This is a genomic window from Vibrio crassostreae (assembly GCF_024347415.1).
Lineage (GTDB): Bacteria > Pseudomonadota > Gammaproteobacteria > Enterobacterales > Vibrionaceae > Vibrio > Vibrio crassostreae.
The window spans coordinates 634,386-692,056 of record NZ_AP025477.1; the positions used below are offsets into that span (position 1 = coordinate 634,386).

A 57,671-nucleotide genomic window follows, 5' to 3' on the forward strand; every position below is an offset into this window, starting at 1 on the left:
ACGGAATATTTAGAGTGTGATCGTTGGTATCGAACAAGAAAAACGAAGGAAGAGGAACATCCGCTTCATTACCTAGAAGAGTGAAGCTAATTTTTGAACTTCTAGCTAATGATTGGTTGATTGCATCTGAATAAGGTGCCGCTGTTGAATCACCAGAGCTTTCACTATTGTCCCCACAGCCCGCAACTAGTAATGCTGAGCATACGAGAGATAAAGAAAATTTGTTGTTCATGTAATTATTCCCGTACGGTTAGTTGAAGGTGTAGTTAAGTTGTATCGCTGAAAGGTAAGCAACGCCTTCAGCATCAAATGTAAGCTTTTGTCCCGCCGCATCAGTTTCGGTAAACGAACCGCTTTCACTTTGTACGAGTGCAAATGCAGCATCGACAGTCATATTCTCTGAAATAGAATAGGTGAGGCCTGCTGAATACCACATACGATCGCTGTCTGGAATGCTTAATGTCGCTTCACCAGCTTGCTCGTCATACGCTAGACCCGCTCGTACCGTCCAATTTTGATTAACCATGTAGGTTGCACCTACAGACCATCTTTGATTGTCTTCGTAATGTTCGGTTTTTAAGAAACATTCATTGTTTTTACAATCTGAACTAGTGGCTTTTAACTCTTTGAACTTACTCCACTTAGTTAACTGCCAACCATAGTGTATTGCCCAAGCATCGTTAAGTTGATGAAAAGCAGATAATTCGAAGATATCGGGCAGTTCAATTTCTAGGCGCCCTGTGGTTTTACCAGGAGCGCCGTTTTCCATTTTTAGACTTGTGTAATCAGTGAACTCACCGTCATCAAAGTCGAGTTCAACGGATGATCGGTAACCAAATCCAAAACGGTTGTACTCATTCAGTTCATATAACGCGCCCACATTCCAACCAAAAGCAAAAGTCTCACCAGTCATCGAGATTAGTTTGTCACTTGGTGAGCCACCAACAGGAAGGCTGCCTTTGTGTCTGTTGAGCTCGGCCTCTGCATAAACAAAGTTAACGCCAGCTCCTACACTAAAACTATCGTTAACTCTGTACGCGATATTTGGATTTAAGTTGACTGAAATTAGTGATGTGTCACCTGCCAAATCACCTGCATAAATATCATCTGGGTAATCAGTGGCTACTCCGTAAGTCGTGAACATGCCAATTCCCCAAGCCCATTTGTCGTTGATAGGACTAATGTAATAAGCAGCAGGGACAATTTGTAAAGGAGCGACATCTGATGATTTTTGGTTGAAGTCGCTGTCATTGATTTTGGTTTGAGTAACGTCTACCTCGGGATCAACGATAGAAACCGCGCCTGAAAATTGGGCTGTATCAAATAGGGTCATTGCGGCGGGGTTTCTCGCTAGTACACTCGCGTTATCGGCTACAGCGCCTTCACCTGAGAATGCGCGACCAAGACCTGAAGCAGAATGCTCAGCAACTTGGAAGCCAGCCGCAAGTGAATTGCACGCAAATAGCACAGAAAGTGAAACGAGAGAGCGTTGTATTGTTTTCATCCTTGACCCTCCTAGGGCATCGAATTTCATTATTATCGTTTGAAAACACACTGAGCATTGTTGGTGTTGAAGCTCTAATGTAAACAGCATGTTAAATTCATGTTTTATATAAAGTCAAAGAAATAGTTGCTATTTTGTGAGGTTATATTTTCGAGGGGCGGCACTTTAACACTAATAATATAATTACAATCAATAGTTTATTTGTGGTTGGAGGTGTGACCAGAATGTTTATGTTAGCTATTGGTACAAATAGTGTTCAATAGCTCAATATGTAACAACTTTGTTTATGTTTACCGCCGATCGCTAAATCGGCATAATATCGACACTCGTTAGAAGTCATTAAATTGGAATTTAAGTTTGGAATTACTCGCGATAGAGTTTCTTGGTAAACCACTTCGATTAGAAGGGGCAATGGCAGGGTGGCAACAGTTGTATTGGGACAACACTCTGGTATCTCAATTAGATGCGACCACAGACCAAGAAGACGAACGAACACACGAATTTGCACTACGTGCTGGAGAAGAAACGTTGCAGTGTCACGTTGAGTCGACCGTTCAGTGGCAACCGTTTGAGATGACGTATAAAGCATCGGTTAATGGCCAAACTATTACCGAAGGCAATCGAAATACCAAAGATATCGAGCAACAAACCCCTGTTGTTGCTCCTAAACCAGAGAAGCGTTTTAGCTTAATTGGGTTGGTGTCGCTTGGCATGAAAGCGCTGAAAAGCGCTAAGCTAATTAAGGTCGTTCTTGCTTCTGCGAGTTTAGCGGCTTACTCATGGTTGTTTTCAATTCAGTTCGCGCTTGCCTTGATCGCTTGTCTTATGTTCCATGAGTACGGTCATATCAGAGCGATGAAATACTTTGGCATGAAGACCAAAGGCATCTATTTGATACCATTTCTTGGTGGTTTGGCGTTATCCGATGAAAAGATTAATACGCGCTGGCAAGATGTGGTTATCTCAATCATGGGGCCATTGTTTGGCTTGATATTGTCGTTGATATTTATGGTGTTGTACTGGGCGACTGGCGAGATGTTTTTTGCTGGGCTTGCGGTATTTAATGCCTTGTTAAACCTGTTCAATCTACTGCCGATTTTGCCTCTTGATGGCGGTCATGTTCTTAAAAGTATCAGTTTCTCGATGAACAGTGTGCTTGGCATTGTATTGTGTGTCGCGGCAGCTGTTGCTGGCGTGGTATTGAGTTATCAATTGAATTTAACCCTGTTTGGTTTCTTATTGATCATGGGCAGTGTTGAAATACTGTTCGAATGGAAAGGGCGTCATCACAGTCATTTGTTGCCGTTAGACAAATACGGTCAAGTCGTGTCGTTCGTTTGGTATGTGGGTTTAGTGAGCAGTTTGATCGGTGTTATCTGGTATTTTGCATCGACAGGTGATCAGCTATTGAGCCTACCTTTACAAATTCTTGGTACTTGACCAGTGAGTTTCTGTTGTTGGATTCATTTAGCTGCATAGTGCACTTGAACTGTTAGTTAGCAAGAAACTAAAAATGCCCTAACCAATATGGATAGGGCATTTTTGTAGATACACCAACTAAGCGATTCTAACTTAGACTACGCTTTGCAATTTGGTCTTAGTGAACCCGATTGAGGAAGCGTCTTTATCGTTGCTTGAAGATCTTTAATACGCGTACTGTGGGAAGGGTGCGTAGAAAGCAATTCTGGCGGCTGATTTCCACCTGATGCTTTCGCCATGTTTTGCCACAAGTTGACACTTTGGTTTGGATCGAACCCAGCTTGAGCCATATACTCTAAGCCAACAACATCGGCTTCAGACTCTTGAGTTCGCCCATACGGCAGAATAACGCCATATTGAACGCCTAAACCTAACGCGGCCATCGTCATACCTTGATACTGCTTGTACTCTGATGCACCTAGCGCGACGTTAGTAATAGATAAGCCAGTATTAGCGATTTGAGACTGAGAAAGACGCTCATTACTGTGGTCCGCTAGAACGTGTGCCACTTCGTGACCGATAACCGTCGCGAGTTGGTCCTGATTAACTGCAACCTTAAGTAAGCCTGTGTATACACCGATTTTTCCGCCAGGTAGGGCGAATGCATTCACTTGGTCGCTATCAAAAACCACCACTTCCCATTCACTAAAACCTTGCTTAGGAATGTGTTGAGTAATACTGTTCGCTACGCACTGTACATAAGCGTTAGTGTTGGCATCTTTACTGATGGGTTGTTCTTTCTTCATTTGTTCAAAAGATTGTGCTCCGAGCTGAGACATGTCTTTATCTGAAAAAAGCAGCAATTGGTTTCTGCCTGTCGGAGAAGCGCTACATGCGGTTAGGCCTGCAAGTGTGAGAAGCGAGGCAAACTTCATCCATGACGTCATACAATATCCTCTGTGTATTCGGTTTTTATGCATGTTAACATCAACTTGTGTAATAGCTAAGGGCTGTAAGTTAACTAACAGCGGTAATATAGAAAAAAGCTATGCACGCGATAATAAGATCAATAATTAAGGAACCTATATGAGTATTTGGAAAAAGCCCGTTGACCTAGATACCTTCAACGCGACCTCAAAAAATACCTTAATTGAACACCTCAACATTGTTTACACCGAGGTTAACGACAATTCCTTGGTGGCAACCATGCCAGTTTGTCATTTCACGCACCAACCACTGGGCATGCTTCACGGCGGTGCATCCGTGGTTTTAGCAGAAACTCTTGGCTCACTCGCTGCAAATTTCTGCGTTCCAGAAGGCTACTATTGCGTTGGACTCGATATCAATGCTAACCACGTAAGATCAATGCGCGAAGGCAACGTCATCGGTACTGCTGAGCCCATTCACCTTGGTGTATCGACACAAGTATGGCAGATCAATATCACAGATGAACGTCAACGTTTAGTTTGCACCAGCCGCTTAACCATCGCTGTAAAGAAACACAAGCGATAATAGACTTAAAGTCATCAGTTTTTTGTATTTAAAGAAGTAGCCCGAGAATCCCATGGTCATAACGTTTAAAAGTGGAAAAGTCATCGCAACGGCACATGAGCTGGTTGTTCGTTTAGATGGTGAACATAGAGTCACGCTACAAGCTCAAGTTGATGCCATTCAACTGATCGGAAAAGGGGCAAATGTCATTTCAGCCAATGGCTCTGAGTGTAAATGGTCGATAAAATTGGACGACGAACAGCAGCTTCGTGAGATCGCTAATGAAATTGGCTGCGATGTGATGTAATCCTATGTTGTAAAAGCACTTAACCCTTCAGATTGAATAACGTCTTAGGATGTCATACTCAATAATCCATAATAAAATTGTGCCAGTAATATTGCTTTTAGGCCGTAAAATAGGGAAACTGAATTCAATGTCCTTTGAATAAGTTTTCCTCTTTATGAGCAGCCCAAGACTTCGCGTTCAATTTGAAACCCTGTTTGAATACTTCGATGGTAAAGATTCTGATGTTCAGTTAGACGACATCACGGATGTGCTCTGTTGTACCCGTCGTAATGCCCGAATGGTCCTCAACAAGCTTGAGGAAGAAGGATGGGTCGAATGGTTACCGGCGGCGGGTCGAGGGAAGTTATCTCAACTTATCTTTAAGCAAAATCGTTGTGATGTGAGCGAGAACTTAGCGAGACGCTACTTACAGGAAGGCAAAATTGGACAGGCGCTGTCAGTGCTTGATCACAATGCTGCGAAACTCACCCAAGTCATTCAGAACTACTTGGGTGTGCAATATCAAGAGGGCGAACAGGTCATTCGTTTGCCTTATTATCGTCCGCTATCCATGCTTAATCCGACAAAGTCTATGCGTCGTTCAGAACAACACATCGCCTGCCAAGTCTTCAGTGGTCTAACGCGTTTGGATGAAAACGATCAGCTCCAGCCTGATCTTGCGCACTCGTGGCAGCAGATTAGTGACTATCAATGGCGGTTCTTCTTGAGGCCAGGTGTTCGTTTTCATAACGGGGAACCTCTGTTAACCAATCATGTTGTGGATACACTTCTTGCCCTTGAACCTCTCAACATGTTTTCGCATATCAAAGATGTATCTTCACCTGCAAATTGTGTTGTAGATGTTTTCCTCACACGTCCAGACAAGTATTTTCCGCTCGCACTAACGGAATCGGTCGCTAAAGTCACTTTACCGGTCACTTTACGTGGTGAAGACTACGATATTCGACCGATTGGAACAGGGCCTTACCGCATCGAAAAGAACGACGAGAAACAACTCGTGTTAACGGCTTTCAACGGATATTTTGGTTTCAGACCGTTAATTGATCGCGTTGAAGTTTGGGTAGTGGATGAGGCTTATTCATCAATGGTTTATCCAAGTCTTTCTAAGCCTGTAATGGCCGACCGCGGCGATAGCGATGAAGTAGAGCTCGATCCGGGGTGTACGTATCTATTACTCAACAGAAAGAAAGGTATAGCGCAAGATCCCGCTTGGGCGGAGTTTTTGTCAAATGCGTTAAATGCTGCCGGTCTTTTTGTACATATACCAAAAGAAACCGTCATTGATTTGGGCGTTTTGCATGCTTATGGCATCAAGCCTGGTTGGTACGATATCAAGTTAAAGGTTCCGGAATGTCCACCAGCCGATAATAAGCCTGCAATAAAGTTAGCTTACCAATGCCAGCACCCAATGTTTCCTACGCTCGCGAAGGCCATTGTTACTGTGCTTAAACAATATAATGTTGATGTTGAGCTTTTGGGTTACGAAACCGATCCACCGCATGCTGATGATGTGGACATTTGGATTAACCCCATGGGAATTGCGAATAACAGAGACGACGCACTGGCATGTTGGCTTATGGATTATAGTTTCCTCGATGAATCCAGTCCCGCAGACGATTTTGATCAATGGTGCCATATGATTGATCGTTGGCGCTCTGGTGAATTTGAACAGTTTCCAGCAAGGCAACTCGGTAAGCAACTGGTACAAAGCAACCAATTGATTCCGATGTTCCATTGTTGGTTAGGCGTAAACAAAGACCAATGTGGTACCTTACAAAACGCTAAGTGCAATGCGCTTGGTTGGTTTGATTTTAGCCAAGTATGGGTTAAACCTGACGTTGATTAATACACGGCTAACCTCAGCAAGGACAAGGAAAGACCAATGCAAACCGTTTTAGTAACCCTGATTACATTGGTGGCATTTGCTGCTAACTCCGTGCTTTGTCGCTGGGCCTTAATGGATCAAACGATTGATCCCTTGAGCTTTTCGATTGTACGTATCTTGTCTGGAGCGCTAACACTTCTGATTTTATTAACGTTATCTTCGCAGTCTAAATCTAACTCCAAACCTAAACAGGATTCATATAACAGCGGTATATCGGGATACACAAAGCTCAAATCACAGTTCCAATTAACATCCATATTGTCACTGCTCGTGTATATGTTTGGCTTCTCGTTTGCTTATTTAGAGCTTGGCGCAGGTCTTGGTGCTCTGGTGTTGTTTGTCGCAGTGCAATTTACAATGATTGCCGCGCATTTGTTCTCTGGCAACAGAATGTCACTCATTGAGTGGGGCGGGTGTTTGTTATCTGTGGCAGGGCTTGCTTACTTGTTAATGCCAACGGAATCGACACAGGCACCCGACTTAGTTTCTATCCTCTTGATGTCTTTGGCTGGAGTTGGGTGGGGCATTTACACGTTGGCCGGAAAGAAATCGTCAAACGCACTGCAATCGACCACCGCTAACTTTGGATTCAGCTCGCTAGTTATCCTTTTGGCATTAAGCTTATTTTCTTTGATACCTAATGCGTTACCGCAAGTATCTATCACTGAGCAAGGTTTGATTTACGCGGTTATATCGGGCGCAGTGGCTTCTGGTATCGGTTATAGTTTGTGGTATTACGTGGTGAAAAAACTGAATACGGTGGTTGCGTCTATTGCACAGCTTTCTGTTCCAGTTATCGCGACACTTGGTGGCGTATTACTGTTATCTGAACCTGTCACCATGCAATTTATAGTCTCATCAACCGTTATACTTCTTGGGATAAGCTTGGTTCTTGTCGCTCCTAAACATAAGAAATAAAGAGTTCAATCATTAACTTCTATGGCTAAACCAAACAAGAAACAACCGACCAAGACGGTTCAGATTTTCTGCGCCAAATGTAAAACGCAACTTTTTAAATATCGGAAAGGTGGCAAAGGTGCACTCGTGAAATGTTTTAAGGAGCGTATCGTTGAAGATTTCACGACAGAGCCATGTGTGTGCCCTGAATGCGGGATTGAATTTGCGCGAGATACCTTGGTTCGAGGTACGCCAGCCTACAAGTTTGTTGGTGGCAAGGTAACAATGAAATAAAAATGCCACCGCACTCATTGTGTGGCATTTCAGAACTGTTATTGAAGTTCAGAATCAAAAGCTAGTATCAATGAACTTTGACACGCCCTTGGAGCTTAAGAAGTATTAGCGAGACAATTGCGCCAGTTGTATCACACAGCATGTCTTTCTGCGCATCCCAAATATCACCTTGTGAACCAAGGAATGCGATACCTTCATCACCACCTGCAATCTCCGCGTACCACCACTCGATAATTTCATAACCTGCAGCAACACCCATGATCGCAAATAGCGCAAAGAAACACGCCAGTACCGGTTGAGCCAGTTTTTTACGAATCAAGTACTCTGCGAGTGGGTAAGCATAAAGGCCAATAGAGAAATGGGCGACACGGTCAAAGTTATTGCGTTCAGAACCTATCATGTTATTAAACCAATCAAATGGCACTTCAGCGAAGGTATATTTCGCGCCTATCGTATGCAAAATCAGCCAGATAAACATTAAAACGTAGGCTGTCTTAGTGAAGGTGACCTTTGTTGATAACCACCAAATACCCACCAATATCGCGAGCGCTGGGACAATTTCGGCAATCCACACAGCTCTTGAAGAGGGAGCGAACGCTGAAAATAGAAACACAGTCAGATACAGCGTCGTCAATGACAGTAATGGCCGATTTTGAGCAAGTGGTGTGATTGTCATATCAAGATCTCTCGTCGAAGTTTTTAATAGTGTTACACAATAATGAACAGCGTTCAATTGAGGTTTAATCACCAGATTTGTTGAAAAGTGGCGTTATCGCCCAGTATCTAGACAAACGGTTGCTAGAGTTTCACAAAAGTTTGATTTACAACAAAGCGATCCTTAAAATCGCTCTATTACTACATAACAAGAAAGAAAGTCATGAAACTGGAAACTGTCGATTACCTTGCTGACGACGCAGCAGAACAATTTGTTCGCTCTCTACGTGAAACTGGTTTTGGTGTTCTTAAGAACCACCCAATCCCGAAAGAGCTTGTTGAGTCAATTTACGAAAACTGGTACCAATTCTTCATCTCTGAAGAGAAAGAGAACTTCCACTTTAATGTTGAAACACAAGATGGATATTTTCCACCTTCAGTCTCTGAAGTTGCTAAGGGCCACACTGTAAAAGACATCAAAGAGTACTTTCACGTATACCCTTGGGGCAAAATCCCTGAACAGCTCAAAGAACAGATTCTAGATTACTACCAACGTGCGAATGCTTTTGCTCAAGAGCTGCTAGGTTGGGTTGAAGCTCATGCTCCTCAAGAAGTACAAGAGAAATTCTCTATTGCGTTATCAGAAATGATTAACGGCAGTGAACAGACTTTGCTTCGTGTTCTTCACTACCCACCAATGCAAGGTGATGAAGAGCCAGGTGCAATCCGCGCTGCGGCACACGAAGACATCAACTTACTGACTGTTCTTCCTGCAGCAAACGAGCCGGGCCTTCAAGTTAAAGCACAAAATGACGAGTGGTTAGATGTTCCATGTGACTTCGGTAACATGATCATCAACATCGGTGACATGCTTCAAGAAGCATCAGGTGGTTACTTCCCATCGACAACTCACCGTGTAATCAACCCATCAGGTGAACGCCAAGAGAAGTCTCGTATCTCTTTGCCTCTATTCCTTCACCCGAAACCAGAAGTAGTGCTATCTGAAAAGTACACAGCAAACGAATACCTAATGGAACGTCTAAGAGAGCTTGGCGTTATCTAATGAGTTAAATGCTTAGTCCCTAATACTGGATAGATGTGAAAGGTCAGCTAAATTACTGACCTTTTTTGTATCCGTGCCAAAGAAGAGCGGCTTTATTACTAACGGTTGTATTCAACAAAATGGTACTCAGTTTTTGACGATGAAAGGTGTCTTTAAGCCAAGCGTTAGAAAGTTGTTTGTCCTTAAGCTCGACAAATCGTAGAAAATCGCTTTCAATTAAAGAAGATACGTAACGGATGCGAAACAGGTTACTTATAGTATCCACGGTTCTAGAAATCCATTAATTCAGAGAAGCTAACTGAGTCAACTATGTCGAATCATCAAGATGTGAGAGCAAACTTTCATTGTCATATGGAAAACCCATTGCTTTGGCCGATAATGGAAGTGCTTAAGCAAAAGCCAAGTGGATGGAAAGTTCACACATTGGCGGCTCATCTGAACGACCTTGGGTTTGTGCCAGAGTTAGATCCGGTGCCTGAGAAAGAGTTGTTTAAAAAGAACTTCCTGATCATGAATGCGCTTTATCAGCTTCAAGAAACTTTACATCCTGATGGTTGGCTACAAGTCCAAGCGATGGACATTGAATTGATGAACGGTCGTTATCACGGAAGCAACCACAACATCGAGCGTCAAGATCCACTTCGAGACTACTATATTAATTGGGTTAACTATGAAGCGGATGAAGGTGAAGTTAAAAGACTGTTGAACGAATTTTGGACTCGGTACCGGAAGTTTGTTGGTGGTGATGAGCTCGATATGGATCGAAGCCGAGCGTTGAACTTATTTGAGCTACCCATAGACGCCACTCACCATGAGATTAGAAAACGTTGGCGACAACTGGCGTTGAGATGGCATCCAGACCGAGACGAGGGTAACACCGCAAAATTTCAGACGCTCTGTGAAGCATGGCATGTATTACGAAGCTCATAATCGACAGTCACTTTTAACTGCCTAGCTGGGTGGAACCCTAAAATATAAAGCCCCATATTGTGAGTGACACAAGTGGGGCTTTGTCGTAATTACGTTATGTTTTGGGTAACTACGTTATGTGTTGTAGCGACTTAAGTTGTTGGTGCTAGGAGTGATCTTTACTCTCACCACTTTTATGCTCAAAGGCATAGTCGAGTACTTTACGGATATAAGGTGCGCCGACTTTCGAGCCGCCGTTACCGTGTTCAATGACCACAGTCGCGACATATTCAGGGTGTTCATAAGGTGCGAAAGCTGTGTAAAGCGCGTGGTCAAGTAGATGCCTAGCGAGTTTCTTCGAGTTGTAGACCTGATCTTTCGCAAGATCAAACACTTGTGCAGTTCCTGATTTACCGCCGCTCGTGTATTTAGTTCCCTTAAATGCACGCCTGCCGCTGCCTCGACTTCCGTGGTTCACGAGTCGCATCGCGTTGATGGGCACATCCCAAATTCTATCCGGTACTTCAGTGATTGAGGGCATTGGCTCCGGTTCGACAAGTTTTTGGGTACTGAAATCTTCACCGTGGTCTAAGGTAGCTCGTAAGATATGCGGTGGCATCACCTTACCATGATTAACCAATACTGAAGTTGCTTTAGCAAGTTGCATCGGTGTCGAAGTCCAATAACCTTGGCCAATACCAATCGGTACTGTGTCGCCCTGATACCAAGGGGTGCGATAACGCATCATTTTCCATTCTCGAGTCGGCATGTTGGCGGTACTTTCTTCATAGATGTCGATACCTGTCGGTTCACCAAATCCAAATCGGTTCATCCAACTTGAGATTCGGTCAATACCCAAATCAAAAGCGGTTTGATAAAAGAATGAATCCACAGACTCTTCAATCGCTTGGGTGACATCAACAGGCCCGTGCCCCCAACGTTTCCAGTCACGCCACGATTTGGAGTTTCGTTTTGAACCGGGAATTCTCCATACCCCATGGTCGTTACGAATTGTATCTTCAGAGATAACATGCTCTTGCAGTCCTGCCACAGCCATAAATGGTTTAACAGTTGATGCAGGAGGATAAACACCTAGAGTCGTACGGTTTACCAACGGGTGAGCAGGGTCATTCAATAAGCGTTGATAGTTCTTACTCGAAATGCCGTCGACAAAAAGGTTAGGGTCGTAACTCGGGCTTGATGCCATCGCTAACACGCTGTTGTCTTTTGGATCGAGAATAACTGCGCTGCCAGTTCTATGGTCAAGTTGCTCAAAAACGTATTTTTGCAGTTCAAGGTCGATATTTAGCACGATATCTTTGCCGGCTACTGGCGGCACGTATTCAATCGTTCGAACAACTCGTCCGCGGCTATTTACTTCTACTTCCTGATAGCCCTTGGTTCCATGTAGGATATCTTCGTAATAACGCTCAACGCCGAGTTTACCTATAATTGTTGTAGCTTGATAATTCGCATCTATCCCTTGTTCTTCGAGTTTTCTTAGATCGCTATCGTTGATATGCGCCACGTAACCAAGAACGTGGGTAAGAACCTCACCATTCGGGTAAAAACGCTTTAAGCTGGTATCGATAGATAACCCGGGGAACTGGTACTGATGAACAGAGAACTTCGCAATCTCTTCTTCCGTTAAGTTCTCTAGAATGGTCACTGATTTAAAACGGCGGGTGTTGTGATAACGTTTTTTGAAACGAGCGATCTGCTCGGCATCACGTGGGACGTATTTGTCTAGCTTGGCGAGCATTGCATCGACATCATCGGTTTGCTCTGGAATCATAGTCAGATCAAAGACAAGTTTGTTCTCTGCAAGCAATACGCCGTTGCGGTCGTAAATCAGCCCACGAGTAGGGGCGATAGGCAACACTTTGATCCTGTTACCATCGGCACGAGTTTGATAGCTTTTAAAATTTTCAACTTGAAGTCGGTATAGGTTGCCGACTAAGACAAGAGTGAACATCAAGATCCCACAAAATGCGACGATTACGCGGTTTTTGAATAGGTTCACTTCGATTTTATGGTCACGCATCTTAACGCGTTTATGATTCATTGAAGCCTCAAGGGTTTGTTACATTTGGTTACACTTGTCGAGTCGGGACTTTATCTGAATATCACTAGGGTTTTGTAAAAGCTGTGTCATGATTTTAGGGAACGACAGCATTAGATGGCGGTAAACAGCGCCTTTAATTTTCTTATTACAAAAGTTGATAAGTAATTGATGTAAAGATTAGTTTTGTGAATTTTTAGAGTTGAAGAGTTTTGATAACACTAGAAGTTGGGCAAATAGAGGTTAGAAAGATTTACGGCCCTCAGAATGAGAGCCGTAGACCGTTAATTTGCTGACTTAGTAGCTAGTGACTTAGAAGCTTAGTAAATTGGAAGCTTGGAACTTCAAAAGCTTAGAAGCACAATAAATCCTATAGTTAACGAAATCAGTTCGAAGGCTTGAACTGAGATTTACGCATACGGTTAAGAGCTGCCATCACATCTAATGTTCTTGGTTTCGCTAAATCACCGTAGTTAGGCATGTTAGCGTGCCATTCGTTTTCCAAAATAGCGTTGAACTCTTTCGCAGGGTTGTTTGACCAACCTGGAGTTTGTGCAAATTGGAACCAAGCCCAACCGATCGCGTTTACTTCAGACGGCGATTCTAATTGCTCAAGCGCAGAAAGGTCTGCGAACTCCTTACCAAAACGCAGTGACTCTTTGCCTTTCGCATTAACACGGAACTTACCGTCAGTAAGAATGTTCATGAGTGAAGCACGGTTCAATGAACGCGGCACAAACGTTTCTAAAGCCGTCTCGCATTCATTAGTACGCTGAGTAGGGTGCTGAGCAATAACGTCTTTTGCTTTTTCCGTCACATCTACCGCTTGGTAGTCGTGCATTTGAATCACAGTGTTCGCCACATCCAGGTAATCACCAGAGCCACCCATTACAACAATGGTAGAGATGTCCATCTCTTCACGAAGTTGGCCAATGCGGTCGACAAGTGGCGTGATTGGCTCATCGCCTTTTGACACTAGCGCTTGCATACGCTCATCACGAATCATGAAGTTAGTCGCTGACGTATCTTCATCGATAAGTAGAGTTTGAACACCGGCTTCAATTGATTCTTGTAACCAAGCCGCTTGAGACGTAGAGCCAGATGCATCTTGTGTACTGAAATCAGACGTGTCTTTCTGCATAGGTAAATGGTTGATATAGTTTGACAGGTTCAAGCTGTGCACACATCGACCATCTTCAGCACGGATCTTCATCGTATCAATCGCAGTTACGATGCCTTCACGACCGTCACCAGGAATGTGGTTGTAGATAGAACGTTCAACGGCGTTCAACAGAGTCGATTTACCATGAAAACCACCACCAACGATTAGCGTAATGCCTTTTGGAATACCTAGGCCAGTCACGTCACCTTGGTTTGGTGTGTTTAATGTAACGCTCAACGACTCTGGAGCTGCGAAAGGCACCGCGTCTTTCATCGGCAGGTCACAGTTACCCGCGATACGCGGTAGTACACTGCCGTTTGCAACGAACGCCGCTAGGTTATTTTCGTCCAATTGAGCACGCAGTGCTTCTTGGTCTTCAATCGTTTCACAGTGCTTAATCATTGCATCGATGTTCAACTCACGCTCAAGCGTTGCGCGACGAATAAACTTCGGTAAGTAGAAAGTGATGATGTTGTTCGCTTTCTTAGCAAGAATGCTACGGCCATCAGCAGGTAGGTTGATACGGAAACGAATTTCGATACCGTGTTCTGTGAAAACAACGGCCGTATTGTCTAATACTGTTTGGCCCGTCAGGGCGATAGACACGGTCGATTCTTGTTTCGCGAACTCAGAGAAGCTACGTGCGATAAAGTCACGAGCGGCTACTTGGTATTCATAAGATTTTTCTTTCAGCCAATCTAACCCGGTCAAAGACCACGCGCGCGTTGCACGAAAACGAGAAGCTGACGCGTATGGGTCACCTTGAATGTGGTCGATGTGTAATTCAAAATCAGCAAAGTCGTATTGACCTTTAATTTGTTGATATGCACGGTAGTTTTGTTTTTCGAGCTTTTTAAGCTTTGCAGTCAACTGATCCATAACGAGGAATGCCTATATAAGGGGAAAGATAAAAACAGAAAGGCGGCGATTATAAAAATCACCACCTTTAGAGTAAAGAGAAAGTAGGCCTAAATCCAAAACTAACTGCTCTTTTTCGCTTTAAGCGTAGCGAGTTGTCCCCAAATAGTTTTGATTGATTAAGCTGTGTTCGAATTCTTGGCTCGGCATTGGCCTTCCGTAAAGGTAGCCTTGGCCCACATCGCAGCCTTCATTAATAATAAATTGCTCCTGAACCTCAGATTCTATGCCTTCAATCGTGACTTTTAGGTCGAGCTTTTTCGCAATTTGAACAATAGAACGAACAATTTCCGAGTCTTCGTGTGAGTTGAGCATTTGGTCGACAAAGCTCTTATCAATCTTAATGGTATCAAATGGGAATTTCTTGAGGTAACTGAAAGAAGCGTAGCCCGTGCCAAAGTCATCCAGTGACAATGTAACGCCAATATCATGCAGAGATTCTAAGGTATTCTTGGCAACCACTTCATCTGCAATCAGGCCGCTCTCCGTGACTTCAAGTTCTAAGCAACGAGGTTCTAGATGGTAGGTTTCGAGTAGATGAACCACTTGTTCCGCAAAGTGCACGTTCTTAAGTTGAATCGCAGACACATTCACGGCCATTTTGAAATCGTCAACGTATTCAGACCACTCTTTGGCTTTTTCAATCGCATTGCGAAGAACAAAGCTACCCACTTCGAAAATCAAACCGTTTTGCTCAGCCATATGTATCAAGGTTTCGTTAGAAATGTCACCCAAAACAGGATGTCGCCAACGGAGCAAAGCTTCTGCACCAACCCAGCGATGCGTCAGCGGGCATACCTTGGGTTGAAAGTAGAGCATAAGGTCATCATTGCGAACGGCTTGAAGCAAATAGCCTTCGATCTTATTAATATGGGTTTGTTCTTCGGTATGAGATTGAGAGTAGTAAGCGAACTTTTGTCCTGAATCTTTACAGGCTAACATCGCTTCAGAAGATTTTTGCAGAATGCGTTCCGCATCATCTTCGTCGTTCGTAACTGCAATCCCAATAAAGGCGTGCAAATGCACTTTGTCACTTTCGATATCAAATTCTGAATGGCCAACTTTAACTAGCGTCTGGCAAAGTTCTTCTAGGCGATGGTCTAAATCTTTAACGCTAAACGCCAACACGAGGTCAACTGAAGTAGGGCGTGCTGTTAACACTTCTATATCAGAGATACTGTCGATGCGTTGTCGGTATTCAACAAGTACTTGGTCTAACGCACTATAGCCGTATCGAGCTTGTATGCGTCTGCCGTTGGTAAAACCAATATGAACGACTGCAAATGAGCTGTCTGTTAGCCTTCTTTGTGACAGTAGCTTGTGGTTCAAGCGAGATTCAAATGCGGTTCGGTTTAAAAAGCCTGTACCGAGATCGTGATTCTTTTGGAAATTGATCTTTTGCTCTGCTGCTTTTCGCTTATCAATCTCTTGATTTAATGAATAATTAAGACTCGCAAGGTCTTTAGTCCGAGTGTAAACACGGTTTTTCAAGTCTCTATTCATTTGAGTGAGCTTAGCATGCTGAAACAGGGTTTTAAGCTGGGACTCTATCGAGGTGCGAAAGCTCTGTAAAAGCTTGATATAGGTGGGAGTGTAGTGGTTTTCTTTTGAATCTAAAATGCAGATGGTGCCAAATAATTCGCCATTCGGCCAAAGCAGCGGAATACCACAGTAAGAGACTAAGCCGAGCTTGATATCTGGATTGTTTTCCCAGTCAGGATCGGCGAGGGCATTGGGTACAACAAGTTGTTGTTGAGACTCCATCACCGTTTCACAGTAAAGCCCATTACCTAAGGTTTCAGAGTCACCTTTGTTGTAAGGGTTATTTTCACTACGGCTGGTTGAGAAAACTTCAATATAGTTGGCGTGAACACGCATGATAAGTGCGGCGGGCACTTGAGTGATTTGAGCCAAGAGGTCAACAATGTTCTGCCAACCTGACTCCATATCGTCTGGAATATCTAAGTCTATCGTTTTTATTTTCTTCATATGACTCCGAGTCAATTATGCTAAATGCATCAACACATCCTGTGTTAATTATGATGAACCAAATAAACTATGAACCTTACGTTAATTAAGTATAAGAAATGTTGCACGAAAAAACCTCCGCAATTTTGCAGAGGTTTTCAAATGTGAATCTGGGTCTCAGTAATGAGATAAGTTTCGATTAAGGCTTTAATTCTATAAAATCTTCAGTATTAAGTTTCTGATTATAGTCTACCGAAGGTTGAGCAAACCCATTTAACTGCAGAAACTCCTCTTTAAACCCTTGGTAATCGCCTAACATTTTGAAGTTGTTCTCATCCATCTTTTCTAACAGCTCTGTGACGTGTGCTTGGGTTTCAGGGTCTAATTCCCAGTCATCCATACGAATCAGACGTTCACCATCAAGTGGCACTTTGGTTTGTCCATACAGTTTGCAGCTAAACAAGCGCTGCATCTGTTCAATACAACCTTCGTGGGTCTCTTTCTCTTTCATAACTTTGTACAAAGCAAGTAGATAAGGGCTGAGTCCCGGGATGAAAACGCTCGCTTTAGTGACTAGGGCTTTACAGACAGTCGCGTAAGCGTTGCCATCAAAGTTAGCTAACTCTAAGTTAAGTGCGTGGCTGGTTTGGTGAAGGTCGATCTTAGCTCGCCCCAATGTCCCGTCTAAATAGATAGGGTGTGTGACTTCTGGACCAACATAAGAAAACGCGATTGTCTTACAACCCGGGGCGATAGATTCAGCGTTGATAAGCTCATCTATCCATTGTTCCCAATCTTCGCCGCCCATCACTTTGAGTGTGCTTTCGGCTTCTTCTTCCGTTGCAGCATCAAGTGTGTTGGTCACCCAATTGTCGTGCTCCAGAGAAATCGTCGCGCCAGTTACGCTTTCACCAATAGGCTTGATGGCAGAGCGCCAAAACTCATCGGAATCTGGTTTAGGACGAACGCCCGCAGCCAAGCTATAGATAATCAGGTCCACTTCACCTTCAAAGTAGGTTTCAATGGCTTCAACAACTTGTGAACGTGTTTCTTGCGAAAATGCATCGCCAACGATATTGATAGCAGTGCATTGCTCTCGTTCTGCTTCTTTTTTGAAGTAGATGTTGTTGTACCAACCAGCACTACCTAGGGATTTTTCGTTTGGACCGCGCTCGAATGAGACGCCGATAGTGTCAGCTTTTGCGCCGCCAAAGGTAAGGGCAATACGAGCGGCAAGGCCAAAGCCTGAGGAAGCGCCGATAATCAGTACGCGTTTAGGGCCATCTTTGATTTGCGGCGCACTCTTAACAAACTTGATTTGTTGCTTTACGGCTTCTTGACAGCCAATAGGGTGAGCGCTTTTGGCTACCACACCCTTGATAACAGGTTCGATCAGCATAAATAACCTTACAGTTAACGGTGATATGCACTCAGGCTAACGTAAAGCTGTGTAAAATTTATTGAGCTAGACCATTAAAACTTAAAGATACTGATATAATTCTTCGGCGACGAATTCAGCAATCCAAGGTTGAGCTTCTGGTTTTGGATGCAGTCCATCGTTCATCATCCACTCAGGTTTAAGGATGATGTGCTCAAGGAAAAATGGCAAAAGTGGCACGTTTTGTTGATCAGCAAGCGCTGCAAAAACGTATTCAAACTGCTGGTTGTAACGCTTTCCGTAATTCGGTGGGATTCTAATCTGCATCATTATAGGTTTCGCGCCCGCAGCTTTTATCTGCTCAATGATTTGATCTAGATTTGCAGACATCAGCTTCGGTGGGAATCCACGAAGTCCATCATTCGCACCAAGTTCAATAAGAACAGTGTCTGGAGCGTGTTCTTCAAGCAATTGTGGTAGGCGAGCCAAACCATTGCCAGTTGTGTCACCCGAAATACTTCCGTTAACCACGGTGACTGTTTTGTGATGCTTTGCTAATGCGTCTGGTAACAGGCTTGGCCAACTCTGTTTGATGTCCATGTTGTAACCAGCACTCAAGCTATCACCAAGGACCAGTAGCTTAGAATCTAACTCGGTATCTTGAGCCAAAGAAGCGGTTGAAAATAAAATAAAGAATAAAAAGGAAATTAGTCGAGTCATGCATACATCCATCATTAAAGCAGAAGCTGTTTCGAAGACAGTGTCTACTAATCAAGAACATTTAACAATCCTAGAGCACGTCGATATCGATATTCGTGAAGGCGAAACCGTCGCGATTGTCGGCACGTCTGGTGCAGGTAAGTCGACCCTAATGACGCTGCTAGCTGGTCTTGACGTACCAACGAAAGGTGAAATCAGTTTATTAGGGCAGCCACTTTCACAGCTTGATGATGAGGCAAGGGCTAAGATCCGCAGTGAATCGGTTGGGTTTGTATTTCAAAGCTTCTTATTAATCCCAAGCCTTTCTGCACTACAAAATGTCACGCTGCCTTGTTTGTTGAAAGGAGAAAACGAAGACATCGAACGCGCGACTGCTTTGCTTGAATCCGTAGGCTTGAAAGACAGGCTTGATCACTTGCCGTCCCAATTATCTGGTGGTGAGCAACAAAGGGTCGCGTTGGCGCGCGCATTTATGATCAAGCCAAGAATCCTTTTTGCTGATGAACCCACAGGTAACCTAGACCAGCAAACGGCTGCCAAGATTGTTGAGTTGTTGTTTGAATTGAACTCATCTCACGGCACCACGTTGGTTTTGGTGACACACGATCCTAAGCTTGCACAACGTTGCCAAAGAACACTTAAGATGCATGTCGGTCAGATAGAGGAAGTCTAAATTGAATTCATCAAACGGACTGAATAAACGCCTTTTTTCATGGAGTATTGAAGAGATTCGACACGGTCAGTTGTGGCCAGTTTCAATCGCTTTAACGCTTATTATTGCTTGTGTGTTTGCATTGTCGGCGTTGGCAGAACGTATGGAGCAGGTAATTGTTAAGCAGGGCAAAGATGCACTTACTGCCGATAGCGTGTTCATATCAGCAAACCCAATTCCGCAACCCTTGTTAGACCTCACTCAAGTTGAGCAACTAGAAAGCTCCCAACTAACCCGTTTTTCAACCATGGCATTCAGTGACAACTCGATGCAGTTAGTGACGGTGAAAGCGGTTGAAAGTAATTACCCATTACGTGGCGAAATGATCTTAGAGGGCGTTGATAAAGCATTAAGTAACCATGTTGAGCCGGGTGAACTTTGGCTAGACGAGCGTATATTTGCGCAGTTAGAAGTAGACATTGGTGACAATGTCACTATTGGCGATGCCGATTTAACGATAACAGGGCGTATCACTCAAGAACCGGGCTTGAGCTTTAACCCATTCCAGCAAATGCCAGCTGTATTGATACACAAAAGCGATATCGATGCGACTGGTGCCATTCAACCGGGAAGCCGTGTGAGTTTCAGGCTGTTCTTGAACGGTGATGATTCAAAACTGAAAGCCGCGCAAGACAGCGTAGAATTAACCCCGAGTGACCGCTGGCGTACTCAAGATTCTGCGAGCCGTACTAACGACATGTTCGAAAGCACGACTCAATATCTTTCGCTAACCGTTGCTATCGTTGTGATCATGGCTGCGACCACTTTGGTACTCACGTGCCAACATTATGTGGCGAGTCGTCGTAAAACCATCGCGATGCTTAAGAGTTTAGGTGCAAGCAAGCAGTGGATCGTTAAATGGTTGTCTGTACAGGTCTCTCTGTTAGTGGTTATCGGTGCAGTACTGGGAATTACCATAGGTATCGGCTTAGAGTTTTTGCTTCGTATACCTCTGGGTGACTTATTACCAACGCCGCTTCCTAGCTATGGTATTGAACCTGCTATCTTGGCGATTTTATCAAGTATCTTAATTGGTGTTCCTGCTCTTGGTATCCCGTTAATTGGCTTGGTCAACACCTCAGCAATCAGTGTTATTCAATCAAGTCACCAGTCAAATGAAAGCTATAAGAAATACTTGTTGTTACTGGTACCGATTATTCCAATGATGCTGATGTATGGCGACAATCTATTGGTATGGATAGTTCTAGCTGGTATCGCTTGCCTGTTCTTAGTACTCGCAATTGTGAGTACGCTTGTTTTGCGCTTAGTTGGTAAGCTGCCGACGTCGACATCTATGCGTTTGGCACTAAGCCGAATTAATCGCACACCATTAGCAACTGGAATTCAATTTGGCTCTTTGGCACTGTCACTGATGTTGTTGTCTATCATCTGGTTGGTCAGAAGTGATTTACTGTCAGATTGGCAACAAACCTTGCCCGAGAACGCGCCCAATGCGTTTGCACTTAACATTGCAAGCTATGAAAAAGACAGTTATCTCGAGACGATTGATGCAAACCAAGTAGAGCGTACTCAGGCGTTTCCAATTATCCGAGGAAGATTGACGACTATCAACGGTGTTGAAGCGTCGGAATACAGCGATACCTCAGGAGAAACAGACGCACTAAGTCGCGAGATCAACTTCACTTGGGGAGATAGCTTACCTGAGTACAATGAAGTGTTAGAAGGCAGTTGGACCCAGGAGCATGGCGTATCGGTGGAATCGGATGTCGCGGAGCAGTTGGGTCTAAAGATTGGCGATGAGCTTTCGTTCACAATCAACAGCCAGAATGTCTCTGCCCAGGTGAATAGCATCCGTAAAGTCGAGTGGCGTGAAATGAAGCCGAACTTCTATTTCATCTTTACTCCAGATGTCTTGAGTTCAATTCCTTCTACTTGGCTAGTGAGCTTCAGATTAGAAGAACAACATAATCAAATGCTCAACGAACTCTCTCGCAATCACCCAACCGTGAGTTTGATGGATATTCGTAAGATGGGTAGCAAGATACAAGAACTGCTCAAACAGATTGTTTGGTCGATTACTGTACTTGCGGCGTTAGGTGTGGTGGCGGGGCTGTTGCTTATCTTCACTCTATTACGATTAAGCTTATCTCAAAGACAACAAGAGATACGCTTGTATCGAACATTAGGCGCGAGTAAGAAGCGAATTCTCAATACTATTTGGTGTGAGTACGGGTTAATGGCGTTAGTCGCAGGCTCAATTGCAGCACTCGGTTCTGAGCTCAGCGTAGCAGGCGTTATGAACTTTGGCTTTGAGTTACAACCTTCACTTCACCCGATGCTGTGGATAGCGCTACCTGTGCTAACGTTCATCACATTGGCCGCGGTAGTGAATAGCTTAATCAAACGCTTGTTGGCACCAGTAAACAAGGATTTTGGTTAGTCGTTAGCGTGATCTAACCAAATGCTTTAAAACGGTCTAAAAGTGAAATTATTTATATTTAGTCATGCACTATTTATAAGACGTCGCTTTAGACCGTTTTTTATTTGAGCAATACATAGCACAACTGGCAAATATCTCACCTTAATTTCCCAACTTTTTAGTATTTTTTAAAACTAATTGCACAATAATGCCGATTTAATGAACAGCGGTTAGTCCCTGTAAACAAAGGGTTTGCGCAACTTAGCAAGAACGTTATCAACAGTTATCCACAAAAACGGTGGATAACTTTAGGGATAAGTTAACATCTATGTTTTAAGAGTACTGAGGCAGCCTTTATGTGGCGTCACTTAGGACAAATTTGACTGTTAGAATAACCTTTAAAACTCTATCTGGAGTTATTGAGTCAAGAGATTATTTATGTTTTTTACATAGATATTAAATCCCGCCTATCTAAGACCTTGATAAAAATGTGTTTTAATTCATCGCAGAACAAAAGTAGAATAGCGGCAGTTAATCTTATTCTACAGAACACGATGAACCACAACAAAACGGATACAAATCAACCTTCTATTGCCATTGTTGGTGGTGGTATTGCCGGAACAACAAGCGCGATTCACTTTAGTGAGTTGGGTTTTAAGGTCACTATCTTGGAAAAAGGGCCGAGTTTGGTTAATGGTCCACCAATTTGCCACCTACACGCTGGCGGCAATTTGTATCGAGATATTTCTGTAGAGCAGTGTCTCCAGTTGCTCACGCAGTCAATTGATACTGTCCGCTTATTTCCTCATACGATCAATATCCGCCCGACAATCATAGCCGTTCCGCACAGTGATGGTGGAGAGCCGTTGGATCTGCTTCCTCGCCTTAAGATAATCAAGAGCGCTTATGCCGAACTTGTTAAACAAGATAAGAGCAACCAAGTGCTTGGTGATCCGGAAGAGTATTACAAGCTGTACAGCAAAGAAGACTTACTAGCACTTTCTACAAAAACTCAGCCTCTGAAACCAACATCGCTTGATGATTGGTGTATTCCTTTTGCCAAACATACGGATTTAGAGACCCTTAAGTATCCTGTTGCTATGGTTCAAGAGTATGGTTGGAGCGTATTCCGCTTATCTGCGACCGCTCAACTGTCTTTAGGGCAACAAGCTAACTGTACCGTGTTAACCAATAGCCGATTACAATCTGTTGAGTCGACAGGTCAAGGTTGGTCTTTGACTTATACCGATGCCGAAAACCAAAGCTGCCAACTAACGACCGATTACTTGATCAATGCCAGTGGATTTGAAACAGGTATTGTGGACGACTTTGTTGGCTCTAAGCAGCAAAGACTGGTTGAGTTTAAAGCCGCATACGTTACAGAGTGGCCGTATTCACAAGAATGCAAGGAAGAGTGGCCAGAGGTTATCTTCCATGGTCCGAGAGGCACTCCGCAAGGTATGGCCCAATTAACGCCGTATGCTGATGGTGTATTCCAACTTCATGGTATGACAGAAGGGATTACTTTGTTTGAGGGAGGGCTTGTTTCATCATCAACAGACTCGTCACAGCCACAGTTGCCTTCGAAGTTGCTTAAGAAAATTGTATCGGGTTGGAGTGAAGAGCAGCTTGAATTAAGAACTCGCGCGGCAATAACGCATATGTCTCAGTTCATCCCAAGTTTCAGCTCTGCACAGGTAGGTGGCAAGCCTTTGTTTGGAGCGCAGCAAATACCAGGAACGGATCCTAGCTTAAGAGCTTCAGACGTCTCATTCTGTGGTGAACGCTATGCTCGACTTGAAGTAGTGAAAGCTTCTTCAACATTAGAAGCGGCACAAAAGGTTGCTGAGCAATGGTTTGATGTATCAGAGGCGGTATCTATTGAAGATATGCACTCAGTGACAATGTCACTTAATCTAAATGATATTGAGAACCGAGCAATAGATTTGACCAAAGAACGCGGATACCCAGAAGCGCTTGCAAAAGTGTCAGGCCAAGATCACGCTTAATAGCCAATCATCATCGACTGCGCTTAACTTCTCCAATTCGGCTTACCGTAATAGATAAGCCGATTCTTCATTCAAACGCCAGCTTAGATACCGAGACTCATCTAAACTACATCTTCCTAGCTAATTATTCTTAGCTACATAACAATTAGCATATAACACATAGCAAAAACTAATAGCCGAAAAACTGAGCCCATTGGCACCAAACATCTTGCAAGCCTAAGCGATCGCCTTTGCTGAACGATATCTCATGTCCCGGTTTGGCTTGTGCCAAGCGCGGTAAATCGATTCTGGCGATACATCCAATCTTCGGGTAACCACCTATGGTCTGTCTGTCATTAAGCAACACGATAGGTTGTCCATCTTGAGGGATTTGAATTGCACCTAAGGCAATGCCTTCTGACAACAGCGAAATGTCAGGCGATTCGACGGGGTCGCCACTGAGTCGATAACCCATCCGATTAGAATTTTGATCAACATGATACTGCGCGTTATACAAAGTCTCTCTTGCTGAATCGGAGAATAGCTCGCTTTGATAGCCTTCAATAACTCGTAGGTTCACGGGCAGGTTGTAATTAGGCGTGTATCTGAAGGTAACACTCAACGCTTTGAATGGACGAGAAAGTGGGTGTTGGGTAAATGCTATTTGTTGACCTTGCTGGCATGACTCTCCATCTTGCATTAATCCACCAATCTTTTCACGAGTCACCGTAGAGCAGCTATGAAGAGTTGATGGAACATCAAAGCCGCCTTTAATGGCTAAATACGCCCTTAAACCATTTTTAGGTAAACCAAATGAGAGGACTTGCCCCTTAAAAGCTTGAAAAGTGCGCCAGTTAGCCTGTGGTTTACCATCAAGTTTCGCTTGTAAATCTCCCCCGCATAAAGCCATCTCGCAATCAAAATCAATTCGTAACGAGCATTGCCCAAGCGTGATTTCCAACGCCGCTTGGTTTACTGGGTTGCCCAATAGGTGATTGGCCCAGCTATAAGAGTAATCATCAACCGGTCCACCTTGCGTTAATCCTAGATGAGCAACACCAAATCGCCCGAAGTCTTGTATCAAACTCAACGGACCGGGCTTAATCACGGTCAGTGTTGGTCTAGCGTTTGTCTTAGCCATTTACGATGCCTCCACCCAAATCTGCAAATTCTTGTTTTGAAATCGCGATGAAACGAACGGTGTCACCAACATTAAGCAGAGACAATGGTCTTTGAGTAATATCGGCGTTCTTCAATTGGCTATGATCGAACAACGGAAGCGGGCAATTACCAATAATATTCCAGCCACCCGGCGAGTCCGAAGGGTACACAGCTGTTTTAGTATCCGCGATGGCGATACTGCCTTTGGGCACATTTAAACGGGGTGTAGAGTGACGGGGCAAAGCAAGCTCATTAACCACATCAGACATAAACGCAAAGCCAGGCATAAACCCAATAGCAGTGACGCTGTATGTCTGTGAGGTGTGATATTGAATAATATCGACCAGCGATAAGCCTTTGTCTTGATACCTGTCTAAATCGAGCGCCGTTTCTGGTGAATAATAGGCAGGAAGCTCAATCGTATTACGAGTTTTACTAACACTAGAAAAGGACGATAGAGCGTGATTCATCAAATTATTGAGTTGTTCAATGAGCTGCTGTTCTGATATTCGATAAGGTAGGTAATCGACCAATATTGTTTGGTAAGCCGGCGTCACATTCATCAACACCGATGCTAAATTTTGGCGAATGGCATCGGAAAAGTGAGCCATATACTGCACATATTCAGCGCTAGATTGATTATTTGAAGGCGATAGCGTCAAAGTCACCAAAACGCTGCATTCCGCGACTGGCGCTATATTGAATTCAATCTTATTCGTCGTCATTTCGTTTCCATACGTTTGTTTGTTTGCCCTTTGTTTGCTTACTTGGCATGTCTCACTTCCGCGAATAAACCAATACAAAGCAATTGAATCTTACGAGCGATTGATTAGGTGCTTGGTTAGGCGAACGAACAGGCCATGCGTCATACCAATCACACGCTTCATACTAATTAAAAGCGTTGAGGTCTTGTCTAATTTTTCTAATTAATGCAATAGATTGAGGGTTATCGCCATGAACACAGATGGTATCGGCTTCAATAGGCAGTCTTTCGCCCTCTAAAGTCGTGACTGAGCCATAGTTAATGATTTGCATGACTTGGTTATAGATATCGTCTTGATTGACGTAAACCGAGCCTTTTTGAGTACGTGGTGCTAGTTGCCCGTTGTTCAAATAGGCACGGTCGGCAAACGCTTCAAACAAGAGAGGCAAGTCATGATCGTCAGCAATATCCAAATACTGTTGATTGTCTGATGAAGAGAGGATCATCAAGGGGATGTTAAATTCAGCGACTGCTTGGGCTACCGCATTAAACACATCAATGTTCGCCATCATATCGTTATAAAGGGCGCCATGAGGTTTTACATAGCCAACAGAGGTGTGGTGATAGCGACATAGAGCTTGTAGTGCACCGACTTGATAGCAAACCAGCTCACTGATTTCATCCATAGTGTGTGGAATGGAGCGGCGTCCAAAACCAACTAAATCTTGATAACCGGGATGAGCACCAATTTGAGTGTGGTAGTGCTGAGCCAGTTTTATCGTCTTGGACATAACGTGTGGATCAGACGCGTGAAAACCACAAGCGATGTTTGCCATATCGACCCATTCCATGACCGACTCATCATCGCCCATCTTCCAATTGCCGAAACTTTCTCCCATGTCGCAATTAAGCAAAATCTTCGTTGTCACGTGGTGCTAATCCTTTACGTTGAGGTAAGTAATGACGGTCTTATAAATACCATAAATAAACAGTGACCTAACTCATACTTTCGATACCGTAAATTTACCAGTATGGCATTTCATATATAGTTGAGCTATTGATTAAAGGATTAATATCTATCTGTATATTAGGTGAGCACATGATATCCCGCCAGGTTTGCTTAGGACTAGCATTAACGACACCTGTTTTTGTCTATGCTCAAGAAAACTCTCTAGACCAACTCATGTCGATGAGTCTTGAAGAGCTGTCGATGTTAGATGTCGAAATGGAAACGGCTTCGAAAGTGACACAAAAACTCACTGACATTCCCTCGTCGGTGTATGTGCTTTCTAATGAGCGAATTCAGCGCAGTGGGGCAAAAACCATTGCGGAAGTCCTAACGCTTGTCCCTGGACTCAAAGTAACTAAGTTTAACGAAACCTCATGGTTTGTTTCTGCCCGTGGTTTTCATGATGGGCTGTATAACAAGATGCTCGTGATGATGGATGGACGAAGCTTGTTTAGCCCAGTCTATGGCGGTACGTATTGGAGCGACGTTGATTATGTACTTGCCGACATCGAACGCATCGAAGTACTAAAAGGTCCCGGCGGAACAATTTGGGGAGGCAACGCGGTTAATGGTGTTGTCAATATCATTACTAAGTCTGCCAATGATACGCAGGGGACTTATCTCTCAGGTGTCGCTTCTAATACTGATAACTATGAATTTAGTGTTCGTCAGGGATTAAGCCTCAACGACAGTGTGAATGCTCGTGCCTTTTATAAGTACCGAGAAGAACCCACATATCGCACAAACGAATCTGAAAAATGGAAAGCACAAACGGCAGGGATGGTATTTCAGCCAAGTAATGCTGAAGAAAGTTGGTCATTACGTATTGGTGGTGAGAAAAGCTTTTATGAGTCGGAGTTGTATACGTTCCAATATGATAATTCAGGATCGTTTGTCGGATCACAAGCCAACGATTTTGATAATAAAAGCCAATCTGTTTATATCCAGTTCAACGATTCTCGCCATTTTGATGAAAGTTCGACACTCTCATATTCGTTATGGGGTGAATATAATGAGGATAACGCGCCAGACGCTCCGGGAAGCTATTCGACCATCGATTTTGACTCTACTTATATCAACCAACTATCGGCAAACCATCAGCTAACACTCGGGGGTGGCCTGCGATATATGTACCTTGATTTCTCCTCTAGCCAAGTTTCGGACGTGGATTGGTACAATCCCGATTACTACGGTAGAGCCTACAATATCCAATCTGCTAACGATTATATTGCGAACGCATTTGTACAGTCTCAAATTCAAATGACAGAAGCGCTATCGATAACTCTTGGCTTCAAGGCAGAACACTTTACACAGAATGACTCGACAGAACTTTCACCTCAACTACGCGGTTTATATCAGCTAAATCAACGCCATTCTGTTTGGGCTGGCTTGAGTCGTGCGGTGGTTGCTCCTTCTTATATGGATTCAAACTCCACATATTACTTCAACAGTTACTATGCTGATTCTAACGACAGCTACCTTGATGTCTATAAATCGAATTCTGACTTGGAAACAGAGAGCGTCGTAACGGCGGAAATGGGTTATCGCTACTCAAACAATTCAAATTTCGAACTCGATGCGACGATATATCTGAGTGAACATGACAACCTTCGCTTCCACAGTTATGACCCAAATGATATCCCCGCGAATCATGTCTATGTCGGTGTGCTGTCTGATGATTATAAAGCGAAAACATATGGCTTGGAGTTAGGCGCAAGCTATCAGCTCACTCAAGATATTACCAGTTACTTGAGCTATGCCTACACAACATTAGAGGGAAAAAACAAAGGTGATGACCCTAAATCTAGTCCTCAAACGAGTGTTTATTACGATATTGATAATGAACATTTAGCCACGGCACAGTTGATGTGGAATATCACAGAAAGTTGGCAATTCGATGTGATTGGCCAGTACATTAATGTGAATTACCCAGACTATTGGGTAGCAGGCGATGGCACTCAATATGAATCGCAGTCTTACCCACATGAAATAACCTTTGATGCGCGTCTCGCATGGAAAAAGTCGTCCGCAGCGCCTTTAGTTGAAGTGGTTGTTGAAAACATAGGTAAGAGTGACGGCTATCAAGCTGAATTCACATCTCAGAAAAGCGTCAATCAAGAATCGGTGTATGTGAGGACCTCTCATGAATTCTAAATGGCTTAAGCACCGCATTAAGCTCGGTTTCTTTAAATTAGGCCTTGCCGCTTTAACGATGCTTATTATGCCTTTGAATACCTCGGCAGCTAGCTTCAAACCTTATGAAGTGAAAGCGGTGTACCTTTTTAGAATTGCGAATTTTATACGTTGGAATGATGAAAGCTCAATGAACGCTGTGAACTTTTGTGTGATTGGCGATGAAAAGGTAAGCCAAGTGCTGACGTCAATTACAGAGGGGAAATCTATTCGTTCGCTCGCTATCCAAGTTCAACAGTCGATTACTTCTAAGTGTGATATTACGTATTTGTCTGACCGTAAAAATGACCAATTCCTTAGTCAAGAGCACTCCCCACATACTGTGACAATCAGTGATATCCCTAACTTTACAGACTTAGGTGGAGTCATTGAGCTTACTCACATTGATAATAAGCTCAAACCTAAGATCAATCTCGAGAATGCAAGGCGCGGTGACTACGTCATTGGCTCAAACCTGTTACGAATCGCTATAGTGGAGGACCAATAATGCTGTCTTTCATTAATAATATATCGATAAAAAACAAGTTGATATTACCGATTATCATCTTCATCACGGTTACTTTGGTGACAATTCAATCGGTAAATTACACTGTCACGTTTGAAAGAGAAAAAGAAAGCCTGATCCAGCGAGTTAAAGTGTTAGCACAAGGTGTTGCTTATAATCTACAAGCCGCGATTCTATTTGAGGACAAATCTTCGGCTCAAGAGATTTTGTCAGCTTTCGTTGCAGATAAAGATATTGTCAGGGTCAAACTCTATGACATTAACGAACAGCTATTTGCTAGCTACCAAGTGAACAACACATTGGTTCCAAGGCCGAACGCAGATGAATTAGACGATATCGCGGATCATCAATTTGCCATCTCTGAGCATTTCATCTTCTTGCTCGTTCCTGTGACGCTGGATGACGCTGTTATCGCGAACTTGAGAGTGACAATATCAAAAGAGACGTTTAATTCAATCTTAACGAATATTTTCAAGGTTGCAGCCGTCTATCTTCTGTTTCTGGTGATCTTAGGCGGCGTGCTGGTCAAATTGGTTCAACGCTTGATTATCGAGCCGATGTTTGACCTCAATGACGCGATGCAAGCCTTTATCGAACGCCGATCAGAGCAGCCAAAATTAGTCGTAACCAACCGCGATGAGATTGGGGAGCTGGTTCGAGCTTTTAATACCATGCTTGAAAGGCTTCAACACCGGGACAACCAAATCAATTTTACACTGGATAAACTCCAAGAAGAGAAGTCGTTCGCGAATGAGGTCATTGAGACCGTTCAGCACTCATTGTTGGTTGTAGATGAAAAAGGGGTCATCGTTCATGCAAATGCAGCCACTCGCGATATTTTTAAGTGCTCGGAAGCCTTTCTTGAACACTTGTTGATCCAAGAGTTGATCGTAACCAAGCAAGTTGGGTTCTTACAAGATGTTATCAACGCCAATATTGAACTGAATGACGAATTGCTGGAAACCACTGATCTCTTTCAATCTAAACGTTGGCTTCGAGTGAGTAGCCGTTCATTGTCAAAACATGGCCGTATCCTTTATGCAATTCAAGATGTCACGAACATCGAAACGGCAATGAGCCGCCAACGTATTGCGGCCGGTGTTTTTGAGAATAGTAAAGACGGCCTAATCGTACTTAACTCGTCCAACGTAATTACCATGGTAAACCCAGCGGTCACTGAACTACTGGGGTATCACGCCGATCTGCTGGTGGGCAAAACACCATTTGAAGTATTTTCTTGGCAACAGTTTTCGTCACTCATGCCGACTATTCGCAGCTCATTGGAAAATTATGGGCAGTGGCAAGGCGAAGTGTGGGAGAAAAGCGCATCCGGCACGTTAGTCCCTATGTTTGTCAAAGTGAATAGAGTTGCCTCAGACAACGAAAAAGACGAGTTTGATATGGTGTTAACTCTGTCTGATTTATCTAACGTTAAAGAGATGGAAAGACTCGAACACTTAGCTCATCACGACGCATTAACCGGGTTAGCGAATAGAGCGCAACTGTATAAAGTTATGGATGATGTTGTCACGTCGAGCCACTATTCAAATCAGCATTTTGCGGTTATCTACTTGGATTTGGATGGCTTCAAAGAAGTGAATGACAACTATGGACACGATGCAGGTGACGAAATCCTGAAAGAAGTGTCAAACAGGTTGTTATCTCAGGTAAGAGCGGGAGATTTGGTTGCACGTTTGTCGGGAGATGAATTTGTACTTATTATTAAGCAGACAAACAAAATCTTATTAGCGAAGCTAGCCGAACGTTTGTTAGAGCTTATCGGGCAAGAAGTGAATTATAAACAGCGTTCGCTTCATGTTGGAGCGAGCTTGGGCATACACTTAGTTGACGGTTTGGAGCGTGATATCGACGTGATTCTAAAGGTTGCCGATGAAGCGATGTACGAAGCGAAACGCAAAGGAAAAGGTCAATTTGTGTTCTCTCGTGATAGTTAATAGCCACAGGCGTTTGTGGGCATTGTCTAAGTTGTTGTATCATAAGTGATAGGTTGAATAATTTTAATTAAAAGGTCTGCTAAGCATGAATGTTTTAGTTACAGGTGGCATGGGTTACATTGGTAGCCATACAAGTATCCAGATGATCAACGCAGGTATGACGCCTGTACTTTTTGATAGCTTGTACAACAGCAAACCAAGCGTTTTAGAACGTATCGAAAAAGTATCGGGCGTTCGTCCCAACTTCATTGAAGGTGACGTTCGTGATAAAGCGCTTTTGACTGAAACAATGAAGCAACACAACATCGAAGCGGTTATCCATTTTGCGGGTCTAAAAGCCGTCGGAGAGTCTGTGGAAAAGCCTCTTGAATACTACGATAACAACGTAAACGGCACGTTAGTTCTTGTTGATGCAATGCGTGATGCGGGTGTAAAAACCTTGGTATTCAGCTCTTCAGCGACAGTCTACGGCGATCCAGCAAGTGTTCCAATTACTGAAGACTTTCCAACAAGCGCTACCAACCCATATGGTCGTAGTAAATTAATGGTTGAAGAGTGCTTAACCGATTTCCAAAAAGCCAATCCGGATTGGAGCATTACACTGCTGCGTTACTTTAACCCAGTAGGTTCACACCCAAGTGGTGAGCTAGGTGAGGATCCACAAGGTATTCCAAATAACCTAATGCCATTTGTATCTCAAGTCGCTGTTGGCCGCCGTGAGTTTCTATCTGTGTTTGGTAGCGATTATCCAACAAAAGACGGAACTGGCGTTCGCGATTACATCCACGTAATGGATCTATCTGATGGTCACATTGCAGCGCTTGAGAAAGTAGGGCGCAAAGACGGTCTTCATATCTACAACCTTGGTACGGGTAACGGTTCAAGTGTATTGGACATGGTTAAAGCGTTTGAGAAAGCGAGCGGTAAAGATATCCCTTACAAGCTTGTGGAGCGTCGTCCTGGTGACATCGCTGAATGTTGGGCAGATCCTGCTAAAGCTCAGAAAGAACTCGGCTGGAATGCTACACGTACACTGACTGAAATGACTGAAGATACATGGCGCTGGCAGTCAACCAATCCTGATGGTTTCCCTGGTTGATCTAGTTGTTTCATGAATAGTTAACTTACAAAAAGATGCTTTAGGGCATCTTTTTTGATCTAAATCGAATAAAAAGTAAATTAGTGGTTAAAAAGTATCATTCTGTATCTGTTGTGTTATCATGCACGCGAATTATATGTTTAATGTTAATTTTCTTTGGAGTTAATCATGGAACTAGGTCTAATCATCACTTTCATCATTGCTGCAGCAGTAATGGTTAAGAAAGAAATGGCAGAGAAGTAATTTCACTTTATCCCTTTTTGATACAATTTTTAGTGAAATAATAAAAGCCAGCATTTGAACTGACCCCCAATAGTTGGACACCAATTATTGGGGGTCTTTTTATGTCCAAATATAGCCGAGAGCTAAAATGTATCATTGCTAAGCAATACTTAGATGGCACGTCATCTCTCTACTTAGCCAAACAATATTCAATTTCGTCAAGACAGATTCGGTATTGGGCTCAAGTGTTTGCCATCCACGGCACTGCTTCATTTTTACCAACTAAGCATGCTGCTACTGCTCAGACAAAACGAAAAGCATTGAATTTAATGTGGACGAATGAATGGTCTCTCACGCACACTAGCGCTGTATTAAACCTCTCATCCCCTGGGATACTCTCTGTCTGGCTCAAACGATTTAATGAGCTGGGTATCAAAGGGCTCAAAATGCGCCAGAAAGGAAGACCCTCAATGAAACAGCAACCTCAACGTACCACTAAGCCTGATAATGAAATGACGCTTGAGGAGCTAAAAGAGGAGTTGGTCTACTTACGAACCGAGAATGCCGTTCTAAAAAAGTTGGAAGAGTTGGAGCAGGAAAAAAACCGTCGAACAAAGAAAAAGCGGTCATAGCTCTAACTCTTAAAGGCAAGTACCCACTAAAGCACTTACTGCACACTCTACAGCTGGCAAAAAGTGTCTTTTATTATCAGGCTCAAACGAGCAAGCGCCCAAATAGCTACGAACGTGAGCTGCGGTTGATAAAGTCAATTTATCATGAACATAAGGGTCGATACGGCTACCGCCGTATTCACTTGGAACTAAAAAATCAGGGGGTCGTGCTTAATCACAAAACGGTTCAAAGACTTATGGCTCAGCTGAACCTTAAATCGACAGTCAGGATTAAAAAGTATCGTTCATACCGAGGAGAGTCTGGAACAGCAGCTCCCAACGTGCTTGAAAGAGATTTTAGTGCGACTCAACCCGACGAAAAGTGGGTAACTGATGTCACGGAGTTCAAAGTCAAAGAGCAGAAAGTATACTTGTCTCCCATTGTCGACTTGTTTACTCAGGAAGTGGTTGCTTATAGAGTGGCCCAAAATGCCTGCTTGCCGCTTGTCACGGATATGCTGACGGAGGCTATATCAAAGCTGAAACCCAACTCAAAGCCAATTATACACAGCGATCAAGGTTGGCAATATCGCCATCGACAGTATCAGAAAAAGGTAGCGGAGAGTGGGTTAACGCAAAGCATGTCGAGAAAAGGTAACTGCTTGGATAATGCGGTTGCTGAAAACTTTTTTGCTTTACTCAAAACAGAGATGTATCACAACCAAAGCTTTGAAGATGCAGATGCTCTGATAGAGCAAATTAAAGAATACATCGAGTACTACAATACCAAACGTATAAAAGTGAAACTAAAAGGCCTGACTCCGATAGAATATCGAACTCAGGCCTTGAAAGCCGCTTAACAGAAATGTCCAACTTTACGGGGTCACTTCAATTTAGCTGGCTTTTTAGTATCTGCAATTCAGGTTTTTAACGAATTAGAATTCGTATTTAGCTGAAATACCGTAGTTTCTTTCCGCTTGTGAGTTCTCTTTATAAAGCTCATCATCGCCGCGAATGTCGTTCCAACGGTAGTACTCTTCGTTAGTTAAGTTGAATACACCACCACGAATAGTAAGATCTTTCATTGGCTTGTAGTAAGCTGTCAGGTCAACAACCGTAGCACTCGGAAGCTCAGCTTGATCAGCGTTGCCGCCGCTTTCGTCCTCGAAGTTGATGTCTGAACCAGACTTGCTAGCTGTGTAGTTTAACTTAAGGCTAGTACCCCAGTTTTGGTTTGGCGCATCATAGTTAAGACCAAATACTGCATTCCAAGGATTCACACTGTTTAGCGCATTTCCGTTACCGTCTTCGCCTTCAGTGTAAGACGCCACGAAATGAGTTGAAATACCTGCAGGTGCGCCCACTAAAACATCCCAAAGTAACGTGTTAGAGAATTCAACACCCTTAATTGTTGCTGAATCTAAGTTAACGTTAGAGTAGTGTGTGGTACCACCAACTTTCTTCGTTACCACAGTTTCAATGAAATCATCGTAATCACTGTAATAAGCCGCAATTTCAGATGAAGAAGCCTGAGTATTATGACGGTAACCTAGCTCGTAAGAGATACTGGTTTCAGACTTAAGATCCGGGTTTGGGTCATTTACGTAACCATGTCCTGGGTTGTCATACGTGTAGTACAGTTCATCGAAAGAAGGGGCTCTAAAGCCTTGGCTAATTTGGCCAAAGATGGTGCCTGTATCAGTAAGTTTGTATGTTGAGCCTAAACGTCCAGTCACCGCGGAATCTGAGAAATCAGTTAACGATTCTGCCGTATTGTTGCCTGGATCCGTTGAGAAGTAGTCAAATCGAACACCTGGAGTAACAACAAGTTTGTCGTTCATTAGGCTAATTTCGTCTTGTACAAACAGACCAAATTTCTGCTCTTTAGCATCAGGAGTGTATACATAAAGCTGGTCATCAGTAGCAGGATCAGAGTTGTACTCCATGTTTGTATTGCTAATGTCACTATGTGTATATGTCGCACCGTAAACTAGGTAATGGTTGTTAATCTCTTTATCTAACTGCGTTTCGATCTCAAGCTTATCTTCTGTGTATTCATAATCTTTGGTTTGCAAGTTATCGTTGTTGGCTGGCACCCAAGGTTGCATACCTGGACCCGCTGGCTTAAAGCGCTTCGTCACACCATTTTCTTCCTTAGAAATGTATGACACTTTGCTCGTCACTGTGTCAGCGATAGCGCCATCTGCGAACCAAATGTGCTTAATAGCGAAGCGATTTTGTGTTGTGTCATCAGCACCAGTATAGCTATCGTAACTTGAGTGGTAGATGTCAGAGTCTGAAGTATCTTTGATTAGCTCAGCTAAAAACTCGATACGATGGCTTTCATTCAATTGATATTGCAGTTTTACCAATAGGTTATCTGCTGATGTGTCTTGATCTTCTACCGCGTAATTTTCTAAGTTATTCGAGTCGCGGAAGTTTTGAAGCTCTTCACCGTCACGGCGCGTGTAGGCAACCAATGTTTCAAGATCACCAAATCGATTAGCTAATGCAACATGCTCACTGAACGAGTTATCTTCTGAAGAGTAAGACAGTTTCGCTTGTCCACCGAAGTTTTCGCCATCTTTCAAGAAGTCAGAAGGGTCTTTAGTTTCGAAAGCAACAACACCACCAATAGCGTCACTTCCGTGTAAACTTGAAGCAGCGCCTTTGATGATTTCAACGCTTTTTAACATGTCGGGATCGATTGAAATACCGCTAGAGTTGATAAATGCATAAGGGCCACCATCAAATGAACCTGGTTGCGACGAGCCATCTACTAAGATCTTGACGCGTTTACCTTCCATGCCACGAATGTTGATGGTTTGTGCACCTTGGCGAGAGCTTGAGTTCATCGTTACACCCGGAGTGTATTCGAAGATTTCATTCACATCTTTCGCCATATTTTCTTCAATTTGCTTATCCGAGATGACAGTAACAGAAGCTGCTGTATTGATAAGTGTTTGATTAGTACGAGTCGAAGATACAACAACCTCGTCAAATAGGGCATAATCTTCAGCAAAGGCTGATGTTGATGAAAGCGCTAAAACGATTGAAGCAGAGAGTAGGGATTGCTTATACATCTGATAGTTACCTTAATTCCATAGTATTATCTTGATTTGCGAAAGATAATATTGGATCTAAATGATAATTACTATTATTTGCATTTAAATAATTTTCAATCTTATCAACTAGTTCATAATTAACACTCTTAAATGACTGTATTAAAAAGATTTTTACAGTTCCATTCATAACCTGAATGCTTCTGTTTTTGTGATTCAAGTCTCATTTATAAAGTAGGAAAGCTATGCATAGTCCAATAACACTTGAAGCATTACACATATTAGATGCCATTGATCGTCGTGGGAGTTTCGCAGCTGCAGCGAATGAACTGGACCGAGCACCTTCTTCATTGAGTTATCAAATCCAGAAGTTAGAACAAGACTTGGATATCATGATTTTCGACCGCTCAGGACACCGCGCCAATTTCACTGAAGCGGGGCGGTTAATATTAGAGCAAGGTAGGATCATTCTGGGTGCCACTGAACAACTCGTTAACGATGCGAGTATTCTTGCTAACGGTTGGGAGTTGGATTTAACCATTGCTTTCGATGGCATTATTCCGATTGCTAATTTCTTCTCGTTAGTCGATGAACTAGGGAAAATCAGCAAAACACGCGTTCGCTTACAAGAAGAGATCTTAGCTGGATGCTGGGAATCACTCACCGATGGTCGTGCTGACCTGCTTGTTTGCCCGAAACTCGACACCATCCCGAACGATATGAAAAGTGACGTAATCGGCAAGATGGAAATGGTATGGGTCGCGGCATCAAACCACTACGTTCACAAGCGTTCTGGCGAGTTTGACCAAAAGGCTAGAGAAAGTTACAGGGTAATTGCAATCGCAGATACTGCACGCGATCAACCCGCTTTAAGTCGAAACATTCTAGAGAAGCAACCTCGTTTAACCGTGACAAGTTTCCCTGCAAAGGTTGAAGCTCTGACAAGTGGATTAGGGATTGGCACCTTGCCGAGTAGTATTGCTAAGCCGCTGATTGAATCTGGCGTACTACAGCAGATTTCGGGTACAGAACCACAGCCGATCGATATCGTCATGGCTTGGCGACGTAACAAAATGGGCGACGCCAAGTCTTGGTGTATCCAACATCTTAAAAAGACATGGGCGTTAAAGTAACGGTAACACCATATCTGCAGTACCGTCTTCAAAACTGATATCTAGCTTAAAACCGAGCTTTTGAGCTAGTGTCAGCATCCCTCTATTGGTTGGCATCGTCATACCCGACATCTGTTTAGTCTGCTTTGCTCGGCAGTAATCGATAACTTTCGTCATCAGAATACGACCTAAGCCGACACCTTTCAGATCGGAACGTATCAGAATCGCAAACTCGGCATCGGTGTTCTCTGGGTTAATCAGCGCTCTCGATACACCGATGATTGCAGGAACCCCTTGTTCTTCACGCACCACAACAAAGGCGATCTCTCTATCGAAATCAATCTGAGTAAAATTAGCCAACGCTTCATGATTGAACTCACCGACATCACTAAAGAAACGTTTATAAAGATCCTCTTTAGATACGCGATTAATAAAGTCAGCATGGAGCGGTTCATCTTCGGGCAGAATAGGGCGTAACAACACTTCGGTTCCATCTTTTAGCTGGATACGTTCTTCAAGCTCGACTGGGTAAGGGCGAATGGCCAACCTTTCTTGCGGGTCTCCTTCGTAAGCTTTCAATATGATATCGGCATCTAAGATCGTGAACTTGTCTCCGTTGGCCAGTACTGGATGGATATCTAAATCATGTATTTCAGGGCAATCAACGACCATCTGCGATATACGAACCAATAATTCAGAAAGGCCCTCTATATCAATCGGGTTAGGGAGCTTTTGTAGGCGAATCTTGCCACTTTTTATCGCTCGAATAATCAAGTAGCGCGCCAGTGTCATGTTGAGCGGTGGGAAAGCAGCGGCCGCATCAATCGATTCATCCCACTCCGAACCACCTTGTCCAAGTAAAATGATTGGGCCAAAGGTTTCATCGGTTGTTACTTTGACTCGTAGCTCTTGGCCACCCGCGAGCTTGGCCATACCTTGAATTAACAAGCCGTGGATGTGAGCTGTAGGGAAGGATAGTTGAGAACGATCGAGAATTGCCTGAGCAGCATTGGCAACTTCACTGCTGTTTCGTAAATTGAGCATCACACCTTGAACGTCTGACTTGTGTGCAATGTCTGGCGAACGAAGTTTTACGGCAACCGGATAACCAATTGTTTCTGCAATGTGTACCGCTTCACTTGGGTCAGAAGCAATCCATGTCGGTAGCACATCGAGGTTAAAACTCTTGAAAAACTGGCTATTTTGGTGAGTATCAAGGCTAACTGTGTCTTTATCCAGTAGTTGTCGTTCTATCCAACTTTTCGCATCTGCTAGATCTTCAATATGTACTTTTTCTGCCGTGGTAGGCGTTTCCATTAACTGACGTTGGTTTCGTCTGTACTCGACTAAGTGCATGAATGCGACCACTGAGCTTTCAGGCGTTCGATAGGTCGGGAAACCCGCTTCGGTAAACAGCTTTCGCGCTGGCCTAGCTGTTAACTCACCAGACCAATTCGTCAGGATGTTAAAGCGCTTGTGGCGAGGGTGCTTCTTAATCGCTTCAATAATTCGTTCAGCCGTTCTAGCGGAATGTGCAATCGCAGAAGGGCTATGCATGATAAGAATCGCATCCGCTTCATCGCCATCGAGTAAGATGTTTATGGTATCGATATAACGCTGATCACCAGCATCACCAACAATATCGATAGGATTGCTGTGAGACCAACTAGATGGCAACACCTTGTTCAACTTATCAAGAGTCTCTTGTGAAAACTCTGCGAGCTTGCCACCGCGGTCAAATAGCGTATCCACGGCCATAATCGCAGGGCCGCCACCGTTGGTAACAATAGCCAAACGCTCACCACGCAATGGTACTGAATGAGTCAGTGTCTCTACCGCAGCAAACAATTCATGTAAGTTCTTAACTCGCAACATACCACTACGGCGAATCGCGGAATCGTAGATAATATCTAAAGTATCGGCACCACCGGTGTGTGCCATTGCGGCCGCTCGCCCTTTCGCTGTTCGTCCGCCTTTTAGCACTAGAATTCGTCTGTTGCGCGATGCCGCACGCGCTGCAGAAATAAAGCGCCTCGCATCAGTAATGCTGTCTACATAAAGTAATATCGCTTCGGTGTGAGAATCGGTACTCAGATAATCCAATAACTCCGAGAATTCGATGTCACTGCCATTACCTATAGAGATAAACGCCGAAAAACCGATCTCTTTGTCATTAGCCCAATCGAGAATCGTGGTACACACAGCTGCAGACTGAGAAACAAAGGCGATCTTACCGGGTAATGCTGTCACAGGAGAGAATGAGGCGTTTAAATTTAACCAAGGGACAATTACTCCCAAACTATTGGAACCTAACACTCGAATGTTGTGTTTTTTGGCAATCGCTAGGCATCGTTCATCATACGTCTCACCATTATCGCTTTCTTGCTGCATGTCGGAAGAAAGCACAATGACAGAGGCTATACCTTTCTCGGCTAGTTCTTTAAAAATGGCGACATTACGGGTCGCATTGGTACATAAAATGGCAAGGTCAGGAACGATCGGTAGCGACAAAATGTTTTTATAAGAGAGTACGCCTGCCACAGAGTCATATTTTGGCGTAACTGGCATCACTGCACCTTTAAAATCCCCGTGCAACAAATTGTTCATGACGATATACCCTGCACGCGTTTCTCGTTGAGAAGCACCAACAACAGCGATTGAACGGGGTTTAAGTAGGGGATCAAGATGATTCATAGACATATCCTAGCAATGAACGTAAGTTCATCGTAACTTACTTTGCACTCACGGGTTGATGGCAAATTCACCGAATTAAGATGAATAAGCAGGCACTGCATAAAGTTTGTGAAATAGGTCACCCACTAATGGTGTATAATCTCAAAGTTAACTTGATTCTAAACCGACGTATCGGCATGATTTATAGTAATTATTATTAAGGATATAGAGCTTTCCATGAAAAAATTTGCAATTGTGACTTTGCCACTGCTCTTGGCTGCATGTGTATCTGACGACTACGTTACCAATGTCACTTCAGATAGTTATCAAGAAGAATACAAAACGGCCAAAGTTGAAGCTCCAGTTGTATCTCAATCTGAGCAAACAGGCGTTGTTGAAGAAAACGTTGTCAACGTGATCAGAACTGAACCTGTTGAACAGAAAGTCACTCAAACGACTCAAGCGAAGCCAGTTGCAGTAGTGACAGGCCCAACCAAGAAACAGCAAGACATGAATCAGCGTTTTGGTTACACAGTTCAAGTTGTTGCTGTTGGCAGCCAAAGTAAAGTCGATTCTTTCGTGAAAATGCTACCTACGAGTTCTCAACCAGTTTGGGAAAACTACAAAATGGTTAACGGTACCAAATGGTTCACCGTACTTTACGGTGACTACGCAACGCGCTTAGACGCTAAAAAGGCAATCTCAACACTGCCGAACACTTTCCAAAACTTGAAGCCGTTCGTTAAGAGCATTGATGACATCAAGAACTCTGAATACCCAACGCTTAACAAGTTGAACTAAGTTTTGATTCATTAAGAAGGGGCAAATGCTCCTTCTTTTGTTTTAAGACTCGCTGTTTTGTTTAATAGTTAATCGCTCGATCTTTCGAACGCAATTTTAACAATCAAAACACTGTACCTATCTCGACTTTTGTTTATCATTGAAGTCAGTATTCCTAGTTTCAAGGACCGAATTTACCCATGAACACCACAAACATACTTCTACTTTGCGGCGGTGGATCTTCAGAGCATGAAGTGTCTTTAGTTTCAGCCAATTACCTTTTCGAACAACTCAATAGCGTTGCAGATTTCAACGTTGTGAGAGTTGAAATTAAAAACGAAGGCTGGTGTCTTGATTCAGGTGAATTGGTTTATCTTGATATTAACGATCAAACCCTGCGCGGTGACAATTTAACATCTAAAGTCGATTTCATTGTTCCTTGCATCCACGGTTTCCCAGGTGAAACAGGTGATATTCAATCACTGTTTGAAATGGCTAAAATCCCGTACCTAGGTTGTGGTTCAGAAGCGAGTAACAACAGCTTTAACAAAATCACTTCAAAGCTATGGTACGACGCACTTGGCATTCCAAACACGCCGTACCTGTTCTTATCAGACAACAATGATCAAGCTCATTCACAAGCAACTCAAGCATATGAAAAGTGGGGTAAAGTGTTCGTGAAAGCGGCTCGTCAAGGTTCTTCTGTAGGTTGTTACCAAGTTAACCAAGTAGAAGATTTGAGCGAGGCTATCAACAAGGCGTTCACTTTCTCGGACCAAGTATTGGTTGAGAAATCAGTGGTGCCTAGAGAGCTAGAAGTTGCTGCTTATGAAATCGATGGCGAGCTACATATCAGCAAACCGGGCGAGGTGATTGCACCGAACGGCGCATTTTACTCTTACGAAGAGAAGTACAGTGCAGACAGTCACTCGATCACTGAAGTTGAAGCAAGCAACCTCACTGATGAGCAGCGTGAACTGATTGCAGAAAGCGCTCGAAAAGTGTTTACACAGATGAAGCTCCGCCATTTATCTCGTATCGACTTCTTCTTAACGCAAGACAACGAAATCTATCTGAACGAAGTCAACACCTTCCCAGGTATGACGCCAATCTCCATGTTCCCTAAAATGGTTGAGCATGACGGCCACAAATTCAGCCAGTTCTTAGAGAACTGCGTGAGAACAAGCCTTTCTTAGGTTTCTAACTCGTTTTCGTTCACTTAGAGCTGAACCCAAAAGTGCCTTAAGCTTTCGCCAAGGCACTTTTTGTTTTTAAAGCTAGCCGTTTTTTACGAATCTATCATTTAGCCACAACTTATATCCAAGTAACAATATCCAAGTAATTACGAACCGTTTATTGCCAAGGTATTAGCGCCTTAAACTTCATCTTCTCACTCTCAGCCGCTCCCGTGAAACCCACATATTGGGCTGGCATGGCAGGGCTAAGCCAGCGACCAAAGTCCTGAATCTCTCTAATCTTAAGACCTTGTTTCGACAACTCTTGTGCGGCACCAACACGAATCGAATTTCCAGAGAAATGGTGGTTTTCTGGAAGTTGAAGTAAGTCGCTTGCTCTTCTCAATATTCGGTAAATGGACGAATCATCTAAAGGCTGTAAACCAATATTCTCATGCTTGTCTATCGCACGAAACACAGGCAAATCGTCTTTTGGTCCAGTAAACGAAAGCCAACGTTGAAGTGCAACACTGGCTATTTGTGATAACTGATAAGCTGAATCTTTGACTGTTACTTGGTAATGATCTTCAACGTACTCAACATCGGTCATCGACAACGCCTTAAGTTCTGAGCGCTTTAAAGCACACTCGAACATAACGTTATAAATAGCGATGTCTCTGATCTCTTTCAAGTTTGCTTTATCATGGGAGAGTAACGTATTTAAATCAGTGAGATGCACAGATGTCATAGCATTGGTTTGTTTGGCGTCACCGGCCATTTGAGATTGTAAGTGGAGCAGGGTAAAGCGAACTTGCCTATGCTTGATCGGGTTAGCAAAGCTCAACACAGTATGTAACATACTAAGCGTTGCAGTGTAACGTTTCAAGGATGCGTATTTTCTATCGTTGGACTCCGTCTCAAGAAATCGACGCACAGCGGTTATAGAAGCGGGAAGTGTGTTAATACGATGTTTGGTACAGAACGCATGATAGCGATTCCAATCACTGTAGATACCCAACAGTGAATTGTGAGAGTATTGAAATCCTGTCAATTCATCTATAATTTCAATTGTCGCGTGCCTGTTTAATTTTTCAACAAATGAATTAATTATCACAGAGTCGGTTAAAATAGGGACTTTTTTTCTCAAATTACCGTACCTCAACAGGTTTTTTTACCATATTATGCTTGATATCATTATAAGTATACTTATGATTAATGTAGTGAAAACAAAAAGATGATTAATAGATATGGCTAATTCAATTTACCGAAGCGTCCATCTTCAATCGATAGATGCTAATAACACAGTTTGGCGTGCTAAATTAAAAAACAACGTTATTCAGGGCAACCTAGCTGCCGTAAAAAAGAGTATTGATTGGTGGATTGAAACCGCGTCTATTATTGATCCAAAAGAATTCACGTCATTAAATAAGTCGAGAGGAACTGGTGGCTCGACTGAAAACTTCAACGGCTACCAAATCAAGAATGACACCGGTGAGCCTAATGCGTGGTATTGCATGTTTAACGGTCGCTTAATCAAAGGCGGCAAGATTGCAATCCAGCGTCATATAGAAGCTTACTTACTCGCAAAACAAAAAGCAGAGCAACAAAAGAAGTAATTTATGAGCCTAGTATATTCAACAGAAACAGGTCGTATTAAACCTGAAGAAGAGAAAGTCCAACGTCCTAAAGGCGATGGTATCGTTCGAATCCAAAAAGAAACCAAAGGCCGTAAAGGCAAAGGCGTTTCTGTCGTAACTGGCTTAGACCTAGATGACGCACCATTAAAACTAATGGCAGCAGAACTCAAAAAAGTGTGCGGCTGCGGCGGCTCAGTAAAAGATGGTAACATCGAAATTCAAGGAGATGCTCGTGACAAGATCAAAGCGCACCTTGAAAAGAAAGGCTACAAAGTTAAATTTGCTGGCGGTTAATCTCTAACTAATACCAGGGTTAAAATCGAAGATTATTATCACTGGTTATTAGGTATTTTATGGTAAATAGCCAATATGGTTAAATACACAGTATAAATTAGAGACTATCGACTCAATATAAAGGCAGGGCATCACATAAAGATATCTGCCTTATAATCCCCAAAAACAATTTAACATAACGTACATAATACGCACCGAAGTGCGTGAAATCTGATAAGTTTCAGTACGTTAGTTCTTTCAGATTTTGCGTACACGCGTGTTATAGACGCTTGAAATTCAAAATGTTTCCACATAAATACGATCATTAATTAGTTTTCGTCCTTCCATTTTCCGTTATACCTAGTTTTCGTCACTGTTCTTTTTTCCGGTTTGACGACCCGTTTCATCGAATTCACCGATGGACATCGTGTTTTGTCATCGAAAAAATAATTCGACGGATGTTTGATAACTTGAAGGAGATCACATGCTCACTCCCCGTTTTGCCGATCTATTGAATCGCTACTTCGACGATATTCATGAAGCCGCCGCGTATTTTTACGTGCAACCGATCACGATCAAGCGTTGGCTGTCTGGCGCGGTACCGGTCAATCCACTGGCCGAAAAATTGATGAACATTCACGCCCGTGGCTACTTACCGTTGGATCATCGTTGGAACGGATTTCGTATCAACGTCGACCGCGCCATTCTGATTACCCCCGAAGATCGCGAATTCAATCCCAAGGAATTGCTCAGTTTTGCGTACTGGCGTGACGAGCACCGGCAACTGGTTGAGCGCCACGGCAAAATTGAGTCCCCGAAATACTATCCAGCCAAGGAGCATCCCTTGCCATTTCGTGGTGGTCGACGTATGCCGCCCAAGCCCTGGATCCCGGCCAAATTCAAATAACGGCGCCATTCAGAGCCAAAACCCTCGAGATAAGCTTCTTGACCTTAGGAACGTATAACGTCATGACAACGATAATAGCCAACCCGAACATCTTCATCGCGGGCGATGCCATGTGGACCAGCCAAGTCAGCGGTTTGGCAGTCGACTGTGAGACGCGCAAACACGTTGTGTGTCTCGAGCAAGTGATCTTTTTTTCGGGTGATGAGCACCCTATTATCCTCGCGCAAGCCGTGCTTCTGGCCCTCATTTCTGACGAGGAATACATTCAGTTAGCCCAAGCGCTCGACGAACGCGATGAGATTGGCTTGATTGCCTTAGCTGAAAACACTGGTGCGTTGATAGACATACCCATCGGCAATAATGCGACCACCGGAGAGCTAATGTTTACGGGCTCTGGAGGCTTCCACGCGGCGACGTTCTTTCAAGATCTCAATAATCTGCCTTGCCTATTGCAACGCATAGACACGGCCATGACGATGGCGTTCCACGTTGACGAGCAATCCGGTAACGGGATCCACAAGAAGGTGTGGCCTCAGCGCTACGACAACTTGTGTTATACTGACACCAGTTACCGAGAATACATCGGGGCTAAAATTCAAGAATATCACGAGTTCATCGCCGAATGGGCATCAATGGAGGGCGACAATATGGCAGCGCAACTTCCCCGCTCTACAAACCGCACAGCGCCGGCACCAAACGCGCCCAAAGCGACCCCAGAGCGCATGAAAGAAATACTCGAAGCGTTAAGAACAAATCAGAAGAAACAGACGAAAAAACAAGAAGAAAGCGCCTAAACAAGCGTTTTTTACTAATACGTTTAGTGATTGCTAACAATACATAATATGTAAACAATGCTATAACCTTAATTATTGCACCGTATAAACTCAGAGTGCCTGCAGTCTGAAGCAACTTAGTAGGTTTAATCAGTAAACGATGTCCGTAAGAAATACTTTGTTATCATTAGAGAATTTTCCACACTCAAGGGAAATTAGACTGTCCAACTGTTCTATCGTTTGAGTATGAGCCCAAGAACTAAAACAATAAGCATCATTTATACTTATGAATAATGGGCCAATACAGCCTCCAGAGCCACAAGACCATTCATCCACAATAAGTAAATCACTTTGTTGTGAGCTACTTACTACTACCTCAATTGCTTTTATTGATAACGGGTTAGCCATTGAGCCACCTTCACTCACAGTTTGTTCAAAATACTTCCTATATTCAGTGATAATGTCTTCTTTACTAAAGTAAAGCCTATCGCTGTTTATCAAATATTCGAATCGAGTTTCGGCGTCTACAACTGAAAAGTACAATTGTTCTGCATAGCTTTTTTGATTAGCAGTTTTCCTATTGGCGTTTTGTAAATCTGCTACTTTATCAGAAAGCACTGCAAGACGAGACTCAGCATCACCTAGGAAGCCTTTTGTTCTTTCTAGTTCATCATGCTGCTCAAATCTTGGGTGAACTGTATGAAAGTAAGCAAAAATGACAAATATCAAACTTATCAATGGTACGGAAGCGAAAAAGTAATCACATATCCCCTTTGATGAATCAACCCATTTCAAATTTTATTCTCCATCTTAAAGCAAACGTCTTGTTAAGGTGTGAGGCACGCTATACCAAAGCCTCCATATACCACCCTGACCACTAAAAAAACGCATAGTAAAAATGCCACGTATTGCGAATCATTTTTAAACAGTTTGTTGAACGAATTTACCGCCATGGTGCAATTGTTTTACTTTCTTCTACAACTCTCACATTGATTGGTTTTGAAGACTGATCACTAAGCACTTTGAAATAACCAATAGAAGACGCAGCTAAAAATACAGCACAAATAACAGAGCACAGTAGACTCCTTGACAACCAAACTGTTCGTTTTAAATTAACAGAAGAGTTATGATCTATACACTCTGAGAATGTCCGGTTTAAATAGTCTTCATAATTTTCAGCTTTGCCAACATTTAAACTATGAGCTTTGTTATAAGAAGCTTGTTCTTCTTCATAATGCTCTATTTCCTTCTTATAGGCGAGTAACTCTGTATATTTAGGTGCAATTCTATACTCGAATTTTGAGAGAATTGAATAGCATATGAAGGTACAGGACAAAATAAAAAATATTACCGACATAAGAAGACTGATACTAAAAAGTAAATCTGGCTCAGACTCACTAGTATAAACCTTAACAATAGTTACAAGTACGCCACCAAGTATTGCAAGCAAACTAACTGGAAATGTTAGCTTTTCATTAAAGTTGTATATTCGATTAAGCTCACTGAAATAAACTTCCTTTAAGTCACTGAATTGCATTTAAACTCCATTCGTATAACGACCAATTAAGGTGTAAGCCACGCTACCACGACACTTAAATTGAACGCCGTAAACACTAAACTTAATTCAAACCAAAAATGCCAAGCGTGGAGAATTACTCTTAAATTGTTTGTTAAATGAATTCTTGACCATTAGTGCCTGTGTTATCGATATAATTTTTATAATAGTTTGAATAGTTTTCTAATTGGCTAAACTTAACCAACTTTTCAATCGTATCATCAGTGTGCTTGAGCTTCATATTAGCCTTTAAAAATACTAACATTAGCCCAGAGAAAATTACGGATATCAATGAAAGCATTGCTCCTTTTAAAGAAAAGAGAATATCCCAAAACGCTCCTATCGATAAACTTATTTCCGCATTTACTTCCAATGGAAGAAAGCTCAGTGGGTATACAACACCAGCGAAAAACAATAGCAGTACAGAAATTATTGAAAAGTTAATCAGATTAGACGAATCTTGCCCTGAACTAAGTTTATCGACATGAGACTTATTGACTTTAACCTGATGGAGAGTTCTAACTAATAAGTTATCGATTTCTTCTCGCTCAGGCGTTGTATCTATACTGACAAATGACAGTGATTTCATATGCAGCGACTTTGGCATTGCATATGCAATGCCAAATGTATTGTTTTCGAACTTGTCTCGCTCTGCCTGTTCTTTCGCTCTTATAGAGTGAAATTCCGCTATTTTTTCTTCTAATAATGGAACAATATCTCCCTTAGCATCAAAAGATGAAAAATTATACTTCTCTAAGTATTCAGCAGAGGTTAACAATTCGCCTTTCTCGTGAAACGCTTCATCTATATCGCAGAGCTCTATATCTCTAATTCGCTCATTGTACCACTTAAAATATCGCGACTTAGCCTCATCACATAAAGCTTCAGACTTTAATATTGAATTTGAAGCGTCTGCTTTGTCCTGCGAAAATTCTGCTTGGTTTGAAACTATTTTTGTAATCAAAAACGCAGCAAAAATTCCCACTATAGCGCCCGATGTTTGGCTGATAGTGCTAAAAAATACGTTCCAATCCAAAAGTGTACTCCTATTCATTTAACGCCTTATTAACTTGTGACAAAACAATGCAACCAAACCTAATGTGACCAGCGTAATCACAAAAGTTGACCATTACAAATTTGCCAAATGTTTTGGAATCCAGTTGAACAATTTGTTAAGTCTTTTTAGGGCGATACGCAATAATATTAACCGTCCCTTTCCCTTTATATTTAGTCATTTCAAACTCATGTTTTAGAAGAGCTATTACTTCTGGTAGTTTTGATACACCGTAAGTTCGAGGATCAAAATCTGGCTTTGCTCGTTTCACAAATCCAACGACAGGTGATACATTTGCCCAACCTGAATCATCCTGAAATCTCTCCCACGCTTTACTAAGCACGGGTATAAGTTGTTTTACGTTAACTTGTTTATCACCTTTTGCCTTTGGCGCCTTTGCAGTCTCTTCGGTATCTTCAGATCCCAAATTCTCAGTGTAAATAAAGTCGTCACAAGCATTTCTAAATGCTACGGGTGTCGTATTTTTTCCGACTCCAAAAACAAATATTTCGGACTCACGTAGACGCGACGCTAGTTTCGTAAAATCACTGTCGCTAGACACAATAGCAAATGCATCAAACTTTCCTGAATATAGCAAATCCATTGCATCTATTATTAGATATGCATCTGTAGCATTTTTTCCTTGGGTATAAGCAAACTGCTGAACAGGCTGGATAGCAAGCTCGTTTAAAACTCCCTTCCAGTTCTTCAAATATTCACTAGACCAGTCACCATACGCTCTTTTGATAACCATGTGTCCATGAGCTGATATTTCGTCAAGAATCAGGTTTAGCTTTGAGTATTGAGTGTTGTCAGCATCTATTAGAACAGCAATTTTTTTATGATCATCTAAATCCTTCATATACCACCATATTTGAATAATAACTTAACAGCTATTAGACCGAATTATTCTGCATTTAAAAACAGAGTTTTTCTGTCTAGTCTGATTTATGGGAAGGGATTATAATCATAAATCCTAGTTATAACAGTGATTTAAATCATTAACTGTGAAACTGGATGACTAAAGTACAGATTGTTGTCTTAAGGAAGACAGAGAGGGCCACTGTCCTAAAGAAATAGCCCTGTGATTGATCTGATTTATCGACGTTTTTTGTAGCGTTTTCGTGTGGTGTTCGCCCTTACCACGCGCCCGTTCTTGAGCGTGTAACCTTTCTTAAGTTGGCCGTTTGGTCGGCGGCCTTTGCACTTGTGTCCTTTCATTCGGTATCTCCAGTTTTCGTATCCGTTGCTCTTGGTCTTGTTGCACTCGCTTTATCCAATTAATGTCCGTTTTCAAAGCCGCAATCGTGCCCAGGCTTGAGACTCCGCCTGTCATGAACGCAATAATCAGTGTGTCGATAAAGCTCATCATTTCCCCTTCCATCGCGAGACGTAAAACTCGAGGAGATAGCGCACCATGGCGCGCATCCCGAGCGTATCAACTACAACCGCACCCACCACAAACCAATACGGATTGGGTATACGCTGCAGCGCGTTAAAGCCTTGCTCAACATAGGGGGCATAATTAGGGATGAATGACAAAATCAGTGGGACAAATACCACTAGCAGAATGAACTCGTCTTTGAATCCCCGCTCTCTAATGCTGACTTCATCGAGGCTACTGGCCTGCTCTTCGCCGCTTTGAAGTCGACGCACCCTCGCCTGATGCTTCTCGCTCTCAAGTTCGTCTTTGCGCTTTAAAGTTTCAGCTCGGTTTTGATTGTGCTGTTTATACGCAGCCACACCACCGGTCACGAGATTAACAAGCGCGCCAATCATGTGTACACCCGACGACTTAATTCAATGTGCGGACCGTCTTTAAGGCTCTTCCAGTCACCACCCCAAACAATGGCGACATTCAGCTCTCGCGCCGCTTGTTTAAAGGCTTTACTGATGGCGTCGTAGTACTTAAAGTCCCACGTCACCTTGTTGTTCTCATCGTAAGCCACGAAATCGATCGCATGGCCAGATTGGTGCCGGCTGAGACGTTTAGCCCCATCGAGCTGGCTCAAGCCCTCCTGATAGAGTTGGTATTGGCGTTTTGCGGTGCGTAGGCCTTCCGTGATGCCAAAATCATACGGGGACAGTTCGAGCGCTCGACGCACGACTTTCTTTAAGTCGCCATGCACGCCGAGCATGCGGGTTTCGCTACGAGCGGACAGCACAAAGTTGCTGACCGTCTCATCGATGGTTTTCTTATTCATAAGGTACACTCCGGCCAGTAAGCCACTGGCGAGTAACAGTAGCCATCTCATTCTTCCTCCGATTTCACAAGGAGACTCGAATGCAGCACGACTGTGGCGTCAACGTTTGAAATCGAAATCTCAAGCTTGCTCGCGGCTTTCGGTTTGATAAGAAACAATGGGTAGCTATAAAGGAAATTCGGGGCAAAATACAGAGTCAACGCTCGCGAAGACACTATGGTGCCGTTAGCCGCTAAAAAAATGATATGGACAAAAGCAAACCTGGACAAAATCGAGCGTGAACCGCCTGATTCGTTGTGCGGCATTGCTTGATGACGCATAAAGCGGTTAATGCTCAAATCGAGTAGCTCGACGTGAGTTGATAACAAGAACGTCGCCTTTCGGTTTGAATCGTAGATGGACTTCGTTTGCTTGTCGTGGTTCGCTTCCACGTTCAACACGCCATTGTCGGCGCTAGCAATCTCTGGATTGGTTAATGACAGCATCATATCGCTTCTCCTAATCGAATGTAGTCATTCCTAGACCCGAAAAAATTCACCGCTTGATTGGTGTTGAGCATCAAATGCCCGCCCGGGTGTAACTCCAAGAACCCTTTCACCAGGACTAGGCCTTTATTGGTCGTCGGGGCTTGTAAGATGAGTGCCTTTCTTGCGCTTTTTCCTCGAATGGTCTGTGATTGCCCAGTGATTCGCAAGGTGCCCGTTCCGATTGGGTAGAACGTCACGCGCTCCGGATCCGACGTGACTTTCAGTTCGCTGTTAGTGATGGTCGCTTGCACGTCCAATGAGGCATTTCCGACCTCGACATTCACCGGTTGTTGGATCCGTTCAATGGTTAACGGTTGAGTGATTTCGTCTACGGTGATCGGCTCGGCCACGCGATGGACGTCTACTGGCGCTTGCACTTCATTAATAGTGATAGGTGTTTGTATTTCTGAAACTTTAATCGGTGTGACAATGTCACTAACCTTGACGGGTTCTTGTACTTTTTGAACCTCCACCGGCGCTTGAATTTCCGCGACAGTCACGGGCGTTTCCACTTCGCTCACCTTAACGGGATCGAGCACGTTTCTCACTTGGATAGGCTTTTCAATTTCACTGACCAACAGCGCGTTATTGACGCTAATTTTCTGCGCCTTGGTCATGATGAGTACGTCCGACACTTGGTATTCAAACGTCACATCCACGGTCTGATGATTGTGCAGCTCGAGCTTGTCAAAACGGGAGACATCAACGGTGTCACCGGCAAAGATCTCAATGGGACGCATCGCATCGCCCTGCAAAAGAAATGAGTGCGTGGTCTCACGCAAAATAAGGTACTTACCGGACTGACCCGCATTGAAGGTCAGCGTTTGATCGGGTTCTAATGTATGCGTCTGTTTCATGATACGCGCCTTGTCATGACCACCCCAATGGTGACCATCGTCCCGATGATCCCAAGGATGAGAGATAATTTTTTCAGCGTAGAGTTATCGGATTCATTGCTGCCCGTTTGCTCTCTCGCTTTCGCGTTGTTGGCTAAGGCAATCGCCGCTTTGGTGGTTTCGGTTTGTTGGCCGGCCATCGATTTGATCGAATCAATGGCGTGTTGACTGACTTCGGATTGCTCTTCTAAGACCGACGAACCAAAACCGAACGCTTCGTCGACGGTGTTATCGACCACGCGCAGCGAATCCCCGACCACCGATTGATTGACTTTTAAAGCTTGGGTACCAAAATCAAACGCTTCTTCTGCAGTACGCCCTGCAATGGCCATCGCCCCATGGTCGGTCATGGTTAAATTGATGTCCGAATCACTGACGCCCGACAGCATCACACCGGTGTTGTCGCCACCGACCGCCGCGCTGCTGCTGGTGTTCGTGGTCGTCGTGGTGTTGCTTTGACGACTTTTCGAAGAACTTCTTCCACCCATATCCGCTAACCTTATTTGTAAAACCCGTTCATCGCCGTGACGTTCAATTTCCTGAACCGGTAACTTTAATCGTCTTGCAATTAATCGCTTGGCACCCTCACGATAAAAATGCGCTCGCACCGAATCAAACCCGTGGGCTTTGGCGTGCTTGATGGCTCCTAGTGTTCCTTTGGCCATATCACCGGCTAAACCCACAACCACCAGTTCTTTGGTGTTGTTTTTCAGCCTTTCACCGCGCAATAACATGACAGTGTCACTTATTTGATACGTTGCCTCTAAGCCCTTTGCCACTTGGGTTTGTGCGTGTTGGTAATACTCTCTCAGTGCCGGCTTCAACCGTTGATGGACGTGAGCCCACTTTGCTGGCTGTAAGCTACCGTTTGGACAAGGCATACAAGGCAAACAACGCCATCAACACAATGAACCACCACGGCATGCCGCGTTGCTCACCGAGGCTGATGTGCCCGCCTTCAAACCCGCTGTTGTTGGTGGTGTTGCCCGAGGTTCCCGACGTAGCGGGTCCAGCTGCGCCCCCTTGAAGGCCACCGCCACCGGTTAATGACGTCAATGATCCGAGCATCATCGCCCTCCTTTGAGCCACATCAGTGACGCGACAAACAGCACCACAAGCAACACTTTATTGAGTCCTTTTCCAGCGCTCAGCCCAAACAGGCTACCTGCCCCAAATCCACCCAATACCCAAAACAGTAACGGCATCACCGTCTCCTTATCGTCGAAACGCCAGCGCGCCCAATATCAAGACCAGCAACACACCAACCCCGCCACCGACATACAACAAAGTATTGTCTTTCACGGGTTGAGCTTGCGGTGTGGTCACCGTGTTGCCCTTGTTATCCACACGAGGATGATTGGGTTGCTGCGTCTTGTCTGGATTGGCCGATTGGTCGTTGGTTGGAAACAACCAGTCGGCGTTTTCACCGACCGAATCCAACGCGCCCGCGCCAAACTCCAACAGATCATCAAAAAAAGCGTTCATTGGCGCTCCTTAGGCCGCGCCGCTCTGCAACATTTCCGGTCGCGTCACTTTCACCGACTCCACCAAGATCGGGATCGAGCCTGGGACATCGGTGGTGGTCACAGAAAACTTCAGATTGGAGCTGTGCTGCGTTGGAAACAGTTCATCAATAGAGAACCCACGAACGATCGGGTCAAAATGAAAATACCCCGACTGCGGCGTGCGCTCATTGCGTTTCGCATTGGCTTCTGAAATGAAGGTGTTGGCTTCGTACTCTTTGACAAAGTCGCGCTCAATTTCCAATTTGCTGATCTTATCGTGCATGAAATGCATGCGACGAATGCTGATGAGCGGACTCGTCACCAAGTTGGTGAATTCGTTCTCGCCCTGTGCATTGGCTGGCATGGTTTCACGTTTGATCATCGGCACCAAGACACGCATCGCTTGAGAGTTGCTCACCCACGCATGCACTTGGATAGACAGTGGCGTCGCGTTGGCCGCCTTGCCTTTGAATTGAATATCGAGGTGAATATTGTCACCCAGTTCGGTGACCAAACCGGTGTAACGCACCCCATTTTTGGTGCGCGCCACGATGTCACTGAATGGGATCACAAAATGCCCCGCCGTGGCGTCTCGCTGCTTATAGCGCTCAAGCATCACGAGCTCTTCACCGGTTAAGACGTAAATCTCTTCGGCGTTAAGCGTTATCGCAATGCGCTGCATGTCCGCGGCGCTGGCGTTGGTTTCCAGTACCAACTCGTGGTACGTCGGGCCATTAGGGATAGGCAATGTGCCTTTTTGTCCCCACGACGCGCCAACCATTGAGTTCAATTTGATTGGTTTGACTGACATCGTATTCCCCTCTAAAACCAGCCCGAGCGACCCAACAACTTATCGAGGCCACCGACTTTATTATTCACGGCAAAGACGATCGCACCCGTCGTTACCGCGGCAATTCCGGCGACAATCGCCACATTTTTCACGTTCAATCTCATGGGAGTTCCTTTAGAGTGATTGATGCTGATAACGTGGTGTATGGAGACGAAAATGACCAGTGCCTTTAACCTGTTAGGTTAAGAGTTAAACCTATTAGGTTACCGTCATCGCTTGGGGTAGATTTTTCCTTGCTCCCACTTGCCTAACCCCGGTGATTTGAGAATGTAATCCGCGAACTTCTTACGCCCTAAATGCTCCCTATCGACGCAGCTTTGCAGCCCCAAGATGGCCTCTATGGGGATATCGAAATAGTCCGCAATGTACTTAGCATTGCGTCGTGAGCTGACCGCACCGACGTACACATATTTGGATTCATCGAGTACTGTTTTAGGCACTTCTTGCCCACGCTGAAACGTCGCGTGCATCACCAAGCCAAAGCCGCGACCGCCCGTCCAGAGCTCACCGGCTAACCCATCGAGCTTTGAGGGCGTGTTGGTGAATTTGGCGAGCTCTTCAATCACGCAATGCAGCTTTTTCGGATGCTGGCCATCGCCCAATGACCAGACCATGTTGGCAAACAACTCAAGGTTCTCTCGGGTTCGCTCTTGCTCGACCAGGGCCAAGCGAAACGCGGCCTTTTTCTTACGCGCAAACCACGCCTTGTGATAGAACTCATCAAAGCTTTGGCACGCTTGCACGCGGCCGCCTTTGAGTGGCGCCTCAATATGCTCACTGTACGGATCGAACATCACTACTTGAGACTGACGCTCAATAAAATTGAGCTGACGAATGGCGGTGGTTTTGCAGCTGCCCGTGGTACCCATGTAACAAACGTGCTCCGCATTGTGGGCGTTATTCTTGTTCACTGGATTGGGGAGCTTCACTGTCCACCTCCTGCGGCGTCTCGGGCTCAGTTGTCTCTTGAGCCTGTTTAAGTTGGCGCACTTGTTTGGCGCAACCTCCAATCAAGGTCATCGAGGCCATAGCAAACACAAACTCGCCTTGATACTGGCCGAACCATTTCAAACCGGCGGGTCCGTACTTCTGCAGCATGGGTGATGCGGCGTCTAACCACTGGTTACCGGCTCGGGTGTCGATTTCAAACGGCACATCAAACACACTGCCGACGGTCATCTCCACCACACCTAAGCCGTAAGAGAGCATCATGCGCGCATCTTCTTCCCCGAAACCCAACGGCTCCGGCGAGGCTTCTTGCGTCTCTGACGGCTCGGCCTCGTCTTGCTCTCGGGCTTCACGTAAGGTTTCTACCGCTTCAACGGCTTGTTGGTCGCGTTCATCCAGTTCGTTCTCCACGGGCGTGAATGGGGCTTCATTGCTCATGCGTGACTCCTTTTTTCTTCGTTAAACCAAACCACAACAACGCACAGGTGCTTAACAGCAACAAGAATGACCAGCCTAATCGGGTAGTAACCGGCGCGGGTTGGTTATCTTTGGGTTTGTCGGGATTGCTTGAGCCCTTATCGGGCTTGGTTTCGTTCGGTTTTGGAGGCTTATTTGGGTCAGGATTCTTATCGACACTGTTTTTATAACCAGTAGTTGCTTTGTCTGGACTCGAGACCATGTGATTGTGTAACCAGTCTTGAAACGGTTTACCCGCGCTTTGGTTGGTTTTGCAACTGGGGCAAATGGTATACAGCTGACCGAGACGGCGCTTATTCTTAGGCGGCTCACCGCCTTCGATGAGCTTATGCTCGCCCACGGCGTGCACGGTGCAGATCTCATCACAGCCATGCGTTGGGCACGCGATGTAACCTTTGACGGGATTCTTACTGGCCATGCGTCGCCTCCAGTTCGCACAAGCGAAGGTGGAAATTGTTCATGAGGGATTTCAGCAAGTGGATGGTCGTCGCCACCTGTTGGCTGGCTTCTTCGGCCGCTTGGATAGCGACAAGGGGTTTCTTGAACGTTGGAATGGTGCTCCAATCTGGCGCCGCTTGGGTCAGCGATTGTTCAACGAGCTCAAGCTCGCTGACCAATTGTTGGTAGCGCTGTTGATGCATTGTCATTGTGTTGTCCTCTGTCTCTCGACGTTGGTGTGTCCCTGTCTCTCGACGTTAACTAATAGATTATAACAATTAAAATGTGAAACTTAATAGGTTCAAGTAATTAAAATGTGCACTTCGATTTCGCCTTGGCTTTCCTAACAGGCCGTCGCGCAGCGACTCACTGGCCGTTGCTGTGCCCGCATTTTCGGTGTTTATCGCCATGCTACAACACCTCTCGCGCCTCTAGGCTCCAGCTCGCTGGCGAGCTCGATGAGCCGCTTCCTTATAAGTTATCCCCGTTTTTCACGGGGTAACAGTAACTGTCCCTTACATCTATCTTTAGATAGATCATTAGTCTTTAGACTATGCGTTGTGATCTCAAAGACTGAGCTCATGGAGTAGTTAATGCGCTAAAACACCGGTTAGCGAGTGGGTTATCCACAACGACATAACCGCCGCTTTCAATCGATGAAATTGGATAGGAATAAAGACGAAAAACCCCGAAAAATCGGGGTTCAGACGGATCGAGGTGCAGTTTGAGCTTTGATCTTAAGGCACAGTGCTGTAATGACGTTGAGTACTACGACGTGCAAACTTACGCAGTAACGTGATCGGTGTGAGGAGGTAACGGATGTGTACGCCAGTTGAGGCGGCCATTTTCTTGAGGTTCTTAGTCGCAGCTTGTTTGGCGTTCGCGTAAGCTAGGTCCAAACCGAGATCGCGGAAATACTTGTCGGTGATGCGCTTAATGGATGCCAATCCATACCAGTCGCCATTGATGTTCTCTCGAGGTTGCTTTGAGGTGATCCAGCCTCGATCTTTTGCGTAACTCACGCACTGTTTCACCCGCCATTCTGGTAAGCCGGTACCTTTGGCTGCATTCGCCCAAGTACGAAGCAAGAACCCGTTCGCGGTCGCTACTCCTACCTTACAAGTACGAAACTCCAACTCACTCACCAAGTAGTCCATCACTCGGCCAATATCGGTTAAGTATTGGCGTTGTGTCGATTTGCCCGAGCGTGACAACAGGTAGTCATATTGTGAGGGGTTCTCGAGTAACTTTCTCCAGCGATCACGATTGAGCGCGGCCAATGGCCGCGCACTTCGTTTGTGTGGGGAACGTTGATGCTGATTCGTCTTCATCACTCTTTGACGCGCTTTAGGGTCTGTTGTTATGGTTTTTGAACAACGGTTTTTGACGTTCAACGATTTGTCTCAGCGATACAATCACCAATCTGACACTCGACGTTAGCTTGCCTTGTTTGGCCGCTTGCTCAGCTGCCGCTAATGTCTCATCCAGTTTCGATTCTTGGTTATTCATCCCGCCTCCAAACATTGATATCTCTGCTCTACCTCACCCTATATGACTTTTCTAATACGGGAAATGCGTATCGGGGATGGTAATTCGACGGATTCTATCTTTTAATCGTTTGAAAGGACGTGGATGAACATGCAAGTTATCAACTAT

General features: G+C 44.1%; 61 protein-coding genes (2 of these 61 cut by a window edge). 25 read left to right on the forward strand and 36 right to left on the reverse strand.

Annotated features, from left to right (window positions below):
• Positions 1-232 carry the beginning of a VolA/Pla-1 family phospholipase gene (locus OC193_RS18480; protein WP_048661998.1) on the reverse strand. The gene continues 2,273 nt to the left of window position 1, outside the view, so the window shows 232 of its 2,505 coding nt (coding positions 1-232); its start codon is at positions 230-232; its stop codon lies off the left edge, out of view.
• Positions 233-250: 18 nt separating this feature from the next.
• Positions 251-1,504 carry an outer membrane protein transport protein gene (locus OC193_RS18485; RefSeq protein WP_048661997.1) on the reverse strand — a complete coding sequence of 418 codons (1,254 nt, stop codon included), beginning with the start codon at positions 1,502-1,504 and terminating at the stop codon, positions 251-253.
• 357 nt (positions 1,505-1,861) lie between these two features.
• Between OC193_RS18485 and OC193_RS18490 the strand changes: the two genes are divergently transcribed.
• Entirely contained in the window at positions 1,862-2,944 is a 1,083-nt protein-coding gene (locus OC193_RS18490) for a site-2 protease family protein (RefSeq protein ID WP_048661996.1), read from the forward strand.
• Between the two features lie 137 nt (positions 2,945-3,081).
• Here OC193_RS18490 and OC193_RS18495 read toward each other — a convergent pair whose 3' ends face one another.
• A complete protein-coding gene (locus OC193_RS18495; protein WP_048661995.1) occupies positions 3,082-3,870 on the reverse strand; it encodes a M48 family metallopeptidase in 789 nt (262 codons plus the stop codon).
• A gap of 139 nt (positions 3,871-4,009) precedes the next feature.
• Here OC193_RS18495 and OC193_RS18500 point away from each other — a divergent pair, with 139 nt between their 5' ends.
• The 5 genes from OC193_RS18500 to OC193_RS18520 all read left to right on the forward strand — a co-directional run bounded on the left by OC193_RS18500 (position 4,010) and on the right by OC193_RS18520 (position 7,797).
• Positions 4,010-4,435: a hotdog fold thioesterase gene (locus OC193_RS18500; protein ID WP_048660192.1), complete on the forward strand. Its 426-nt coding sequence runs from the start codon at positions 4,010-4,012 to the stop codon at positions 4,433-4,435.
• Positions 4,436-4,487: 52 nt separating this feature from the next.
• Complete coding sequence (locus tag OC193_RS18505; protein ID WP_017064605.1) at positions 4,488-4,721, forward strand: DUF3389 domain-containing protein; 234 nt, start codon at positions 4,488-4,490, stop codon at positions 4,719-4,721.
• 154 nt (positions 4,722-4,875) lie between these two features.
• Positions 4,876-6,567: an SgrR family transcriptional regulator gene (locus tag OC193_RS18510; RefSeq protein ID WP_048661994.1), complete on the forward strand. Its 1,692-nt coding sequence runs from the start codon at positions 4,876-4,878 to the stop codon at positions 6,565-6,567.
• A 36-nt stretch (positions 6,568-6,603) separates the two neighbouring features.
• A complete protein-coding gene (locus OC193_RS18515) occupies positions 6,604-7,524 on the forward strand; it encodes a DMT family transporter (protein WP_048661993.1) in 921 nt (306 codons plus the stop codon).
• A gap of 21 nt (positions 7,525-7,545) precedes the next feature.
• Positions 7,546-7,797 (forward strand): hypothetical protein, encoded by a 252-nt coding sequence (locus OC193_RS18520; RefSeq protein ID WP_017067298.1) that lies wholly within the window; start codon positions 7,546-7,548, stop codon positions 7,795-7,797.
• A 67-nt stretch (positions 7,798-7,864) separates the two neighbouring features.
• On the opposite strand, the gene OC193_RS18525 is transcribed toward OC193_RS18520, so the two are convergent.
• Complete coding sequence (locus OC193_RS18525; RefSeq protein ID WP_048660188.1) at positions 7,865-8,473, reverse strand: DUF2238 domain-containing protein; 609 nt, start codon at positions 8,471-8,473, stop codon at positions 7,865-7,867.
• 201 nt (positions 8,474-8,674) lie between these two features.
• Between OC193_RS18525 and OC193_RS18530 the strand changes: the two genes are divergently transcribed.
• Together OC193_RS18530 and OC193_RS18535 are read left to right on the forward strand one after the other, a co-directional pair.
• Positions 8,675-9,514 (forward strand): isopenicillin N synthase family dioxygenase, encoded by an 840-nt coding sequence (locus tag OC193_RS18530; protein ID WP_048661992.1) that lies wholly within the window; start codon positions 8,675-8,677, stop codon positions 9,512-9,514.
• A gap of 309 nt (positions 9,515-9,823) precedes the next feature.
• Complete coding sequence (locus tag OC193_RS18535; RefSeq protein WP_048661990.1) at positions 9,824-10,444, forward strand: DNA-J related domain-containing protein; 621 nt, start codon at positions 9,824-9,826, stop codon at positions 10,442-10,444.
• 145 nt (positions 10,445-10,589) lie between these two features.
• Here the strand turns inward: OC193_RS18535 and mrdA are convergent, their stop codons facing one another.
• The 5 genes from mrdA to OC193_RS18560 all read right to left on the reverse strand — a co-directional run bounded on the left by mrdA (position 10,590) and on the right by OC193_RS18560 (position 18,631).
• Complete coding sequence (mrdA, locus tag OC193_RS18540; RefSeq protein WP_019826612.1) at positions 10,590-12,488, reverse strand: penicillin-binding protein 2; 1,899 nt, start codon at positions 12,486-12,488, stop codon at positions 10,590-10,592.
• Between the two features lie 382 nt (positions 12,489-12,870).
• On the reverse strand, positions 12,871-14,526 hold the full coding sequence (locus OC193_RS18545; protein WP_048660185.1) for an ABC-ATPase domain-containing protein: 1,656 nt from the start codon (positions 14,524-14,526) through the stop codon (positions 12,871-12,873).
• A gap of 120 nt (positions 14,527-14,646) precedes the next feature.
• Positions 14,647-16,554 (reverse strand): bifunctional diguanylate cyclase/phosphodiesterase, encoded by a 1,908-nt coding sequence (locus OC193_RS18550; RefSeq protein WP_048661989.1) that lies wholly within the window; start codon positions 16,552-16,554, stop codon positions 14,647-14,649.
• A 178-nt stretch (positions 16,555-16,732) separates the two neighbouring features.
• Positions 16,733-17,932, reverse strand: a complete 1,200-nt coding sequence (gene fabV / locus OC193_RS18555) for an enoyl-ACP reductase FabV (RefSeq protein WP_048661988.1) — start codon at positions 17,930-17,932, stop codon at positions 16,733-16,735.
• An 81-nt stretch (positions 17,933-18,013) separates the two neighbouring features.
• Positions 18,014-18,631: an arylesterase gene (locus tag OC193_RS18560; protein WP_048660182.1), complete on the reverse strand. Its 618-nt coding sequence runs from the start codon at positions 18,629-18,631 to the stop codon at positions 18,014-18,016.
• Between OC193_RS18560 and OC193_RS18565 the strand changes: the two genes are divergently transcribed.
• The 3 genes from OC193_RS18565 (at position 18,630) to OC193_RS18575 (ending at position 23,732) form a co-directional block, all read left to right on the forward strand.
• On the forward strand, positions 18,630-19,304 hold the full coding sequence (locus tag OC193_RS18565) for an ABC transporter ATP-binding protein (protein ID WP_048661987.1): 675 nt from the start codon (positions 18,630-18,632) through the stop codon (positions 19,302-19,304). The genes OC193_RS18560 and OC193_RS18565 overlap by 2 nt on opposite strands.
• Position 19,305: 1 nt before the next feature.
• The gene (locus tag OC193_RS18570) at positions 19,306-21,744 is read left to right on the forward strand and encodes an ABC transporter permease (RefSeq protein ID WP_048660180.1); all 2,439 of its coding nucleotides are present in this window, start codon (positions 19,306-19,308) and stop codon (positions 21,742-21,744) included.
• Between the two features lie 533 nt (positions 21,745-22,277).
• Positions 22,278-23,732, forward strand: a complete 1,455-nt coding sequence (locus tag OC193_RS18575) for an FAD-dependent oxidoreductase (protein WP_048660179.1) — start codon at positions 22,278-22,280, stop codon at positions 23,730-23,732.
• A 169-nt stretch (positions 23,733-23,901) separates the two neighbouring features.
• On the opposite strand, the gene OC193_RS18580 is transcribed toward OC193_RS18575, so the two are convergent.
• The 3 genes from OC193_RS18580 to OC193_RS18590 form a co-directional block, all read right to left on the reverse strand.
• Positions 23,902-24,852, reverse strand: a complete 951-nt coding sequence (locus OC193_RS18580) for a 5-oxoprolinase subunit C family protein (RefSeq protein ID WP_048661986.1) — start codon at positions 24,850-24,852, stop codon at positions 23,902-23,904.
• Complete coding sequence (locus OC193_RS18585) at positions 24,845-25,597, reverse strand: 5-oxoprolinase subunit B family protein (RefSeq protein ID WP_048660177.1); 753 nt, start codon at positions 25,595-25,597, stop codon at positions 24,845-24,847. Before OC193_RS18585 ends, OC193_RS18580 begins: the two co-directional genes overlap by 8 nt.
• Before the next feature lie 163 nt (positions 25,598-25,760).
• A complete protein-coding gene (locus OC193_RS18590; protein WP_048660176.1) occupies positions 25,761-26,504 on the reverse strand; it encodes a 5-oxoprolinase subunit PxpA in 744 nt (247 codons plus the stop codon).
• A 170-nt stretch (positions 26,505-26,674) separates the two neighbouring features.
• On the opposite strand from OC193_RS18590, the gene OC193_RS18595 reads away from it, so the two are divergent.
• The 6 genes from OC193_RS18595 (at position 26,675) to OC193_RS18620 (ending at position 34,029) form a co-directional block, all read left to right on the forward strand.
• Entirely contained in the window at positions 26,675-28,738 is a 2,064-nt protein-coding gene (locus OC193_RS18595; RefSeq protein ID WP_048661985.1) for a TonB-dependent receptor plug domain-containing protein, read from the forward strand.
• A complete protein-coding gene (locus OC193_RS18600; protein ID WP_048608322.1) occupies positions 28,728-29,264 on the forward strand; it encodes a YfiR family protein in 537 nt (178 codons plus the stop codon). Before OC193_RS18595 ends, OC193_RS18600 begins: the two co-directional genes overlap by 11 nt.
• Entirely contained in the window at positions 29,264-31,237 is a 1,974-nt protein-coding gene (locus OC193_RS18605) for a diguanylate cyclase domain-containing protein (protein ID WP_048661984.1), read from the forward strand. The genes OC193_RS18600 and OC193_RS18605 overlap by 1 nt, the downstream gene beginning before the upstream one ends.
• Positions 31,238-31,322: 85 nt before the next feature.
• Positions 31,323-32,336, forward strand: a complete 1,014-nt coding sequence (gene galE / locus OC193_RS18610) for a UDP-glucose 4-epimerase GalE (RefSeq protein WP_048608318.1) — start codon at positions 31,323-31,325, stop codon at positions 32,334-32,336.
• Between the two features lie 344 nt (positions 32,337-32,680).
• Positions 32,681-33,190, forward strand: coding sequence for a helix-turn-helix domain-containing protein (locus tag OC193_RS18615; protein WP_261978623.1), 510 nt, complete (start codon positions 32,681-32,683; stop codon positions 33,188-33,190).
• Entirely contained in the window at positions 33,187-34,029 is an 843-nt protein-coding gene (locus OC193_RS18620) for an IS3 family transposase (RefSeq protein WP_123961588.1), read from the forward strand. Before OC193_RS18615 ends, OC193_RS18620 begins: the two co-directional genes overlap by 4 nt.
• A gap of 75 nt (positions 34,030-34,104) precedes the next feature.
• On the opposite strand, the gene OC193_RS18625 is transcribed toward OC193_RS18620, so the two are convergent.
• Positions 34,105-36,252 (reverse strand): TonB-dependent hemoglobin/transferrin/lactoferrin family receptor, encoded by a 2,148-nt coding sequence (locus tag OC193_RS18625; protein WP_048664391.1) that lies wholly within the window; start codon positions 36,250-36,252, stop codon positions 34,105-34,107.
• A 224-nt stretch (positions 36,253-36,476) separates the two neighbouring features.
• Here OC193_RS18625 and OC193_RS18630 point away from each other — a divergent pair, with 224 nt between their 5' ends.
• Positions 36,477-37,364, forward strand: coding sequence for a LysR family transcriptional regulator (locus tag OC193_RS18630; RefSeq protein WP_048664390.1), 888 nt, complete (start codon positions 36,477-36,479; stop codon positions 37,362-37,364).
• Here the strand turns inward: OC193_RS18630 and OC193_RS18635 are convergent.
• Entirely contained in the window at positions 37,356-40,037 is a 2,682-nt protein-coding gene (locus tag OC193_RS18635; RefSeq protein ID WP_048660170.1) for a bifunctional acetate--CoA ligase family protein/GNAT family N-acetyltransferase, read from the reverse strand. The two genes, OC193_RS18630 and OC193_RS18635, sit on opposite strands and share 9 nt — an antisense overlap.
• A gap of 216 nt (positions 40,038-40,253) precedes the next feature.
• Between OC193_RS18635 and OC193_RS18640 the strand changes: the two genes are divergently transcribed.
• On the forward strand, positions 40,254-40,817 hold the full coding sequence (locus OC193_RS18640; protein WP_048664389.1) for an SPOR domain-containing protein: 564 nt from the start codon (positions 40,254-40,256) through the stop codon (positions 40,815-40,817).
• Between the two features lie 179 nt (positions 40,818-40,996).
• Positions 40,997-41,992, forward strand: a complete 996-nt coding sequence (locus tag OC193_RS18645) for a D-alanine--D-alanine ligase (protein WP_048664388.1) — start codon at positions 40,997-40,999, stop codon at positions 41,990-41,992.
• A 157-nt stretch (positions 41,993-42,149) separates the two neighbouring features.
• Here OC193_RS18645 and OC193_RS18650 read toward each other — a convergent pair whose 3' ends face one another.
• Positions 42,150-43,118 (reverse strand): tyrosine-type recombinase/integrase, encoded by a 969-nt coding sequence (locus tag OC193_RS18650; RefSeq protein WP_048664387.1) that lies wholly within the window; start codon positions 43,116-43,118, stop codon positions 42,150-42,152.
• A 100-nt stretch (positions 43,119-43,218) separates the two neighbouring features.
• Here OC193_RS18650 and OC193_RS18655 point away from each other — a divergent pair, with 100 nt between their 5' ends.
• From OC193_RS18655 to OC193_RS18670, 4 genes are all read left to right on the forward strand, one after another.
• Positions 43,219-43,587 carry a DUF3319 domain-containing protein gene (locus tag OC193_RS18655; protein ID WP_048660165.1) on the forward strand — a complete coding sequence of 123 codons (369 nt, stop codon included), beginning with the start codon at positions 43,219-43,221 and terminating at the stop codon, positions 43,585-43,587.
• Positions 43,588-43,590: 3 nt separating this feature from the next.
• Positions 43,591-43,902 carry a stress response translation initiation inhibitor YciH gene (yciH, locus tag OC193_RS18660; RefSeq protein ID WP_008221404.1) on the forward strand — a complete coding sequence of 104 codons (312 nt, stop codon included), beginning with the start codon at positions 43,591-43,593 and terminating at the stop codon, positions 43,900-43,902.
• Between the two features lie 463 nt (positions 43,903-44,365).
• Positions 44,366-44,788, forward strand: coding sequence for a phage protein (locus OC193_RS18665; RefSeq protein ID WP_017073518.1), 423 nt, complete (start codon positions 44,366-44,368; stop codon positions 44,786-44,788).
• A 62-nt stretch (positions 44,789-44,850) separates the two neighbouring features.
• Positions 44,851-45,582, forward strand: a complete 732-nt coding sequence (locus OC193_RS18670) for a hypothetical protein (RefSeq protein ID WP_261978803.1) — start codon at positions 44,851-44,853, stop codon at positions 45,580-45,582.
• 129 nt (positions 45,583-45,711) lie between these two features.
• Here the strand turns inward: OC193_RS18670 and OC193_RS18675 are convergent, their stop codons facing one another.
• From OC193_RS18675 to OC193_RS18780, 21 genes are all read right to left on the reverse strand, one after another.
• Positions 45,712-46,356, reverse strand: coding sequence for a hypothetical protein (locus OC193_RS18675; protein WP_048666257.1), 645 nt, complete (start codon positions 46,354-46,356; stop codon positions 45,712-45,714).
• Between the two features lie 148 nt (positions 46,357-46,504).
• Positions 46,505-47,098: a hypothetical protein gene (locus OC193_RS18685; protein WP_048666258.1), complete on the reverse strand. Its 594-nt coding sequence runs from the start codon at positions 47,096-47,098 to the stop codon at positions 46,505-46,507.
• A 133-nt stretch (positions 47,099-47,231) separates the two neighbouring features.
• Positions 47,232-48,152 (reverse strand): hypothetical protein, encoded by a 921-nt coding sequence (locus OC193_RS18695; protein WP_132957236.1) that lies wholly within the window; start codon positions 48,150-48,152, stop codon positions 47,232-47,234.
• Positions 48,153-48,288: 136 nt separating this feature from the next.
• The gene (locus OC193_RS18700; RefSeq protein WP_048666260.1) at positions 48,289-49,032 is read right to left on the reverse strand and encodes an NYN domain-containing protein; all 744 of its coding nucleotides are present in this window, start codon (positions 49,030-49,032) and stop codon (positions 48,289-48,291) included.
• A gap of 312 nt (positions 49,033-49,344) precedes the next feature.
• On the reverse strand, positions 49,345-49,542 hold the full coding sequence (locus OC193_RS26040; RefSeq protein ID WP_372217633.1) for a hypothetical protein: 198 nt from the start codon (positions 49,540-49,542) through the stop codon (positions 49,345-49,347).
• The gene (locus OC193_RS18705; protein WP_048666261.1) at positions 49,539-49,949 is read right to left on the reverse strand and encodes a hypothetical protein; all 411 of its coding nucleotides are present in this window, start codon (positions 49,947-49,949) and stop codon (positions 49,539-49,541) included. The genes OC193_RS26040 and OC193_RS18705 overlap by 4 nt, the downstream gene beginning before the upstream one ends.
• Positions 49,946-50,374: a M15 family metallopeptidase gene (locus tag OC193_RS18710; RefSeq protein WP_048666316.1), complete on the reverse strand. Its 429-nt coding sequence runs from the start codon at positions 50,372-50,374 to the stop codon at positions 49,946-49,948. The genes OC193_RS18705 and OC193_RS18710 overlap by 4 nt, the downstream gene beginning before the upstream one ends.
• Positions 50,375-50,421: 47 nt before the next feature.
• The gene (locus tag OC193_RS18715) at positions 50,422-50,862 is read right to left on the reverse strand and encodes a hypothetical protein (RefSeq protein ID WP_017082188.1); all 441 of its coding nucleotides are present in this window, start codon (positions 50,860-50,862) and stop codon (positions 50,422-50,424) included.
• Complete coding sequence (locus tag OC193_RS18720) at positions 50,859-51,758, reverse strand: hypothetical protein (protein ID WP_048666262.1); 900 nt, start codon at positions 51,756-51,758, stop codon at positions 50,859-50,861. The genes OC193_RS18715 and OC193_RS18720 overlap by 4 nt, the downstream gene beginning before the upstream one ends.
• Positions 51,755-52,678, reverse strand: a complete 924-nt coding sequence (locus OC193_RS18725) for a hypothetical protein (RefSeq protein WP_048666263.1) — start codon at positions 52,676-52,678, stop codon at positions 51,755-51,757. Before OC193_RS18725 ends, OC193_RS18720 begins: the two co-directional genes overlap by 4 nt.
• The gene (locus OC193_RS18730; RefSeq protein ID WP_016787082.1) at positions 52,659-52,865 is read right to left on the reverse strand and encodes a hypothetical protein; all 207 of its coding nucleotides are present in this window, start codon (positions 52,863-52,865) and stop codon (positions 52,659-52,661) included. Before OC193_RS18730 ends, OC193_RS18725 begins: the two co-directional genes overlap by 20 nt.
• A complete protein-coding gene (locus tag OC193_RS18735) occupies positions 52,865-53,002 on the reverse strand; it encodes a hypothetical protein (protein WP_017082193.1) in 138 nt (45 codons plus the stop codon). The genes OC193_RS18730 and OC193_RS18735 overlap by 1 nt, the downstream gene beginning before the upstream one ends.
• Before the next feature lie 10 nt (positions 53,003-53,012).
• Positions 53,013-53,282 (reverse strand): hypothetical protein, encoded by a 270-nt coding sequence (locus OC193_RS18740; protein ID WP_017082192.1) that lies wholly within the window; start codon positions 53,280-53,282, stop codon positions 53,013-53,015.
• Between the two features lie 9 nt (positions 53,283-53,291).
• Entirely contained in the window at positions 53,292-54,113 is an 822-nt protein-coding gene (locus OC193_RS18745) for a major capsid protein P2 (RefSeq protein WP_048661966.1), read from the reverse strand.
• 11 nt (positions 54,114-54,124) lie between these two features.
• The gene (locus tag OC193_RS18750; RefSeq protein WP_016787086.1) at positions 54,125-54,256 is read right to left on the reverse strand and encodes a hypothetical protein; all 132 of its coding nucleotides are present in this window, start codon (positions 54,254-54,256) and stop codon (positions 54,125-54,127) included.
• 105 nt (positions 54,257-54,361) lie between these two features.
• Complete coding sequence (locus OC193_RS18755) at positions 54,362-55,081, reverse strand: type IV secretory system conjugative DNA transfer family protein (protein ID WP_243652132.1); 720 nt, start codon at positions 55,079-55,081, stop codon at positions 54,362-54,364.
• Positions 55,050-55,538: a hypothetical protein gene (locus tag OC193_RS18760; RefSeq protein WP_048666265.1), complete on the reverse strand. Its 489-nt coding sequence runs from the start codon at positions 55,536-55,538 to the stop codon at positions 55,050-55,052. The genes OC193_RS18755 and OC193_RS18760 overlap by 32 nt, the downstream gene beginning before the upstream one ends.
• Positions 55,528-55,995: a hypothetical protein gene (locus tag OC193_RS18765; RefSeq protein ID WP_048666266.1), complete on the reverse strand. Its 468-nt coding sequence runs from the start codon at positions 55,993-55,995 to the stop codon at positions 55,528-55,530. Before OC193_RS18765 ends, OC193_RS18760 begins: the two co-directional genes overlap by 11 nt.
• On the reverse strand, positions 55,985-56,224 hold the full coding sequence (locus OC193_RS18770; protein ID WP_048666267.1) for a hypothetical protein: 240 nt from the start codon (positions 56,222-56,224) through the stop codon (positions 55,985-55,987). The genes OC193_RS18765 and OC193_RS18770 overlap by 11 nt, the downstream gene beginning before the upstream one ends.
• A 528-nt stretch (positions 56,225-56,752) precedes the next feature.
• Positions 56,753-57,346: a hypothetical protein gene (locus tag OC193_RS18775; RefSeq protein ID WP_048666268.1), complete on the reverse strand. Its 594-nt coding sequence runs from the start codon at positions 57,344-57,346 to the stop codon at positions 56,753-56,755.
• Positions 57,347-57,362: 16 nt separating this feature from the next.
• Positions 57,363-57,524: a hypothetical protein gene (locus tag OC193_RS18780; RefSeq protein ID WP_017093600.1), complete on the reverse strand. Its 162-nt coding sequence runs from the start codon at positions 57,522-57,524 to the stop codon at positions 57,363-57,365.
• Positions 57,525-57,653: 129 nt separating this feature from the next.
• On the opposite strand from OC193_RS18780, the gene OC193_RS18785 reads away from it, so the two are divergent.
• Positions 57,654-57,671, forward strand: the 5' portion of a protein-coding gene (locus OC193_RS18785; RefSeq protein WP_048666317.1) for a helix-turn-helix domain-containing protein. 255 nt of this gene lie beyond the right edge of the window; 18 of the gene's 273 nt are visible here — the first part of the coding sequence; it begins with the start codon at positions 57,654-57,656; its stop codon lies beyond the right edge, outside the window.

Coding starts and splice junctions, on each gene's coding strand:
- OC193_RS18485 (WP_048661997.1), bottom strand. CDS start 1,504: ATGAAAACAATACAACGCTCTCTCGTTTCACTTTCTGTGCTATTTGCG.
- OC193_RS18495 (WP_048661995.1), bottom strand. CDS start 3,870: ATGACGTCATGGATGAAGTTTGCCTCGCTTCTCACACTTGCAGGCCTA.
- OC193_RS18500 (WP_048660192.1), top strand. CDS start 4,010: ATGAGTATTTGGAAAAAGCCCGTTGACCTAGATACCTTCAACGCGACC.
- OC193_RS18505 (WP_017064605.1), top strand. CDS start 4,488: ATGGTCATAACGTTTAAAAGTGGAAAAGTCATCGCAACGGCACATGAG.
- OC193_RS18510 (WP_048661994.1), top strand. CDS start 4,876: ATGAGCAGCCCAAGACTTCGCGTTCAATTTGAAACCCTGTTTGAATAC.
- OC193_RS18515 (WP_048661993.1), top strand. CDS start 6,604: ATGCAAACCGTTTTAGTAACCCTGATTACATTGGTGGCATTTGCTGCT.
- OC193_RS18520 (WP_017067298.1), top strand. CDS start 7,546: ATGGCTAAACCAAACAAGAAACAACCGACCAAGACGGTTCAGATTTTC.
- OC193_RS18525 (WP_048660188.1), bottom strand. CDS start 8,473: ATGACAATCACACCACTTGCTCAAAATCGGCCATTACTGTCATTGACG.
- OC193_RS18530 (WP_048661992.1), top strand. CDS start 8,675: ATGAAACTGGAAACTGTCGATTACCTTGCTGACGACGCAGCAGAACAA.
- OC193_RS18535 (WP_048661990.1), top strand. CDS start 9,824: ATGTCGAATCATCAAGATGTGAGAGCAAACTTTCATTGTCATATGGAA.
- mrdA (WP_019826612.1), bottom strand. CDS start 12,488: ATGAATCATAAACGCGTTAAGATGCGTGACCATAAAATCGAAGTGAAC.
- OC193_RS18545 (WP_048660185.1), bottom strand. CDS start 14,526: ATGGATCAGTTGACTGCAAAGCTTAAAAAGCTCGAAAAACAAAACTAC.
- OC193_RS18550 (WP_048661989.1), bottom strand. CDS start 16,554: ATGAAGAAAATAAAAACGATAGACTTAGATATTCCAGACGATATGGAG.
- fabV (WP_048661988.1), bottom strand. CDS start 17,932: ATGCTGATCGAACCTGTTATCAAGGGTGTGGTAGCCAAAAGCGCTCAC.
- OC193_RS18565 (WP_048661987.1), top strand. CDS start 18,630: ATGCATACATCCATCATTAAAGCAGAAGCTGTTTCGAAGACAGTGTCT.
- OC193_RS18560 (WP_048660182.1), bottom strand. CDS start 18,631: ATGACTCGACTAATTTCCTTTTTATTCTTTATTTTATTTTCAACCGCT.
- OC193_RS18575 (WP_048660179.1), top strand. CDS start 22,278: ATGAACCACAACAAAACGGATACAAATCAACCTTCTATTGCCATTGTT.
- OC193_RS18580 (WP_048661986.1), bottom strand. CDS start 24,852: ATGGCTAAGACAAACGCTAGACCAACACTGACCGTGATTAAGCCCGGT.
- OC193_RS18585 (WP_048660177.1), bottom strand. CDS start 25,597: ATGACGACGAATAAGATTGAATTCAATATAGCGCCAGTCGCGGAATGC.
- OC193_RS18595 (WP_048661985.1), top strand. CDS start 26,675: ATGATATCCCGCCAGGTTTGCTTAGGACTAGCATTAACGACACCTGTT.
- OC193_RS18600 (WP_048608322.1), top strand. CDS start 28,728: ATGAATTCTAAATGGCTTAAGCACCGCATTAAGCTCGGTTTCTTTAAA.
- OC193_RS18605 (WP_048661984.1), top strand. CDS start 29,264: ATGCTGTCTTTCATTAATAATATATCGATAAAAAACAAGTTGATATTA.
- galE (WP_048608318.1), top strand. CDS start 31,323: ATGAATGTTTTAGTTACAGGTGGCATGGGTTACATTGGTAGCCATACA.
- OC193_RS18615 (WP_261978623.1), top strand. CDS start 32,681: ATGTCCAAATATAGCCGAGAGCTAAAATGTATCATTGCTAAGCAATAC.
- OC193_RS18625 (WP_048664391.1), bottom strand. CDS start 36,252: ATGTATAAGCAATCCCTACTCTCTGCTTCAATCGTTTTAGCGCTTTCA.
- OC193_RS18630 (WP_048664390.1), top strand. CDS start 36,477: ATGCATAGTCCAATAACACTTGAAGCATTACACATATTAGATGCCATT.
- OC193_RS18635 (WP_048660170.1), bottom strand. CDS start 40,037: ATGAATCATCTTGATCCCCTACTTAAACCCCGTTCAATCGCTGTTGTT.
- OC193_RS18640 (WP_048664389.1), top strand. CDS start 40,254: ATGAAAAAATTTGCAATTGTGACTTTGCCACTGCTCTTGGCTGCATGT.
- OC193_RS18645 (WP_048664388.1), top strand. CDS start 40,997: ATGAACACCACAAACATACTTCTACTTTGCGGCGGTGGATCTTCAGAG.
- OC193_RS18655 (WP_048660165.1), top strand. CDS start 43,219: ATGGCTAATTCAATTTACCGAAGCGTCCATCTTCAATCGATAGATGCT.
- yciH (WP_008221404.1), top strand. CDS start 43,591: ATGAGCCTAGTATATTCAACAGAAACAGGTCGTATTAAACCTGAAGAA.
- OC193_RS18665 (WP_017073518.1), top strand. CDS start 44,366: ATGCTCACTCCCCGTTTTGCCGATCTATTGAATCGCTACTTCGACGAT.
- OC193_RS18670 (WP_261978803.1), top strand. CDS start 44,851: ATGACAACGATAATAGCCAACCCGAACATCTTCATCGCGGGCGATGCC.
- OC193_RS18685 (WP_048666258.1), bottom strand. CDS start 47,098: ATGCAATTCAGTGACTTAAAGGAAGTTTATTTCAGTGAGCTTAATCGA.
- OC193_RS18700 (WP_048666260.1), bottom strand. CDS start 49,032: ATGAAGGATTTAGATGATCATAAAAAAATTGCTGTTCTAATAGATGCT.
- OC193_RS26040 (WP_372217633.1), bottom strand. CDS start 49,542: ATGATGAGCTTTATCGACACACTGATTATTGCGTTCATGACAGGCGGA.
- OC193_RS18705 (WP_048666261.1), bottom strand. CDS start 49,949: ATGATTGGCGCGCTTGTTAATCTCGTGACCGGTGGTGTGGCTGCGTAT.
- OC193_RS18710 (WP_048666316.1), bottom strand. CDS start 50,374: ATGAATAAGAAAACCATCGATGAGACGGTCAGCAACTTTGTGCTGTCC.
- OC193_RS18715 (WP_017082188.1), bottom strand. CDS start 50,862: ATGATGCTGTCATTAACCAATCCAGAGATTGCTAGCGCCGACAATGGC.
- OC193_RS18720 (WP_048666262.1), bottom strand. CDS start 51,758: ATGAAACAGACGCATACATTAGAACCCGATCAAACGCTGACCTTCAAT.
- OC193_RS18725 (WP_048666263.1), bottom strand. CDS start 52,678: ATGCCTTGTCCAAACGGTAGCTTACAGCCAGCAAAGTGGGCTCACGTC.
- OC193_RS18730 (WP_016787082.1), bottom strand. CDS start 52,865: ATGCTCGGATCATTGACGTCATTAACCGGTGGCGGTGGCCTTCAAGGG.
- OC193_RS18735 (WP_017082193.1), bottom strand. CDS start 53,002: ATGCCGTTACTGTTTTGGGTATTGGGTGGATTTGGGGCAGGTAGCCTG.
- OC193_RS18740 (WP_017082192.1), bottom strand. CDS start 53,282: ATGAACGCTTTTTTTGATGATCTGTTGGAGTTTGGCGCGGGCGCGTTG.
- OC193_RS18745 (WP_048661966.1), bottom strand. CDS start 54,113: ATGTCAGTCAAACCAATCAAATTGAACTCAATGGTTGGCGCGTCGTGG.
- OC193_RS18750 (WP_016787086.1), bottom strand. CDS start 54,256: ATGAGATTGAACGTGAAAAATGTGGCGATTGTCGCCGGAATTGCCGCG.
- OC193_RS18760 (WP_048666265.1), bottom strand. CDS start 55,538: ATGAGCAATGAAGCCCCATTCACGCCCGTGGAGAACGAACTGGATGAA.
- OC193_RS18765 (WP_048666266.1), bottom strand. CDS start 55,995: ATGGCCAGTAAGAATCCCGTCAAAGGTTACATCGCGTGCCCAACGCAT.
- OC193_RS18770 (WP_048666267.1), bottom strand. CDS start 56,224: ATGACAATGCATCAACAGCGCTACCAACAATTGGTCAGCGAGCTTGAG.
- OC193_RS18775 (WP_048666268.1), bottom strand. CDS start 57,346: ATGAAGACGAATCAGCATCAACGTTCCCCACACAAACGAAGTGCGCGG.
- OC193_RS18780 (WP_017093600.1), bottom strand. CDS start 57,524: ATGAATAACCAAGAATCGAAACTGGATGAGACATTAGCGGCAGCTGAG.